Raw genomic sequence first — 57,671 nt, 5'->3', positions numbered from 1 at the left:
AGCGGCTCGCCCGCCCCGACCAGCTCGCGCAGCGGCGGCCGCCATTGCGCGAGGTCTTCCTTGATCATCATGCGCCACACGGTCGGCGGCGCGCACAGCGACGTGACGCCGCAGCGCACGATCGTGTCCAGGCAGGCGCGCGCGGAAAAGCGCTCGTAGTTGTAGACGAACACGGTGGCTCCGGCGTTCCACGGCGCGAAAAAGCAGCTCCACGCATGCTTGGCCCAGCCGGGCGAGCTGATGTTCCAGTGCACGTCGCCGGGAGACAAGCCGATCCAGTACATCGTCGACAAATGGCCGACCGGGTAGCTCTGGTGGCTGTGCAGCACGAGCTTCGGCTTCGCTGTCGTGCCGGACGTGAAGTACAGCAGCAGCGGATCGGTGGCCCGGGTGACGCCGTCCGGCGAGAAATCCGCAGACGCCGTGGCGCTGTCGGCATAATCGAGCCAGCCCGCGATAGCGGCAGCGGCACCCGCGCCGACGGCGATGCCCGTGCAATCGCCGGCGACGTCCGCGAACTTGTGCGTCTCCGACGCCTGGGCGATCACGTGGCGCACGCGGCCCCGCTGCAGCCGGTCCGCCAGGTCGTGGCTGGACACGAGCATCGTCGTGGGCACAAGCACGGCCCCCAGCTTGATCCCCGCGAGCATGATCTCCCACAGTTCCACGCGGTTCGGCAGCATCAGCAGCACGCGGTCGCCGCGCCGCACGCCTGCAGCGCGCAGCCAGTTCGCGACCCGGTTCGAGCGCGCCGCCATGTCGGCAAAGGTGATCTTGCGTTCGCTGCCGTCTTCTTCCACGACCCACAACGCGGGCAGCGCATTGCCGCGCGCCTGGACATCGAAATAATCGAGGGCCCAGTTGAATTCGTCGAGCACGGGCGGCTCGTAATCGCGGTACGCCGTCGCGTAGTCGGTGCGGTGTCGTTGCAGGAAGTCGCGTGCGCGGATGAAGCGCTCGTACGGGGTTGCCATCGTCGTCTCCTTTTTGTCATGTGGCACGGGCACCTCGTGAGTGCCCGTGCCGGTGTGCGGTCCGCGCCATTTTGCCACGGCCGCACGGCGCAAGGATGACGCGCCGTCAGCGCCGCCGCAGTTCGCGCGCCCGGTCGATGGTCTGTTCGTCCGTGGGGGTCAGCATGTCGATCACGCGGCAGTCGCCGCACATGCGCATGCGGTCGAGGTGGCCCGCAAACGCCGGATGGCCCGCCAGGCGCGCCAGCATGCTCTCGACCATGCGCACCGTGCCGAACGGCTTGGCGCAGCGGATGCAGTGGAACGGCTGCGTTTCGTTCAGCACGACCGGCTGCTTGCGGGAGTCGCGGAACGACAGCCGGGGGACGAGCCGGATCGCGTCCTCGGGACACGTGTCGGCGCACAGAGCGCACTGCACGCAGTTCTTTTCGATGAAGCGCAGCTGCGGCGCGTTCTGCCCGTCCTGCAGCGCGGACGCCGGACACGCGCCCACGCACGCCATGCACAGGCTGCACTTGCCCGCATCGACATCGAGCGCCCCGAACGGACTGCCCGCCGGCAGCGCGATCTCGTCGACCGGCCGCGGCGCCTCGCGCAGCAGGTGCTCGAGCGCGTAGTCGAGCGTGTTGCGCTTGTCCGCCGCGACGTTGAAGCCGGCCCGCCGCGCGGGCACCTCGCCGCGCGGCGCCTGCTGCAGTGCCGCCGCCAGTTCGTCCGCGTCGGTCGCGCGCAGCCGGCGCACGTGCGGACCCGCGTAGCCCAGGCCCGTCATGACGGTTTGCGCGATGGCCATCTGTTCGTCCAGCGCGGCCGCGTACTGCGGCGCCTCGGCATCCGTCGTCACCACGACGACGCCCGCCGCGCCCCAGGCCAGCGCCGCAAGCCAAAGATCGATGCCCGTCGACGCCGTGTGATGCACGCCCAGCGGCAGTACGCGTCCCGGCACGGCATCCAGTTGCCCGAGCAGCGCCGCGCCTTCCGGACCGTGCACGAGCACGACCGGATCGCGCCCGCCCGCCTGCGCGAAGGCGTTCAGCAGCGTCTTGATGCGCGTGCCCGTGTGCGCCGCAGCGGGATAGGCGTAGCCCAGCGCGCCCGTGGGACAGACGGTCGTGCACGCGCCGCAGCCGGCGCACAGGTAGGGGTTCACGGCGATCAGGTCGCCCGCGTCCGCGATGGCGCCCGCCGAGCAGATCTCGACGCACGCGTTGCAGCCATGCTTGCGGTTGCGGCCGTGCGCGCACAGGCGCTCCTTGTACGCGAAGTACTTGGGTTTCTCGAATTCCCCGACCATGTCGACGAGCGCGTCGACGGCGGCCACGCGCGCCGCCGCATCCGGTCCGGGACAAAAATAGCCGTGCGGGCGCTGGTGCGTGGCGATCTGCGGACTGGCGCCCAGGTCGAGCACGAGGTCGAAGCGCGCATGCTCCGGCGCCGTTCCTGGCGCCTGCCACGTCGCGTCGAACGCCCCGAGCCAGCCCGTCAGGACGAGCGCGCGCACCGCGAACACGGGGAACAGGCGCGGCGTCGTGTCGTCGCCGGCGTCGTCCAGCAGCACGGCCGTCACGGGCAGCGCGGCCGACAGGCGCTCGGCCCACGGCAGCGCGTCCGCGCGGGTGCCGACGACGAGCGTGCGGCCGGCCGAGCGGTAGCCGACGGTGTCGAGCGGTTCGGGCGACGGCAGGTCGGCCAGCGCGGCGAGCGCCGCGCGGCGGGCGGCGCGGTCGCGTTCGTCCTGGACGGGGTCGGCGGGGATGCCCTGCCCTTCGATCAAGCGGATATTCATCGTGTCTCGGTTTCAGGTGGTGTTATCGGTGTTATCGGTGTCGTCGGCATCGTCCGCGCGCGCGGCGTCGGGATTGTCGTCGGCATCCATCGCTTCGACGGCGCGCCGCAATGCCCGCTTCGCGTGCGCCAGCGACGCGAGCATCGCGTCGGACACGGGACTCGGCTTCGTGTAATCGTCGATGTAGACGTCCAGCCGGTCCATCGTATTGAAGTGCGGATCGGCGAACAGTTTTTTCAGCGCCGTGCGGCGCACGGCCGCGTCGACGCCGCGCGCGACGAAGGCGGAGAAATCGGAATCGCCGGTGAGGCGCGCGACATCGTCCATCGTCGGCGGCGGCACGGGCGCCGGCGGCGCGGCGGGCGGCGCGGCGGCCGCATCGGCACACGCATGCGCGGGCGTCTCCGCGACGGGCGCTGGTTCGATGCCCGCCGCCGCCTCGGCCTTGCGGCGCGCCCAGCGGCGCAGGAAGCCTTCGTCCGGCATGGCGCGCTCCGTCATCCGTGCCGGCGGCCGCGCGGCCTGGGCTCGTAGTGCGCGCGCAGATAGCCGGCGAGCCAGGCGTAGATCTCGGCCGGCATCGTCACGCCGTCCGCGTGTTCGCCCGAGTCGAACATGCGCGTGCCCTCGACGTAGCTGACCGACGCCCGCACGGGCATCGCGCGGCCGTCCTGCATGCGCCACAGCACGAACACCTTCGACTCGGGCGCCACGCAATTCTCGTAATAGCCTTCGTTCTCGTCCGGATAGAGTTCCAGTTCGAGTCCGGAGACGAGGTAGTAGTCGCGCTCCGGCGACTGGCTCAGCACCTGCAGCGGCGGCAGGTCGCCGCGGTCGGGCACGACGCCGACGGCTTCCCAGGCTTCAATGGCCCAGCGGTGCTTGACGGCCCGCCGCTGCATCAGCACGGCGATCGGCATGGATCCCATCTTCATGGATTGTGCACCTTCGGCGTGTCTTTCCGGACCGTGGGCGGCGTGCCGGCCGGTTCGGCCTTCGTCGGGCCGGCCTTCACGTCCTGGCTGGGCGGCGCGGTGCCCAGCTTTTCGCTCTTGATGGGCGCGGCGGCCGCGACCGCGACGGGCGCATGCGGCTTCCAGCCTTGCCGCGCCGCGCGGGCGCGCCAGCGGGCCGCGACGGCGTCCATCGACGCCGCCAGTTCCTCCTTGGCCTTCGCGGCCTGGGCGTCGGCCTGCGCCTTCTTGGCCGCGGCGGCCTCCTGCTGCGCGGGCGTCGGCGCCGGCAGCGCGGCCCGGGCCGCCGCCGCGGCCAGGCCCAGCGCCGATGCCAACACCAGGGCCGCCATGCTGTACATGCGATTCATCCCGCTCTCCTTCAACGTCCCGGCGCCGCCGAGTGGCTGGCGTCGCGGTTGACGGCGCCCGGCCGCGGCCCCACCTCGGCGGGCGTGGGCGCGGCCGGCTTGCCGTAGTCGGCGGGCGCCGCCTGCGTCGCGCCCGGCATGCCCGCGCCGCCGGGCGGGGTCACGCCCTGGCTGGGCCCCGTGCCCGTCTCGTGCACGGCACCGCCCGTCTCCGCGCCGCCCGTGTTGCCGCCCTTCCCGCCCGCGATGCCCGGCGTGCCGCCCGCATAGGTGGCGTCGGTCTTGGCGCCGCCGTGCGCGGCCATCACCTGGCCACTCGTGCCGCCGCCGGCCGTCACCATGCCGGGGAATTTCGTCTGGCGCTGGGCGCTGTCGCCGTGCTGCTTGCAGCCGGCGGCGGCCAGCAGCACCAGCACGGCCATCCACGTCGTCGTCGCTTTCATCGCCCGCTCCTCAATGCGCGGGCCGCGGCGGCGGACTGCCGGCCGGCGGGTTGGCGGGCGGCGGCCGGTCCGGCGGCACGCGGTCGTCGAACGTGCCCGGCGCCACGCCGGCCTCGACTTCGTCGTACCACACGGCGTGGTGCGCCTTCGCCCACGCTGCGTCGACGGTCCCGTGGCGCATCGCCTCGTACGCGCCCGGCGTGCCCCACGTGCCGATGTAGATATGGCCCATCGCCGCCGCGATGTAGAACGTGGCGCCCGCGATATGCAGGTAGTTCGCGACCTGCATGACGTAGCGCGTCTGTCCGAAGGTGACGAAGTCCAGGACGAGGCCGGTGGCCGACATCACGAGGCCCAGCAGGGTCACGCCCAGCCAGAACCACGCCTTCTCGCCCGCGTTGAAGAACCCGGCCGGGACGTGCGTGTGCGAGACGATCCCCCCGCCCCGCCGGAACCACTGCCAGTCGATGCGGCGCCAGACGTTCCGGTGCAGGAAGGTGAAGAAGATCAGCACGGAGCACACGATGAACAGCGGCCCCACGAAGTTGTGCAGGTACTTGAAGACGTAGGCGATGCCCGCGAACACGTCGTGGCCGACGAACGGCAGCAGGATCTTCTTGCCGAACATGATGACGAGGCCCGTCACGGCGAGGACGATGAAGCTGATGGCCGTCGCCCAGTGCACCCAGCGCTCCCAGTCCGTGAAGCGGACGATGCGCCGGCCCGTCTCCGGTTCGTCCACGCGCGCCGGGCCGACGGCGCGGTAGAACAGGAAGATCGCGACGAGCACGGCGACGAGGATCGTCCCCATCGTCGTCGCCATCCACCCGTTGCGCCACACGCGCCACACGTTGCCGCCGCGCTGGAGGATGACGGTGCCTTCCGTGCCGCCGTACTGCCCCAGATAATGGCGGTCGATGTGGACGCGCCCGGACGAGGCCGAGCCCAGCCCCGGCTCGGGCGTGCGCGCATCGTGCTCGGCCTGCAGGATCGTCTGCTCCTCGGCGTACGCGGGCTCGGCGCGGTTGTTCGGCACGCCCGCGTGCGCCGCGCCGACGAGCCACAGCGACAGGAAGAGTCCCAGCAAGGGTCCCGGCAAGGTCCGCAACGATGGAAGAGTGAATGACATGGTCGCCTCCTGTTACGGGTTGGCCCGGTTGTATTCGTTCTGGTTCATGTTGCGGTTGCTGATCGTGCCCCACCACGCCAGCTTGTCGCCGTGGAAGTAGCGGTGCATGGGGCGGTCGTCCTTCTTCCCGGCGACCATGCCGTGCACCCAGTTCGGATGCTGGTCGACTTCCAGGCAGCCCGCGAGCAGCGCCAGGGGCAGGCACAGGGCGAGGATGCGCTTCATGTCGGCAGTCTCCCCGGGTCGTTCTGCGAGTCCTTGAGGTCCTGGTTCGTGCGCTGGGCATCGCCCTTCGCCTTGATGTCGCCGCCCCGTTTCGACCTGCCGTAGGCGATTTTCCAGCCCCACAGCTCGGGGCCGTAGCCGCGCGTCTCGACGCGCTGGCGGTAGATGTCCGCGATGATGCCCGCGTCGCCGCCGAGCAGCGCCTTGGTCCCGCACATCTCCGCGCACGCGGGCAGCTTGCCCTCGGCGATGCGGTTGCGGCCATACTTCTTGAACTCGGCCTCGGACGTGTCGGGCTCCGGACCGCCGGCGCAGAACGTGCACTTGTCCATCTTGCCGCGGTGGTTGAACAGGCCGGTCGACGGGAACTGCGGCGCGCCGAACGGGCACGCGTAATAGCAGTAGCCGCAGCCGATGCACTGGTCCTTGTCGTGCAGGACGATGCCGTCTTCGGTGTGGTAGATGCAGTTGACGGGACAGACGGCCAGGCACGGCGCGTCGCTGCAATGCATGCACGCGACGGAGATCGAGCGCTCGCCCGGCACGCCGTCGTTGATGGTGACGACGCGGCGGCGGTTCACGCCCCACGGGGTCTCGTTCTCGTTCTTGCAGGCGGTCACGCAGCCGTTGCAGTCGATGCAGCGCTCTGTGTCGCATATGAATTTCATCCGAGCCATCTCGTTCTCCTTCCCGTAGGGTGGGCACTCCGTGCCCACCATGCGTTATCGCGATGCGTACGTTTGGTGGGCGGAGGCCGCCCACCCTACGCCCGTACCAGGCGGCACAGCGACACCTTCGTTTCCTGCATCATCGTCACGGCGTCGTAGCCGTACGTCCAGCCGACGTTGACGGCCTCGCCGCGCACGGTGGGCGCGCCGCCCTCCGGATAATGCTTTTCCAGATCCTCGCCCATCCACCAGCCGCCGAAGTGGAACGGCATCCACACGAGGCCCACGGGCACGCGCGGCGTGACCATCGCCATCAGCTTCAGCCGGGCGCCGGTGGGCGTTTCCACCCACATGAATTCGCCCAGCTTCACGCCGATCTGCGCGGCGTCTTGCGGGTTCACCTCGCAGAACATGTGCTGCTGCAGTTCGGCCAGCCACGGGTTCGAGCGGGTCTCGTCGCCGCCGCCCTCGAATTCGACGAGGCGGCCCGACGTCATGATCAGCGGGTAGTCCTTCGAAAAGTCGACTTCCTGCACCGACTTGTACAAGGTCGGCAGGCGCCAGAACGCGGCCTTGTCGTCGTACGTCGGATACTTCGCCACGAGGTCGCGTCGCGGGGTGACGATCGGCTCGCGGTGCACCGGCACCGGATCGGGGAAGTTCCACACGTTGCAGCGGGCGCGCGCGTTGCCGAACGGCGCGCAGCCGTGGGAGATCACCACGCGGATGATCCCGCCCGACAGGTCCGTCTTCCAGTTCTTGCCCTCGGCCTGCGCCTGCTCTTCCGGCGTCAGCTCGGCCCACCAGCCCAGCTTTTTGAGGAACACGTGGTCGAATTCCGGATAGCCGGTGTCGATCTCGCTGTCCTTGGTGAACGACCCGTCGGCGGCCAGCAAGGGTTCGCCGTTGTGCTCCACGCCCCAGTTGGCGCGGAACGGAAGGCCGCCCTCGGCCACGCTCTTGTGCAGGTCGTACAGGATCGGCGTGCCCGGGTGCTTCATCTCCGGCGTGCCCCAGCACGGCCACGGCAGGCCGTAGTAATCGCCCTTGCAGGGGCCGGTCTCGGCGCGCATCGTCGTCGGGTTGAAGTCGCGCTTGTGTTCCATGTGCAGCTTCAGGCGCTCCGGTGAGCATCCGGTGTAGCCGATGGTCCAGCACGAGCGGTTGATCTCGCGGAGGATGTCCTCGACGACCGGTTCGTTGTTGACGAGCTTGATGTTCTTGACGAGCTGCTCGCCGAAGCCCAGCTTGCGCGCGAACAGATACATGATCTCGTGGTCGGTCTTGCACTCGAACAGCGGCTGGATCACCCGCTCGCGCCATTGGATGGAGCGGTTGGACGCCGTCACCGAGCCCTGCGTCTCGAACTGCGACGCGGCCGGCAGCAGGTAGACGCCGTCCGTGCGGCCGTGCATCGCCGCCGTCATGCTCGGGTACGGGTCGATGACGACCATGAAATCGAGCTTCTGCATCGCCGCCTTCATGTCCGGCAGGCGCGTCTGGCTGTTCGGCGCATGGCCCCAATAGAACACGGCGCGCAGGTTGGCCGGCTGGTCGACGTAGCGGTTATCCTCGAGCACCGCGTCGAACCAGCGCGACACCGTGATGCCCGGCTTTTCCATCAGCTCCTTGGAGCCGAAACGCGATTTCAGCCAGTCGTAGTCGACGCCCCACACGGCGGCGAAATGCTTCCACGCGCCTTCCGCGATGCCGTAGTAGCCGGGCAGCGAATCGCCGTTCGGGCCGACGTCCGTCGCGCCCTGCACGTTGTCGTGGCCGCGGTAGATGTTGGCCCCGCCGCCCGCCACGCCGATATTCCCCAGCGCGAGCTGCAGGATGGACAGCGCGCGCACGTTCGCCGTCCCGACGTGGTGCTGGGTGATGCCCATGCACCAGACGACGGACGACGGCCGGTTGGTCGCCAGCATCTCGGCCGCCATGCGCACGGACGCTTCCGGCACGCCCGTCACGTCGCTGACCTTGTCCGGGGTCCACTTGGCCACTTCCTTGCGCACGTCGTCCATGCCGAACGTGCGCGCGGCGATGAAATCCTTGTCTTCCCAGCCGTTGTTGAAGATGTGCCACAGCATGCCCCACACGAACGCGATGTCCGTGCCGGGACGGATGCGCACGTAGTGATGGGCGAATCGCGCCGTGCGCGTGAAGCGCGGGTCGACGACGATCATCTTCGCGCCCAGTTCCTTCGCGTGCAGAAAGTGCAGCATCGAGATCGGGTGCGCCTCGGCCGGGTTGGAACCGATGAACAGCACGGCGCGGCTGTAGTGCAGGTCGTTGAACGAGTTCGTCATCGCGCCATAGCCGTAGGTCTGGGCGACGCCGGCCACCGTCGTCGAGTGGCAGATGCGGGCCTGGTGGTCGCAGTTGTTACTGCCCCACATCGACACCCATTTGCGCAGCAAATACGATTGCTCGTTGTTGTGCTTCGAGCTGCCGATGACCATCAGCGCGTCCGGCCCGGACTGCGCGCGCAGCTTCAGCATCCGGTCGCCGATCTCATTGATGGCCTGGTCCCACGAGATGCGCTCGTACTTGCCGTTCACGAGCTTCATCGGATAGCGCAGGCGGTGCTCGCCGAAGCCGTGCTCGCGCACGGAGGCGCCCTTCGCGCAGTGCGCCCCCATGTTGATCGGCGAATCGAACGCCGGTTCCTGGCGGACCCACACGCCGTTGCTGACGACCGCCTCCACCGAGCAGCCCACCGAACAGTGGCTGCACACGGTGTGCTTGATCTGCGCGTCCGGCAGCGACGGCTCGGGGCCCACCGCGGCCGCGGGCCGGATCACGTTCAGCGGCAGATGCCGCGCGAGGGCGCCCGCGCCCGCCGTCACGCCCGCGCCGACGAGGAAGCGGCGGCGCTTCAGGCCGGGGTCGCGCGTCGTTTTCACCAGGGTCATGCCGTTCTCCTCTACCTTCTACCTCTACCAATAGGCCGCAGTGCGGTAGTAATGCCGGATATGCTCGGTTTCGTGATACCCCTGCGACGTGGCTGCCGGCGCGGCCGCGGCCGCCGCGGGCGCGTCGGGCTGGCGCGCGCGCGCGGCGGCGGCGACGGCCAGCGCGCCCAGCGGCGCGGCCTTCAACAGGCTGCGGCGGACGGAATCGGGTTGCTTGTCCTTGTCCATGATGTCCTCATGCGGCAATCGGGTCGGTGGCGTCGAGCACGGCGAAGGCCTGCGCCTCGATCGAGAGGAAGGCGTCGACGACGCCCGCCACGACCCGGTAGAAATTCGCATCCGGGCTCGCGGCGACGTCGGCCACGCAGGCCGCGTACCACGGCCGGATGTGCGTTTCGAAGAATGACTTCTGCACGGCGAGCCCTCGCGCCGGCATGCCGGGGCCGCCCTGGATCAGCACGCGCATCGTTTCGCACAGCGCGCCGAGGTGGTCCTCGGACTCGCCCACGCCCCGCGCGCGCGCGAGGCCCAGGCGCGCGAGGTCGTGGCGCAGGTCGGCCAGGGGCGCGTCGAACAGGTGGCCCGCCAGGTAGAAGGAGCCGTAGGGATTCAGGGGCGGCGTGCCGGTGCTGACGAACATGGCCGCGAATTCGCCGGCCGCGGCGGCGGCGTCGACGGCCGTGGCGGCCTGCGTGAGCTTGAGCCACGCGTCTTCCAGGGCGAATTCGCCGGCGGCCGCGATCGGTTCGGCGGCGGCCAGCGCCGCGAGCAGCGCGGCGTCGGGCGGGGCCAGCAGCAGGCGCGCGAACAGGCCGTAGAAGTCGGCGCGGGCCTGGTCTTCGTCGGACAGCTCGGCGGCATCTTTGTCATGCAAAGTGGATGAAGCGGAATGCTGCTCGGCCGACATAACCCTCCCGTTAGCAAATCTTCATCGGAAGTGTAGTCCTTGACAACGCGGGGGCGCGCACGCTTGACGCCGACGCGACAGTTCACTTGTACGGACGTCAAGCAAGACGCGATTTCCCTACGGGCGGCGGGGGGATCGCATCTATAATCTGCGCATCACTCCGAGGTCCTTGCCATGAATACCGCTGATACCACGTTAGACAAGCCGATCAATGTCACCGCATTGAAGCTCAGTTGCTCGGCCTGCAGCATGCACCAGCTGTGCCTGCCGATGGGCCTGGAAAACGCGGACATCGACCGCCTGGACCAGATCATCGGCAAGCGCCGCCGCCTGGAGCGCGACGAGCCGCTGTACAAGATGGACGACCCGTTCCGCAACCTGTACGCCGTGCGCTTCGGCCACTTCAAGACGTACCAGATCAACGCGTCGGGCGAAGCCCAGATCACCGGCTTCCAGATGGCCGGCGAACTGCTCGGCATGGACGCGATCAGCGCCGACCGCCACCACTGCGACGCCGTCGCGCTGGAAGACAGCGAGGTGTGCGAGATCCCGTTCGCCCACCTCGAAGACCTGTTCGGCCACGTGCCGGCGCTGCTGCGCCACTTCCACCGCATCATGAGCCGCGAAATCACGCGCGAGCAGAACGTCATGCTCCTGCTGGGGAATATGCGGGCCGAGCAGCGCTTCGCCGTCTTCCTCGTGAATCTCTCCGCCCGCTACGCCGCCCGCGGCTATTCGCCCACGCGCTTCCAGCTGCGCATGTCGCGCGAAGACATCGGCAACTACCTGGGGCTGACCATCGAGAGCATCAGCCGCCTGCTGTCGCGCTTCAAGAAACTGGGCCTCGTGCGCGTCGACAAGCGCGAGGTCGAGCTGCTGGAACCGGCGCGCCTGAAGGCGATGGCGGCCGGGACGGAGGAGTGCAGCCCGATGGCGTGAGGGCTCGGCCGGCTCACGCGTTCGCGCGCGCGGCGGCGGCGGGAACGCGGGCCGGATCGGCATATTTCCGCGTGAGCCAGGCGCGCACAGGCTTGTCGAACCAGCGCAGCAGCGCATACGCCAGGGTCACGATGCCGGCCTGCAGGCCCACCGCCACCAGGGCCAGCCTGGCGGGCGCCGGGTGCGTGCTCCAGTTCCAGTGCGCGAACAGGTAGACGAACGCGTAGTGGATGATGTAGACGGGGTACGACAACTCGCCCATGAACCGGCACAACGCGCCGGTCGCGCCTACGGTCCGGGTCACGCTTGCGCCCGCCGCCAGGACCAGCGGGAACACGACGATGACGCAGCCGGCCTCGAACAGGCCGTTGACCTTGCCCATGCGCGGCATGACGAAGGCGGCCGCCAGCACCAGCGACAGGACGACGAAGGGCTGCGGCACCGCCAGCCGGAACCCCGTCCGGTAGACCAGGAGCCCCATCAGGAACGGACAGGCGAGGCGCACCGGGGCGGCCCAGAAGTCGGCCCAGCCCCAGCCGTGGCCGAGATCGTTGAAATGGTGCGCCGTCCACACGAGCGCGGCGGCGCTGACGATGCACAGGAAAACGTGCACGCGGCGGGTCAGCCGGTGCCCGAACAGGCCATACAAGACGTTGGCGATGTATTCCTGGAACAATGTCCAGCTCGGACCGTTCAGCGAATGGGTTTCGCCGAAGCTGTTCGGCACGTTCGGCGTCGGCAGCAACAGCAGGCTGAGGGCGACCGTTCCCGCGAATGCCGCGAGCGAGATCTTGACGCCGATGCGCTGGGTGTCGCCGACGAACGGGTCGAGCAAATAGACCGTCACGCTGATCGCCAGCGCCGCCAATGTCATCGGATGCAGCCGGATCAGGCGGCGCTTGAAGAACCCGGCCAGGGTCAGCGCCTCGCGGCCGCGCGCATGCGGCGCCAGGCGCGCGTCGTAGGCGTGGCCGAGGACGAACCCCGACAGCGCGAAAAAGAAATCGACGGCCAGGAAGGCATGGCCCATCGGATTGTGGTCGATGTCGGGCACGACCATTTCCCAGAAGTGAAACATGAGGACGCAGAGCGCGGCCGTGCCGCGCAGGCCGTCGAGGGCCTCGTAATGGGATTTTGCAGGGTGCATCGAGCGGGTCTCCATGGTGGTCTTGTCGTGCCGGACGAGTACGGTAGAATGCCCGACAGCAATCAATATTGACAATGGCTTTGTCACAGTCCGGACTCCACTGTTACAGGACGGATGCCGCGCCCATCGAACGGGCGCAAGCCGCTCACCGATGAACGATAGCCCCGTGAAACCGCGCAACCCACGCACCCTCGTCGCGATCCTGGCCTGGACGGCCGCGGGCGGCGTGTTCGCGCTGCCGTACATCCTGCGCGGCGGCGGCGTCGACGCCCTGCTGTCCGTCACCATCAATTGCTGGCTGTGGGGCCTGCTGACGCCTTTGATCAGGATCCTGCACGGGCGCCTGGCCGCCGCGTTCAGGCGTCCCCTGCCCCTGCTGGCGGCCCATGCCGTGTGCGGACTGGCGTTGACGGCGCTGTACGTCGCGACGGCGGCCGCCGTGGAATCGCGGCTCGGGCTGCTGGCGTGGAATCCCTGGGCCGAGCCGCTGGGCCTGCTCGACTGGTTTTATTGGGCCATGCTCGTCTACTGCGTCATCATCGGCGCGCTGACCGGCCTGACCTATTACCGGCGCGCGCTCGTCGACGAATTGCAGATCGAGCGGCTGAAACGCGGTTTCGTCGAAGCCCAGCTGAACACGCTGCGCACCCAGCTCGATCCCCATTTCCTGTTCAACGCGCTGAACGGCATCTCCGCCTGCGTCGAGCACGAGCCCAGGGTCGCACGCAGGATGATCGAGCACCTGGGCGACCTGCTGCGCTTCACGCTCGACACGCGGAACCGGCGCGAAGTGAGCCTCGCCGACGAACTCGAGTTCCTCGACCATTATGTCGAGCTGCACCGGATGCGCTTCGCGGAACGCCTGGCGGTCACGGTGTCCGTCATGCCGGACGTGGCGCACGCGCGCGTCCCGTCGCTGCTGTTGCAGCCGCTCGTGGAAAACGCCATCCGGCACGGCATTTCGGTGCGCGCGTCCGGCGGCAGCGTGACCGTGTCGGCGCGGCGCGTGGGCGACCAGGTCGAAATCCGCGTGGTCGACGACGGCGTCGGCCTGCCGCCGGGCTGGAAGATGGATGCCGCGCAAGGCCTCGGGGTCAAAGTGACGCGCGAGCGCCTGGCGGCCATGTATCCGTCCGGCGCCAGCACGTTCGCCGTGGCGCCCCACGCCGGCGGCGGCACCGAGGCGAAGATCGTCCTTCCCCTGACTTGATGACAAGGAGATGCCCATGCCGACCGCCACGCCGTTGAAAGTCCTCGTCGTCGACGACGAAGCGATGGCGCGGCGCCGCCTAGTCGACTTGCTGGGCAAGGTGGACGGCGTCGCCGCCGTCCTCGAAGCGGCGGACGGCGCGTCGGCCGTGACGATGATCGCCGAACATCGTCCCGACGCCGTGTTCCTGGACATGCAGATGCCCGGGCCGTCCGGCCTGGACGTCGTGGCCGCCGTCGGCGCCGACCGCATGCCCGTCACCGTCTTCGTCACCGCCCACGACCAGTACGCGATCCGCGCCTTCGAGGCGAACGCCCTCGACTACCTGCTGAAACCATTCGGCGACGAGCGCTTCGAGGCGGCCATGCGGCGCGTCCTCGCGCGGCTGGAAGAACGCCGGGCTGCGGCCGGCCCCGCCCCGGCGCGCTGGGACCGGCTGGTCGTGAAATCCGCGGGCGCCACGCAGTTCGTCAAGACCCTGGATATCGACTGGATCGAAGCCGTCGGCGTGTACGTCAACCTGTACATCGGCGGCAAAGCGCTGCTGTACCGTGCGGCGATCCACGTGCTGGCCGAAAAACTGGATCCCGCCCACTTCGTGCGCATCCACCGCTCGGCCATCGTCAACATCGAGAGCATCGTGCGCCTGGAACCGATCTCGCACGGCGAGTTCGACGTGGTGCTGAAGCACGGCGGCCGCACGAAGGTCAGCCGCACCTACCGCGTCCAGCTGGAAAAGCGCCTCGGCCAGACGCTGTAATGCCGCTCAAGGCTTGTCGGCCGCGATGTCCAGTTCGCGCACGCCGTCCCATCCCTTCGCCAGCCGCCAGTCGCGCAACGCGCCCTCGACGACGACCTGCCAGTGCGTGCGTTCCAGCCCCGGCAGCGCCACGGTGAACGACCCGTCTGCGGCCGGCCGCACGAACACCCGCAGGTCGCGCTGCGGCAGCGTCGGGTGCGCGAGGTAGATCGTGAACGGCTCCGTCTTGCCGACGATGCGCCCGGCCAACGTGCCGGCGCGCGCGTCGTACCGCGCCTGGAGCGACAGTCCCAGCGCGGCGGCCGCGCGCTCGCGGCGCAGGTCCTGGTTGATGGCCTGTCCCTGCTTGTAGTAGTCGTCGACGACGAGCGCGTCCGGGTGGCGCAGCGCAAGCGAGGTGACGAATACGCCGCCCACGATTACGGTGACGGGGCCGAGCATCAGGAACCACGGCCAGCGGTGGGTGTACCAGGGTTCCCCCCCGGGGGTCGATGAAGTCGCGTGCATGGTTTCTCCTTGTGGTGGTTCAGCGCGGCACGATGAAGACGGCCTTCTCGGTCACGTGCAGCGCGGGGTCGTCCTCCGCCGTGACGGTGAACGCGAGCGTGTTGGACCCCGTGTGCGCGGCCCCGTGGTCCACGCGCACGCGCACCGGGACGGCGCGCGCGGAGGCGCCGTCCAGTTCGACGTCGTCGTCGTCTGCGATCTCGGCCGAGCGGATGCCGTCCACGGCGATGCGGAACTTGTGGGCACGCTCGTCCGTGTTCATCAGCTGCAGCCGGTACACGTTCTCGATGCGGCCATCCTCCACTTCGCGGCCCATCGAGCCGCGGTCGCGGATCACGTCCAGCTTCAGGGGCGTGCGCAACGCCAGCGCCGTGCCCAGGCCGGTCGAGATCAGCAGGAACACGATGCCGTAGCCGATCGTGCGCGGGCGCAGCAGGCGGGCGCGGATCTGCTGCGCGTTCCAGCCGCCGGCCAGCGCGTTCTCGGTCGAATAGCGGATCAGGCCGCGCGGCTTGCCCACCTTGTCCATCACGCCCGTGCACGCGTCGACGCAGGCGGCGCAGCCGATGCATTCGTACTGCAGGCCGTTGCGGATGTCGATGCCGGTCGGGCACACCTGCACGCACAGCGAGCAGTCGATGCAGTCGCCATTGGCGGAATTGCGCGCCGCGCCGCGCGGTTCGCCGCGGGCGACGTCGTAACTGACGATCAGCGTGTCGTGGTCGAACATCGCGCTCTGGAAGCGGGCGTACGGGCACATGTACTTGCACACCTGCTCGCGCATCCAGCCCGCGTTGCCGTAGGTGGCGAAGCCGTAGAACAGGATCCAGAACGCTTCCCACGGGCCGAGGCCCAGGTTCGCCACGGCCCCGCCCAGCGCCCGGATCGGGGTGAAATAGCCGACGAACGTGAAGCCCGTCCACAACGCGACCGCGCCCCACGCGAAATGCTTGGCGCCGCGCTTGCCGAGTTTTTCGGCCGTCCACGGCTGGCGGTCGAGGCGGATGCGCGCGCTGCGGTCGCCCTCGATGCGGCGCTCGATCCACAGGAAGATCTCGGTGTAGACCGTCTGCGGGCAGGCGTAGCCGCACCACACGCGCCCCGCCACGGCCGTCACGAGGAACAGGCCGTAGGCGCAGATGATCAGCAGGGCCGCCAGATAGATGAAGTCCTGCGGCCACAGCACGAGGCCGAACAGGTGGAATTTACGCGTGCCGAGGTCGAACAGGACGGCCTGGCGGCCCCGCATGGACAGCCACGGCAGGCCGTAGAACAGCGCCTGCGTGAGCCATACGCATGCCACTCGCAACGTCGCGAACGGGCCTTTCACCTCGCGCGGATGGATGTCCGGGCGCGCGGCGTACATCTTGATGACCGCCTCCTTCGGCGCGCGCGCGTTCATCGCTCGGCCACCTCGTGCTGCGCGCCGGGCGTGTTGGACAGCGACCAGACGTAGGCGGCCAGCACGTGCACCTTGGCTTCGCCGAGGAATTCGCCCCAGGCGGGCATGGTGCTGCTGCGGCCCTTGCGGATGGTCTCCATCACCGTCTCGGGGCTGCCGCCGTACAGCCAGATCTTGTCCGTCAGGTTCGCCGAACCGATCATCTGGTTGCCGTGCGCGTCGGCGCCGTGGCAGGCGGCGCAGGCCGCGAACTTCGGCTTGCCGAAGGCGACCTTGATCGGATCGGCCGGCGCGCCCGACAGGCTCAGCACGTAGTGGGCGACGTTCTCGACGTCCGTGTCCGACCCGAGCGCCGCGCCCATCGGCGGCATCTGGCCGTGGCGGCCCTTCATGATCGTCTCCTTGATGACGGACGGGTCGCCGCCGTACAGCCAGTCGTTGTCCGTGAGGTTCGGATAGCCCTTGTTGCCGCGGGCGTCCGAGCCGTGGCATTGCGCGCAGTACGTGAGGAACAGCCGCTCGCCGATGGCGTGGGCCTGCGGGTCGCGCGCGACGTCCTTGATGTCGCGCTTCAGGTATTGCGCGAACAGCGGACCGTAGTCGGCGTCGGCCTTCGCCAGTTCGCGCTTGTACTGGGTCGTCGAGGCCCAGCCGAGCCGGCCCGCGTAGCTGCCCAGGCCCGGATACAGCACGAGATAACCCACGCCGAACACGATGGTCAGGTAGAACATCACCATCCACCAGCGCGGCATCGGCGTGTTCAATTCGGTCAGGTCCTCGTCCCACACGTGGCCCGTCGTCTTCTCCTGCTGGCCGTCCTCGTCGAGGCGCACCTTGTGGCGCGACTGCGTCCACAGCAGGATCGCGCAGCCCGCGATGCCCAGCACCGTGATCAGGCAGATGTACCAGTTCCAGAAGCCGTTCGTGAAGTCAGACATAATCGTCCTCCACGTCGTCGTCCGCGAACGGGATGGCCGCCGTCGCGGCAAAGTCCTGCTCCTTGCGCAGCACATAGGTCCACGCGAAGATGCCCAGGAAGGTGGCGAAGCTCACGATCGTCATGATGCGGCCCGCATCTTCGAAAAGGTGGTCGATGGCCATGTCTAGTTCCTCGATTTGATTTGCGTGCCCAGTCCCTGCAGGTAGGCGATCAACGCATCCTGCTCGGTCTTCTCAAGCAGTTCGGCGGGGGCGTCCAAGATCTCTTGCTCGGTGTACGGCACGTTCAGGCGCTGCATCGCGCGCATCTTCGGCACGATGGACTGGGGATCCAGCTTGTTCCTGGCGAGCCACGGATAGCCCGGCATGTTCGATTCCGGCACGACGTCGCGCGGGTTGTCCAGGTGGGTGCGGTGCCACTCGTCCGAGTAGCGGCCGCCCACGCGCGCCAGGTCCGGGCCGGTGCGCTTGGAGCCCCACTGGAACGGGTGGTCGTAGACGAATTCACCGGCGACGGAATAGTGGCCGTAGCGCTCGGTCTCCGCGCGGAACGGGCGGATCATCTGCGAGTGGCAGTTGTAGCAGCCTTCGCGGATGTAGATGTCGCGGCCGGCCAGGCGCAGCGGCGAATACGGCTTGAGGCCGGCGACGGGCTCCGTGGTCGAATGCTGGAAGAACAGCGGCACGATCTCGACGAGGCCGCCGAACGACACGACGACGAGGATGAGGCCGATCAACAGCCAGGGATTCTTCTCGATCCACTCATGGGTGAATTTCATTGTGCTCTCCTGCTCAAGCATGGTCCGGGACGGCGGCCGTTTGCGGCCGGGTGTGATGCGACGGCAGCGCCGGGATGCGCGCGTCCACCGACTTGGTCCCGCGCATCGTCAGCCACGTGTTGTACGCCATCAGGCACATGCCGGACAGGTACATCAGGCCGCCGGTGAAGCGGATCACGTAGTACGGATAGGTCGCCTTGACGCCTTCGACGAAGGTGTACGTCAGGGTGCCGTCCGGGTTCACGGCGCGCCACATCAGGCCCTGCATCACGCCGGCGATCCACATCGAGGCGATGTACAGCACGATGCCGATGGTGCCGAGCCAGAAGTGCGTCTCGACGAGCGCCATGCTGGCCATCTGCTTCTTGCCCGCGAGGCGCGGGATCAGGTAGTACAGGGAGCCCATCGTGATGAAGCCGACCCAGCCCAGGGCGCCGCCGTGCACGTGGGCGATGCCCCAGTCCGTGTAGTGCGACAGCGAGTTGATGGTCTTGATGGACATCATCGGGCCCTCGAACGTGGCCATGCCGTAGAACGACAGCGACACGATCATGAATTTCAGCAGCGGGTCCGAGCGCAGCTTGTGCCAGGCGCCGGACAGGGTCATGATGCCGTTGATCATGCCGCCCCACGACGGCGCCAGCAGGATCAGCGAGAACACCATGCCGATCGACTGCGTCCAGTCGGGCAGCGCCGTGTAGTGCAGGTGGTGCGGGCCGGCCCACATGTACGTGAAGATCAGCGCCCAGAAGTGCACGATCGACAGCCGGTACGAATACACGGGGCGTTCGGCCTGCTTGGGGATGAAGTAGTACACCATGCCGAGATAGCCCGCGGTCAGGATGAAGCCGACGGCGTTGTGGCCGTACCACCACTGGATCATCGCGTCCTGCACCCCGGCGTACATCGAGTACGACTTGAACAGCGAGACCGGCATCGACATGCCGTTGACGATGTGCAGGATGGCCACGGCGAGGATGTACCCGCCGAAGAACCAGTTCGCGACATAGATGTGCTGGACGCGGCGCTTGACGATGGTGCCGAAGAACACCACGGCGTACGTGACCCACACGATGGCGATCAGGATCGAGATGGGCCACTCCAGCTCGGCGTATTCCTTGCCGCGCGTGAGACCCATCGGCAAGGTGATGACCGCGCTGACGAGCACGGCCTGCCAGCCCCAGAACGTGAACGCCGCCAGCTTGTCGGAAAACAGCCGGACCTGGCACGTGCGCTGCACGACATAGTACGACGTGGCGAACAGGCCGCAGATGCCGAACGCGAAGATGACGGCGTTCGTGTGCAGCGGCCGCAGGCGGCCGTAGGTCAGCCACGGGATGTCGAAGTTCAATGCCGGCCAGGCGAGCTGAGCGGCAATCCACACGCCCACCAGCATGCCGACGACACCCCAGAACACGGTGGCGATGGCAAACTGGCGCACGATCTTGTAGTTATAGTTTAGACTGCTGTCCAAGGTGCACTCCCTGAATGATGAGAAAGATGACACCGTCAGAGTAGGTTTTCTGGGGGTTCAAAATCCTTGATGTGAATCAAAAAGTCCAGATTGGGTCAAAGAAGAAGCGTGCCGCTTCCTCCGTGTTGCTGAAAGCAGACTGGCGATTGAAAGAGCGATATGACCTGCGTCAAACATGACGCGCGATTGGCCCGCCACACTGACCGACGACGAGACAAGGAAAAGGACCACGACCATGCCGCCAATCTCACCCCAACTCCACGAGGAACTCGGCAAGCGCCTGAGCAAGAGCCGCGCGGAAGTGCTGGCCGCCGTGCGCGCGCGCACCGACGGCGACACCGACGACCGCCCGGCCATCGCGCCCAACGCGCACATGGGCCAGAACGACGACGCGCCGGCCGGCGAGATGCTCAGCCATAACGAGGAACACCTGGCCGAGCACGAAACGAACCTGCTGCACGAGATCGACGCCGCCCTCGGCCGCCTGGGGTCCGGCGCGATCGGCGTCTGCGAATCGTGCGGGCGCGAGATTCCGGAAGCGCGCCTGCTGGCCACGCCGACCGTACGCACGTGCATCGCCTGCCAGGAGCGCATCGAGCACGAACGGCGCACCGGCCGCGGCCCGAGCATGTGATCAATCGTCGTCGTCGCTGAGGATGCGCAGCGCGGGCCCTTCGAGATCGTCGAACTGCCCGCTGTCCGCCGCCCCGAAGAAGATCCACACCGCGAACGCGACGAGCATCACGGAGATCGGCACCAGCAGGTACAAGGCTTCCATCTTCACACCCTCCTCAGGCGCAGCGCGTTGAGCACCACGAGCGCCGAACTCGCCGCCATCCCCGCCCCCGACAGCCACGGATTCAGCAACCCGCATGCGGCCGCGGGAATCGCCGCCGCGTTGTAGACCAGCGCCCAGCCCAGGTTCTGGCGGATCACGCGCAACGTGGCCCCCGCCGTGTCCAGCGCGGCGGCCAGCGGGCGCAAGCCCTCGCCCAGCAGCACGCAATCGGCGTGCAGCTGCGCCAGCTGGGCGCCCTGTCCCATCGCGAACGACACGTCGGCGCCGGACAGCACGGCCGCGTCGTTGACACCGTCGCCGACCATCGCCACGACCGCGCCTTCGGCCTGCAGGCCGCGCACGACGTTCAGCTTGTCCTCCGGGAGCTGCTGGCCCAGCGCATGCGCGATGCCGAGCCGCCGGGCGGCGTCCTGCGTGGCGCCGTCGTCGTCGCCGGACAGCAGTACCACGGTCTTGCCGGCCGCGCGCAGGCCGGCCACGACGTCGCGCGCCTCCGGCCGCAGCTCGTCGACGAGGTCGAAGCGCGCCATCCAGCCGGAGGTACTGCCCAGCCACACGGCCGTGCCGCCCTCCGGGGGACCGCACGGCGCGTCGCAGCCCACGATGCCGGCCACGAACGCGGCGTTGCCGAGGCGGTAGCGGCGTCCGCCGATCTCGCCGTCGACGCCCTGCCCCACGACCTGGTGCGCCATACCGGCGGCCAGCGCGACCGGCCCGGCCGCGTCGCGGATGGCCTGGGCGAGCGGGTGCGCGCTGCCCGCTTCCAGCGCGGCCGCCAGCTGCAGCGCCAGGCGGCGGCCGGTGCCGTTCACCGTCGTCGTCTGCGCCAGCACGGGGTGGCCGTAGGTCAGCGTGCCCGTCTTGTCGAACACGACGTGCGTCGCGCGCGCCAGCGTTTCCAGCACGTGCGGCTTGACGGCCAGCGCGCCGCGGCGCAGCAGGCGGTCGGTGGCGGCGGCCAGCGCGGTCGGCGTCGCCAGCGACAGCGCGCACGGACACGACACGACCAGCACCGCGATCGCCGCCGGCCACGCGCGCGCCGGATCGATGAACTGCCACGCGGAGAACACGACGACCGTCAGCGCCAGCAGCGCGAGCACGAACCAGGCGCCGACGCGATCGGCCCACAGCGCCAGCGCCGGCTTGTTCTGGCCCGCGCGCTCGACGAGGCGCACCAGCAGCGCCAGCGTGCTGTCGCGCGCGCTGCTCGTCACGCGCACGACGATCGCCTGCGCGACGTTGACGGCGCCGCCGGGCAGTTGCGCGCCCGGCCCCATGCCGCGCGCGCGGCTTTCGCCGGTCAGCAGCGCGAGGTCGACGGCCGTCTCGCCCTCGACGATGATGCCGTCGGCCGGCACGGCCTGGCCGGGCGCCACGAGCACGAGGTCGCCCGGCGCCAGGCGTCCGGCGGCGACGGTCTCGGTCGCGCGCGCGTCCGGCCAGCCGGGCATGCGTTGCGCCGTGGCCGGGGCTGCGCGCTGCAGGCCCTCGAGCGCGCGCGCGGCGCGCCGGCGCGCGTCCAGTTCCAGGTAGCGGCTGCCCAGCAGCAGGAACACGAACATCGTGATCGAATCGAAATACACCTCGCCGCGCCCGCGCAGTACGGCGGCGACGCTGGCGCCGAACGCCGCGAGGATGCCCAGCGCCACCGGCACGTCCATGCCCGCGACGCCGCGGCGCAGGTCGAGCCAGGCGCCGCGCAGGAACGGCCAACCGGAATAGCCGACGGCCGGCGCGGTCAGCAGCAGCGCGGCCCAGTGCATCAGCGCGCGCATGTCGGCATCCATCGTGCCGTCCGTCGCGAGGTAGACGGGGAACGCGTACATCATCACCTGCATCATGGCCAGGCCCGCCACGAACAGGCGGCGGAACAGCGTCTTGCGCTCGCGGTCGAGGTGCGCGGCCTGGCGCTGCGCATCGAGCGGATACGCGGTGTAGCCGATGGCGCGCAGCGCGCCGAGGATGTCGCTCGTGCGGCAGGCGTCCGGGTCCCAGCGGACGTGCAGCCGTTCCGTCGCCACGTTCAGCAGCGCTTCCGCCACGCCCGGCAGCGCCGCCATGCGCCGCTCGATCAGCCACACGCACGCGGCGCAGCGGATGCCTTCGATCGTGAAGACGGCGTCGCCGCCGCACTCCGCCTCGTCGTAGGCGCGCAGGTCGGCCGCGTCGGCGCCGGCGTCGGCGCGGGGCGCGAACGCGGTGCGGCTGCCGTAGTAGTCGGCGAGGCCGGCGTCGGCGATGGCCTGGGCCGCGGCCGCGCAGCCGGGACAGCACATGGCGCGCGTGGCGCCGTCGACGTCGGCCGTCCACGGGCTGGCGGCCGGCACGCTCTGGCCGCAGTGGTAACAGGCGTCGGCGTCGATGCAGGCGGTGCTCATCGCGCCCCCGGCGTCAGGCACAGGTCCTGCACCCAGCCGTGCGGCAGGCCGCCGGCGGCACGGGCGAGGCCCAGCACGCCGAAGCCCAGCACGACGAGGCCGCACGCGAACCGCACCCGCGGGCTCGCGAGCCAGCCGCGCAGGCGCGCGCCCAGCAGGCCCAGGCCGAGCAGCATCGGCAGCGTGCCGAGCCCGAAGGCCAGCATCACGAGCGCGCCGCCGCCGGCCGAACCGCTCAGCATCGCGGTGACGAGCACGCTGTAGACCATCCCGCACGGCAGCCAGCCCCACACGCCGCCCGCCACGAACATGCGGCTGGGGCGGTCCAGCGGCCCGACCTTGCGCAGCAGCGGACGCACACCCTGCCACACGACCCGGCCGCCCTGCTCGAGGTAGGCGAGGCCGCGCCAGGCATCCATCAGGTACAGGCCCAGCGCGGCCAGCATCAGGTTCGCGAGCCAGTACGCGCCGGCCTGCAGCGCCGGCAGTCGCGCGAGCGCATGCGCGCCCTGCGCGAGGCCGCCGGCCAGCGCGCCGGCCACCATGTAGCTGCCGATCCGCCCCGCATTGTAGGCGAGGACGCTCCCGACTTGCGGCCGCGCGGCGACCACCGGGATGGGCACGGGACGTCCGACCGTCGGGGCCACCGACAACGCGCCGACGATCCCCCCGCACATGCCCGCGCAATGGACGCTGCCCAGCAGGCCGACGACGAACACGGGAAACAGGGCGGCGATCATGCCGTCACACCGTCCTCGAATGGCTCGCCGGCCCGCGCTCGGCCAGGTAGCGGTCGAACACCATGCACACGTTGCGGATCAACAGGCGCCCCTTCGTCGTGACGGTGATCCAGTCCGGTCCGAGCTCCACGAGGCCGTCGCGTTCCAGCGCCTCGAGTTGCTCCATCTCGCGGGCGAAATACGCGTGGAAGACGATCGGGAACGCCTGCTCGATGGCATCGACGGACAGCTCGAACTGGCACATCAGCTTCTGGATCACGCTGCGGCGGAGCACGTCGTCCATCGACAGCCGCGCGCCGCGCGCCACCGGCAGCTCGTTGCGGTCGAGCGCATCGTAATAGGCGTCCAGCGTCTTGACGTTCTGGCTGTACGTGGCGCCGACGGCGCTGATGGCGGACACGCCGCAGGCCACGAGGTCCGTGTCCGCATGCGTCGAATAGCCCTGGAAGTTGCGGTGCAGGCGGCCCTGGCCCTGCGCGACGGCGAGGTCGTCGTCCGGCCGCGCGAAATGGTCCATGCCGATGTAGACATAGCCCGCGGCCGTCAGGCGCTCGATGCACAGCTGGAGCATGCGCAGCTTCGTGTCGCTGTCCGGCATGTCGGCCTCGTCGATGCGGCGCTGCGGCTTGAACAGGCGCGGCATGTGGGCGTAGTGGTACACGGCGATGCGGTCGGGCGCGGCCGCGATCACCTTGTCGAGCGTCGCGCGCATCGTGTCCGGCGTCTGCTTCGGCAGCCCGTAGATCAGGTCGATGCTGACCGAGCGGAACCCGGCGGCGCGCGCGGCGGCGATGACGGCGCGGGTCTGGGCCTCGGGCTGGACGCGGTTGACGGCGCACTGCACGTCCGGATCGAAGTCCTGCACGCCGAGGCTGATGCGGTTGAATCCCTGGCGCCGCAGGCTGTGCACGCGCTCGGCCGACACGGTGCGGGGATCGATCTCGATCGAATACTCGCCGACGGCGTCCGGCGCGAACCGGAAGCAGCGGCGCAGGTGCGCCATCAGGTCCTCCATCTGCGCATCCGACAGATAAGTGGGCGTGCCGCCGCCGAGATGCAGTTGCTCGACTTCGTTCATGCCGGCGAACAGCCGGCCCTGCATCTCCGCCTCGCGCTTCAGGTAGCCGAGGTAGGTGACGGCCTTGTCGCGGTTCTTCGTGACGATCTTGTTGCAGGCGCAGTAGTAGCAGACGGTGTCGCAGAACGGGATGTGCAGGTACAGCGACAGCGGCTTCGCGCCGCCGCGCGTGCGCAGGTCGGCCACGGCGTGCAGGAAGTCGCGGTAGCCGAACGATTCGCTGAAGCGGTCCGCCGTCGGATAGGATGTGTAACGGGGCCCGTTGCGGCTCAGCCGCGCGATCAGGTCGGCGTCGAATTCGACGGCGCCCTGGACCGCGAGGTCGGCCGGCGCGGCGGGGGTGGCGGGGACTGCGTCGAACATCTTGGGGAACTCCTTGCCTACGGCGGGAAACATAGGTCGAGTTTATTGAGGCGGTCTCGCCAAATCCTTGACTTGCATCAAAAATCTCCGAGCCAGGGTTTGGTAGCCCGGGCCCGCCTCAGCGCTTGAGCTTGAAGACGGACAGTGCCAGTCCCAGCTGCTCCGCCTGCTCCGCCACGCTCGTCGACGCGGCCGCCGACTCCTCGACGAGGCTCGCGTTCTCGCGCGTGATCCCGTCGAGTTGCGCCAACGTCGCGTTCACTTCCGCGATGCCTTCGTTCTGCGTCCGCGACGCCTGCGTGATGCCGCTCATGATGGTGGCGGCGTCGTGCACGGAGGCCACGACTTCGCGCATCGTCTGGCCGGCCGCGTCGACCAGCGCATTGCCCTGCCCGACCTTGTGCACGGAATCCTCGATGAGCGCCTTGATCTCCTTCGCCGCCCCGGCCGAACGCTGGGCCAGGCTGCGCACCTCGCCCGCCACGACGGCAAAGCCGCGGCCCTGCTCGCCCGCGCGCGCCGCCTCCACCGCGGCATTGAGCGCGAGGATATTGGTCTGGAACGCGATGCCGTCGATCAGGCCGATGATGTCGACGATGCGCGTGGCCGACCCGCTGATCTGGCCCATCGTGCTGCCGACCTGCTGCACGGCGTCGCCGCCGCGTCCGGCGACCTTCGACGCCATGCCCACGAGGCTGTCGGCGCGCACCGCGCCGTCCGTGTTCTGGCCGGCGGCCTGGGCGATGTGGGCGAGGCTCGCGGCCGTCTGCTCCAGGCTGGCCGCTTGCGCTTCCGTGCGGCGCGCCAGGTCGTGGTTGCCTTCGGCGATGTCGCGCGTGGCGGCCTCGATCGACACGACGCTGGCGCGCACGTCGCCCACGATCGCCGTCAGGTTGACGTTCAACTGGCGCAGCGCCAGCATCAGGCGCCCCATCTCGTCGTCGCGCCCCCGTTCCGGCATGCGCGACAGGTCGCCGCCGGCCAGCGCGTAGACGGCGTCCAGCGCCTTTTGCATGGGCGCGACGATGGCGCGCTGCAATTCGGCCCAGGCGAGGAGCGTCAGCGCCGCGCCGGCCAGCGCCAGGATGCGCCAGCCCCAGGCGTGCGTGACGGCGGCCAGCGCCAGCATCAGGATGGCCTGCGCGCTCATCATGAGTCCCAGGCGCCGGCCCAGCGGCAAGGTGCGCAGGTCCAGCAGGCGCGCCCACCACGCCGTGCGGACGACGGCGCCGCGGCGGATGGCCAGGCCGTGGGCCCGGCCCGCGCGCATGCGCTGGTAGATGGCCTCGGCCTGCTCGACCTGCTCGCGCGTCGGGCGGGTGCGGACGGACATGTAGCCGACCGTCTTGCCGGCTTCCTTGATGGGGACGACGTTCGCGACCACCCAGTAGAAATCGCCGTTCTTGCGGCGGTTTTTCACGATGCCCGTCCACGGCTCGCCCGTCTTGAGCGTTTCCCACAGGTCGGAGAACGCCTCCGGCGGCATGTCCGGATGGCGGACGATGTTGTGGGCCTTGCCGATCAGTTCTTCCTCGGCAAAGCCGCTGACCTCGATGAAGGTCGGGTTGATGTAGACGATGCGGCCTTTCGTATCCGTCTTCGAGACGATGGATTGGCCGTCCTGCAACGGGTATTCGATGCCCGTGACGGGCAGGTTGGTGCGCACGCGTGGCTCCTAGATTTCCGGAGGAATAGTTGATTTAAGGCAATTTTATGAAATTGCGGCGGATGCGCTCTTTGATGCACATCAAAAACGCCCGAAACCAGGACACACCGATGAAAAAAACCGACACCCCGCCCGGCCGTTACAATGAGAGGCCTACGCGCATGTGGCCGTCAATATTGCCATTTTTGCCTTGAAAAATCACACGACCAACCCCAACTGTCGCCGTTGATGAACGATATCTCTTCTCTGACACGGCATTCCGATGTCCTCTATGGTCCGCACCAACCGGAATTGTTGCGCGACGAAATCCTGGCCGACCTGCTGGAGGCCAGCGCGCGCCGCGCGCCGGACCAGCTTGCCCTCATGGCGGGCGACCGCCGCCTCACCTACCGCGAACTCGACGAACAGGCCAGCCTGGCCGCGTCGCGCCTGATCGACGCCGGCATCCAGCCGGGCAACATCGTCGGGTTGTGGATGCCGCGCGGCATCGACCTGCTCGTCATGCAGGCCGCCATCGCCAAGGCCGGCGCCGCCTGGTTGCCCATCGACGAGGACACGCCCGTCGACCGCCTGCTCGTGTGCATGGAAGACGCCGGTTCGCCCGCCCTCGTCAGCAGCGAACGCATGCGCGACCGCCTCGGCCCCGTCGGCCAACCCATCCACACGGCCGAGGCCCTGCTCGCGCCCGCGCCCGACGGTTATCAAGTGCGCCGCCGCGGCGCCGTCTCCGGCGACGCGCCGGCCTACGTCATCTACACGTCGGGCTCGACGGGCAAGCCGAAAGGCATCCTCATCGACCAGCGCAGCATCTGCCATTTCCTGCGCAGCGAGAACGAAGTGCTGGGCGTGACGGCGTCCGACCGCGTCTACCAGGGGTTTTCGGTCGCGTTCGACATGTCGTTCGAGGAAATCTGGATTTCCTACCTCGTCGGCGCCACCCTGTGGATCGGCCCCAAGGAGACGGCCGGCGATCCGGAAGCCCTGCCCCGGCTGCTGGCGGAACACGGCGTCACCGTGCTGCACGCCGTGCCGACCTTGCTGGCCCTGTTCGCCGACGACGTCCCCAGCCTGCGCATCATCAACCTCGGCGGGGAAATGTGCCCGGAGACCGTGGTCGAGCGGTTCTCCAAGCCGGGCCGCCAGATGTTCAACACCTATGGCCCCACGGAAGCGACCGTGTCGGCCAGCCTCGCGCGCCTGGAGCCGGGCCGCCTGATCACGATCGGCACCCCGTTGCCGAACTACGGCTTGCTCGTCATCTCGACCGACACGGCGCAAGGATTGCAGATCCTGCCCCGCGGCGACACGGGCGAGCTGTGCATCATCGGGCCGGGGCTGTCGGCCGGCTACCTCGGCCGTCCCGACCTCACGGCAGAGAAATTTCTCGCGAATCCCTGGCGTTCCGGCCCTGACGATCCGCGCCTGTACCGCACGGGCGACCTCGCGCGCATCGAGCCGGATGGCCAGGTCGTGTGCCTGGGCCGCACGGACGACCAGGTCAAGATCCGCGGCTTTCGCGTGGAACTGGGCGAGATCGAAGCCCAGCTCGCCCAGCAGGAAGGCGTCGGCACGACGGCCGTGCTGTTGCGCAAGGATGACGGCATCGACCGCCTCGTCGCCTACGTCGTGCCGGCCGCGGGCGCGACGGACGAACAGTTGGCGCCGGCCACGTTGCGCCGCGCCCTGTCCGGCACGCTGCCGCCGTACATGGTGCCGAGCCGCTTCGAGCGCTTGTCCGTGATGCCGCGCCTGACGTCCGGCAAGATCGACCGCAAGGCGTTGAAGGCGATGGCCTTGTCGGCCCCGCTGCCCAGCGATCCGGCCGACTCCGACGTGGCCGAGACGCCGGGCGAGGAAGCGCTGTTCGCGGCGCTGGCCACGCTGTTCCCGGGCCAGCCGATCCGGCGCGAGCTGGATTTCTTCAGCGACCTCGGCGGCCACTCGTTCTTCGCCGCCCGCCTCGCCACCGCGCTGCGCACCGATCCCCGTTTCGCCCACGTGACCGTGCGCGACATTTATTCGCAGCGGCAGATCGGCGCGATCGCGTCCAGCCTCGACCAGGCCGCCGGCACGGCCGCCGTCGAACCCGACTGGACGCCGCCCGACAGCACCCGCCGCTGGCTGTGCGGCGTGGCCCAGCTGGCCACCGTCCCCGTCCTGATCACGCTGCGCATGGCGCAGTGGCTGGCGCCGTTCTTCACCTACCACTTCTTCACGGGCGACCCGGGCGACTCGGTGCCGCGCGCCATCGCGCTGTCGATCGTCGTGTTCCTGCTCGCGACCTTGCTGGAATTCGTGTTCGCGATCGGCGGCAAGTGGCTCGTCGCGGGGCGCCTCGAGCCGGGCGTGTACCCGTTGTGGGGCCGCACGTATTTCCGCTGGTGGCTGGCCGACCGCCTCGTCGAGTCCGCCCCGACCTATCTGCTGGCCGGCTCGTCGCTGTACGGCTGGTACCTGCGCCTGCTGGGCGCGAAGGTGGGACGGGACGTCGTGATCGGCTCGCTGACGATCCGCGCGCCCGACCTGCTCGACATCGGCGACAACGTCAGCATCGGCAATGCCGCCAATTTCGAAAATGCGCGCGTCGAACGGGGCCGCCTGATCCTCGGCCGGATCGCACTCGACGACGACGCCTGCGTGTCGTCGTATGCGATCCTGGAAGGCAATACCCGCGTGGGCCGGCGCGGCCACCTGGAAGGCCAGTCCGCGCTGCAGGACGGGGCAAGCGTGCCCGACGGCCGCATCTGGAGCGGCTCGCCTGCGCGCGACGCCGGCGCGTTCGATCCGTCCACGCTGCCGCCGCGGCCGGCCGTCAGCCGCGTCCGCCTCATGGGCGAGGGCCTGTTCTTCATGTTCGGCATGCTGCTCGTCGCCACGCTGTTCTTCATGCCCGTCTTCCCCAGCTTCGTGCTGATCGACTGGTTCGACGAACGGGGCACCCTGCCCGTGCTGGCACAGAATTCGATCCAGGGCCAGCTGCTGCGCTATTTCGTGCTGGCCCTGCCGGCGTCCGCCGTGCTGATCGCGCTGACGATGTTGATCTCGGCCGCCATCCGCTGGGGCTTCCTGCCCCGCATGATGCCGGGCCGTTCGGCCGTGCACAGCAACACGTACTGCAAGAAATGGCTGGTAAGCCACATCCAGGAATCGAGCCTGAACGTCCTGCATGGCATCTACGCGACCGTGTTCGCGCCGTTCTGGTATCGCCTGCTGGGCGCGAAGGTCGGGCGCGACGCCGAGATCTCGACGGCGCTGGGCGTCGTCCCCGACATGCTCACCCTCGGCGACGAGACGTTCATCGCCGACGCCGTCATGCTGGGCGACGAGCAGATCGACGGCGGCTGGATGACGATGGAACCGACGGTGGTGTCCAACCGCAGCTTCGTCGGCAACGGCAGCTATATCCCGGACGGCACGATCCTGCCCGAAGGCGTGCTCGTGGGCGTGCACACGCATGCGCCGGCCAACGAGCGCATGACGGGCGGCGACACCTGGCTGGGCTCGCCGCCCCTCCACCTGCCGGCCCGCGAACAGACCAGCGGGTATCCGGAACACCTGACCTACCGCCCGTCGCCGCAGCGCCGCCTGGGCCGCGCCCTCGTCGAAGCGTTTCGTATCGTCGCACCGCACGCCGTCGTCATCGCCGTCGGCTACACGGTCGTGCTGGACCTGATGCCGATCGCCGGCGCCGGCCGCTGGAGCGAGGTGATCTGGGACATGGCCCTCGTCGGCCTCGCCTACGGCATCGGCAACTACCTGTTCGTGCTCGCGTTCAAGTGGCTGCTGCTGGGCCGCTACCAGAAGCGGGCGGAGCCGATGTGGACGCCGTTCGTCTGGCTGTCCGAAGGCGTGACGAATATGTACGAAGGCATCGCCGTGCCCAACTTCATGCGCTACCTGCGCGGCACGCCGTGGCTCCCGATCGCGTTCAACCTGCTCGGCTGCCGCATCGGCCGCGGCGTCTATATGGACACGACGGACATCACGGAATTCGACTGCGTGACGATCGGCGACCACAGCGAACTCAATGCGCTGTCCTGCCCGCAGACGCACCTGTTCGAGGACCGGGTGATGAAGATCGATCATGTCGAGATCGGCAGCAAGGTGTACATGGGGCCCCGCAGCGCCGTGCTGTACAGCGCGAAGGTCGGGGACAATGCCCGCATCGGCCCGCTGACCCTCGTCATGAAGGGCGAGCACATCCCGGCCGCGACCGGCTGGAACGGCTTGCCGGCGGCGCCGCAGCGGGTGTGATGGACCAGTTGCCCGTCCGCTGGTGGGCGGATGGCCGGTTCGTCGCGCCGGCAGGCGAGCGGGCCGCGCCGTCGTCCGTATGCATCGTCGGCGTGCGCGGCCAGCCCGACCGGGCGACGGCCCGCCGCACGATCCGCGCCGCGCTGCTGGACGCGCTGGCGGAAGCGGCCGGCGTCCCTTCGACATCGATCCGGCTGGGCGGCGCCCCGGGCGAAGCGCCGTATGCCCTGCTCGACGACCATCGCATCCCCCTGTCGATCAGCCACGACGGTGACCTGTCCGTGGCCGCGCTGCGCCTTGACGGCGGCGCCGTCGGCATCGACGTGATGCGCGTGGCCGACATCCCGGATTGGCACGCCGTCGCCTACGACTACCTCGGCCCCGCATGCGCGGCCGCGCTGGCCCACCTGCCCGACGCCGCGCGCGCCGCCGCGTTCGCGCGCGCGTGGAGCGGGCGCGAAGCGAGGTTCAAGTGCTGCGGGCTCGCGCTGGCGGAGTGGCGAGCCGACGAGGTTGCGCGCCTGGCCGCGTTCGCCAGCTGGCCGCTGGCGCTGCCGGCGGGCTATGTCGGCACCGTGGCGCTGCCTGGCTGATGTGTGCCCCGCCAGCGCTTGCGATTTGGGTAAGATTGCAGGATGGATAATCTCACCCACTCCGTCGTCGGCCTCGGCATCGGCGCGCTGATCGATCGCAGCGTGCCGCCCGAGGTGGCACCCGAAGCGGAAGCCGGCGCGCAGCGCAAGCGCACGCGCCTGCTGCTGACCATCGCCTGCGTCGCCAGCAATGTTCCCGACCTGGACCTCGTGCTCACGCGCTTGCTGGAGAAACCGCTGGGCTATCTGCTGCACCACCGCGGCCACACGCATACCTTGCTGGGCGGGCTCGGTGAAATCGTCCTGCTGCTGGGGCTCGTCTGGCTGCTGTGGCCGTCCGCGCGCCACCTGCTGCGCGCCAGCCGCCGGGCGCGCCTGGCCGCCGCCGGCGCCGCGTGCGTCGGCGTGCTGCTGCATATCGCGATGGACGGCTTGAACGTCTACGGCGTGCATCCGTTCTGGCCGTTCGATACGCGCTGGTATTACGGCGACCTCGTCTTCATCGTCGAACCCGTGTTCTGGATCGCGTTCGGCATTCCGCTCGCCGCGATGGTGCGGGGACGCGTGCGCCGCGTCTTGCTGCTGGCCCTGCTGGTGGCCGTGCCCGCCGCCGTGACGGTCGCCGGCGTCCTGCAGTGGGGTTCGCTGGCCGGGCTGCTGGCGCTGGCAGGCCTGCTCGACTGGATCGCACGACGGCAGGCGCGCCGGCCCGACGGCGCACGGGGACGGGCCGCCCTCGCCGCCGGACTGGCCGCGGCGCTCGCCTTCGTCGCCGTCCAGGCCGTCGCCATGCACGCGGCCCGCGTATCCGTGGCGACAGCCATCGCTCGCCTCGATCCAGGCGAGCGCCTGCTCGACACCGCCTTGTCCGCCTATCCCGCCAATCCGCTGTGCTGGTCGTTCGTGACGGTGGCGACGAATGCTGTCGATGGCACCTACCACCTGCGCCGCGGCCTGCTCAGCGTCGCGCCGGGAGTGAATCGCGTCGCCGCCTGCCCCGCCCCGATTGCCGGCCCGGCCGGAGACGGCGGCGCCGCCGGACTGGCCTGGCAAAGCGAGGAACGCGACAGCCTCGCCCACCTGCGCGACCTGCAAAAGAACAATTGCCACTTCAATGCATGGATGCGTTTTGCGCGCGCGCCCTCCATCGGCGCCTCGACGGCGACGGACGCCCGCTGGAGCCCGCCCGGCCATGCCAATTTCTCGACCATCGACTATGCCGCGCTCGGACCCGCGCCTTGTCCGCATCCCGTGCCGGATTGGCGCTATCCCCGCAGCGACCTGCTGGGACGGCCCTGAGCGGCGGACGGCGCGCGCGGCCATCGTCGGCTACCCCGCCACGCGCGGTCCGCTGCCCGCGCCGGCAATGACGTGGCGGAAGAACGCCACGAGGTCAAGCACGTGGGTGTCGAAACAGAATCGCTCGCGCTCTTGCCACATGCGTTCGCGCACGCCGCGCATGCGCTGGCCGTCGCGCAACTGGGCGGCCAGGTCGTCGACGTCGTCGTAGAACAGTCCGATGCCGAGCCGGCGCGCCAGCGACTGCGCCGCAACGACGGCATCGCCGTTGTCGCGCTGGATCAGCGGCAGACCCGCCGCCGCCAGGGTGGCGATGCGGGCCGGCAGGTTCAGGTCGTCCCAGTCGGCGCGGCGCACGTCGCCCTCGTTGCGGCTCGTGAAGCAGTGCAGCCAGCCGGCGTCGTAGCGCGAGAATTCCTCGACCCAGCGGTCCTGCGCCACATTGCCGTGCAAATGCAGGTGGCGCGGGGCCAGCGCCTGCGTCGTCGCGATCCACTCGCGCCACTGGCCCTGCGTGAAGTCGCCGTAGAAATGCAGGTGGATGCCGGCCGCGGCGAGCGCCGCGACGACGGGCGGATGCAGCCCGATGGGGCGGCCCGGCACGACGGTGTGCACGGCGCCGTCGGCGGCGGACAACGGCGGCGCGGGCGTGCCGGCGAACCAGTCGCGCTTGGGCAGGTCGCCGTCGAGCACGTGGCACGGGCGCGTGCGCGCGAGGCCGGGCGACGCCGCGTCGAACCAGTCGCGCGCTTCCGGACTGCTGAAGATGCGGCCGTCGGCCATGCGGTACAGGTCGAGCAGCTGCGGCCAGATGCCCTTGTTCAGGCAGATGAACGGCCCCTCCTTGAAATGCCAGACGAACGGAATGCCCGCGCTGGCCAGCAGCACCTCGTGCGCGAACGGCACGGCCTGCCAGTTCAGTTGCGCATAGATCAGGTCCGGACGGAGCCGCCGCAGCGCCGCGCACCAGTCGTCGCGGGGCAGGTCCGTGACGTGGCCGAACGGCAGCGGGCCGACCGTGTTGAACCAGTGCGGCGTGTCCGTCCACAGGCCGTACAGGGCATGCCCCTGCTCTTCCAGCGCCAGCACTCGCTCCGCGTTGTAGGCCAGTTCGCCCACGAGCAGGATCGTGAGGCCGTCCGCCGCGCGCGGCGTGGGCGGCCGTTCGCGCAGGCGGCGGTACAGCGCGGCCTCGTCGATGGGGTTGCCCGTGCGCGTGTGGAAGCGCAGCGGCGCGCGCACGCGGTAGTGGCTGCGGAACGGATTGATGCCGCCCTCCGGTTCCCGCATCAGCTTGTGGCGCTGGCGCGGATGGTCGACCCATTCGCACGTGACGGTGCCCGTGCCCACGCCGGCGCCCAGCGCCAGCAGGCGCGACCAGTACATGCGGTCGAGGTCGTCGGACTCCAGTTCCGCGCGCTCCGTCCAGCGCAGGCCGGTGCGCCGGTGCATCGCCTGCACGAGCTGCAGGCACTCGCCGGGGATGCGGCCCGCGGCCTCGCGGTTGTAGTGCCAGCGCACGCCCGCGTGGGCCAGCACGGCGTGCGGCGCGGCCACGAGCGCCGCCGCCTGGCTTTCCAGGTGGCGCGGGTACATCACGTCGTCGCTGGGCAGGTACGCGACGAGCGGCGCCGTCGTCGCGTCCAGCGCCACGTTGAGCGCCCGTCCGAGTCCCCCGTTCGCGTCCAGCGCGAGGTAGCGGATGCGCACATCTTCCAGGAACGGCGCGACGGCGGCCGCCGTGCCGTCGCGCGAGCCGTCGTCCACGACCACGGCCTCCCACGCGTCCAGCGTCTGGGCCTGCAGGCTCGCCAGCGCGCGGACGATGAAGTGCTCCTGTTCGAAGGTCGGCACCAGCACGCTCACGCGGGGTCGGACGGACGTCATGGCCAGAGAACCGGGCATCGCCGCGCCGGCGGGTCGTTGGAATGCATCCAGCATAAGGAGGGACGATCCCGCCCATTTGCGCAAAGTCAGTCGTGCGCGCCTCATGGCGGAAAGTACAACATTTCAAAATCGATAAGCGCACGTGGCCCGAAAGATACGTTATGTGAACATTCCTGCATCATTTTGTGGTAACTCAACACTATTTCCCGTTCGCACTACCTGTTAGACTCTTCCGTTTCACCCGCCTGCAATAAACTCTCACGCAAACTCACGCAGGCGCGTGCGTGCCCACGGCACGGCGAACCAAGCAACGACTATAAGAAAACTGGGGTAGTTCATGAAGAAACAGCAGGGTCGGTCGACCCCCAACCTGCTCGCCATGGCGATCGCGACGATCGCGTGGGGCACGCAACACGCGCCGGCATACGCGCAGACCGCCGGGGCGCAAGCCGACGGCATCCAGGAAGTCATCGTCACGGCGCAGCGCACGGCCGCGCCGGAGTCCAGGACGCCGGTGGCGATGAGCGTGCTCACGGCAGCGGATCTCGACAGGACCGGCGCCGACCAGCCGGGCGACCTCGCCGCGCGCCTGCCCGACACGTATCTGGAAAACTCGTACGACGGCCTGCGCATCACGATCCGCGGCGTGTCGAACGCGGACGTCACCGAAAAGGGCGACCCGTCCGCCGCCTTCATGGTCGACGGCGTCTACGTCGCGCGCCCGCAGAGCCAGAACGCGACGCTGTACGACGTCGACCGCGTCGAAGTGCTGCGCGGCCCGCAAGGCACGCTGTACGGCCGCAACACGACGGCGGGCGTCGTCAACGTGATCACCAGGGCGCCCGTCAACCGGTTCGAAGGCAACGTCCACACCGCGTTCGGCAATTGGGGCGAACGCCAGGCCGGCGCCATGATCAACGTGCCCGTCAACGACGCGCTGGCGCTGCGCGCCGCGGCCACGTGGAACGAGCACGACTCGTATCTCACGAACGGCAGCAACACGCCGCGCGGGCTGGGCCTGGACCGCGCCGACCGCGCCGCCCGCCTGTCGGCGAAGCTGGCGCTGAGCGACAAGGCGGCCCTGCTCGTGCGCTACGAAGCGAGCCGCGACAACAGCAACAACGACAGCACGGTCCCCGATTCGAACTTCTACGACGGCATCGCGACCGGCAACCCCACGTGGAACGGCGATTCGACGGACCGCCGGCTGACCTACCGCTTCAATCCGCCGAACACCCGGTTCGAACAGGGCTATTCGCGCAAGAAGGCATCGAGCCTGACGGCGGAACTGAACTGGGACCTCGGTCCGGCGACGTTGTCCTGGCTGGGCGCGCACCGCAGCTTCGACCACGACTACCTGTACAACTTCTATTACCGCGTCGCGCCCACGTTCGCGCTGGGCGTGCGCCAGCCGTTCACCGGCAGCTACACCCAGGACTCGCACGAGCTGCGCCTCGCCACCAACGGCGCGGGCCCGCTGAGCGCCCAGGGCGGCGTGTACTGGTTCCGCGAACGCGCGCGCGACACCTATTATTTCCGGGATCTGCAAGCCGTCCACCTGCCGCCCTACTACGTGTTCGGCAACGATCCGGTCGAAGCGCGCAGCAAGGCCGTGTTCGGGCAGGCCACGTATCGCCTGGCCGACGGCCTGCGCGCCACGGCCGGCGCCCGCTACACGGAAGACGACAAGTCGCGCACCGGCACTATCGGCTACCAGCGCGCCGCGACCTACGACGCGGCCACCGACCTGCGCGAGCTGAACGCCGGCAGCATCTCCACCGACAAGACGACGTGGCGCCTGGGCCTCGACTACGACCTGGCGCCGGCCACGCTCGTCTACGGCTCGATCGCGACCGGCTACAAGGCGGGCGGCTTCAACGACGGCTGCGCGGCGGGCGACAACAAGGGCGGCATCGGCTGCCCGGCCGCCACCGCATTGCCGGCGTCCAGCCTCACCTACCGGCCGGAGACGGTGCGCGCCTACGAGGCCGGCGTCAAGACACGCTTCTGGGACCGCCGCGCGAGCCTGAACGTGGCCGTGTTCCACTACGACTACCGCAACCTGCAGCTTTCCAACGAAGTCGTCGTGGGCGGCCGGCCGCGCTACGAGACGACGAACGCGGGCGCGGCCTCGATCCGCGGCCTGGAAGCGGACGGCCAGGTGCTCGCGACGAGCGCCGACCGCTTCACGTACGCGCTCACCTTGCTGGACGCGCACTACGTCGACTACATGCCGGACGGCGTGCACTCGTGGGCCGGCGTCAAGCTCGATCGCACGCCGGCGCGCACCCTGGCGCTCGGCTGGGAACACAGCGTCCGCGTCGCCGGCGGCCTGCTCGCGGGCGGCGTCGGCACCCGCGCCAGCGCCAGCTATCTCCTCGGCGTGCCGCAGGCGGGGCTCAAGTACCGCGTGCCGGGCCATACGGAATCCGACCTGCACCTGGGCTGGGAGCCGGATGGTGCGCGCTGGCGCGTGCTGGCGCGCGTGCGCAACCTCGAGAACGAGGTGCGGCCGATGACGATCAGTTCCTCCGGCCTCGCCGTGCCGACCGCGCCGCGCACGGCCGACGTCCGCTTCGACTACCGTTTCTGATGCCGACCGCGGCCGCCGTATCCGGGCGGCCGCTTTATCGTAACGCCGTGCCCCTGGAGCCCGCCATGACCCCGCTTGCGTTCCCGCCTCTGCACCGTCGTCTGCCCGTCGTTTCCGCTACGCTGCTCGTGATCTTCCTGCTCGTCCTCGCCAGGCGCATCGGCGGCGAGACCACCCACCTCCTCGTCGCCAGCTCGCTGCTGATGTTCGGCTGCTGCTGGGCGAGCGCCGCGCACCTGCTCGGCGGCGGCGCCGCGCTGCGGCTCGTCGCCATCGGCACGGGCTTCGGCTGGCTGGCCGAACAACTGGGGTCGTCGTACGGCTGGTTCTTCGGGAGCTACACGTACACGTCCGTGCTCGGACCGCGTCTGGGCGACGTGCCCGTCGTGATCCCGATGATGTGGTTCGCCCTGGGCTATGTGGGGTACGTGATCTCCAACCTGATCGTGTGGCAGGACCCGGTCGACGGCCCCGCGTCGCTGGGCCGCGACGCCATCCTGGCGCTGCTGGGCGCGACGGTCGTCACGTGCTACGACCTGGGCGTCGACCCGTACATGGTGTACGTGCTCAAGGCCTGGATCATGACGAAGACGGACGGCGCGTGGTTCGGCGAGACCGTGCAGGGCTTCGCCGGCTGGATGACGGTGTCGTTCGCGATCCTGTTCGCGTTCCGCCGGCTCGCGCGCGTGCGCCCGGCCGCAGAACGCGGCGACGCCGTCGTCCCCACCATGCGCCACGTGCTCGTGCCGCTGTCCGTGTATGCGGGCCTGATGGTGTTCCAGGTGCTGCTCGGCTATCCCGTCGAAGCGCGCACGATCGCCCTGTTCGCGATGGGCTTCCCGCTGCTCGCGGCATTCGCCGGTCTGCTGCGCTGGCAAGGCATCCTGGCCCGCCCCGCCGCCGCCACGCACGCGTCCGGCGCCGCGCTGCCGGCCGCAACGCTCAAGGAGGCCGCATGAAACGCGACGCCCTCGAACCCGGCCTGACCGACGACCCGGTCCTGCGCGCGGACCCGCTGGCCGACGCCACCATCGCCCGCATCCTCGGTCCCGGCCAGCCCGGCGGTCCGGACATGGCGGCCATCGAACTCGTGAACAAAGAGATCGCGCGCTGGCAGTTGAACGGCGACCTGGATGGCTGGCGCGCCAGCCCCGGCCTGCCCGCGCCGATGGCCGCCGCGCTGGAGGACTACGTCGCCACGGCGCGCGTGCTGCCCGACTGGGCCGACGCGGCGAAGATCGCGCGGGCCGAAGTGCTGTTCATGGAAATGAGCATGGCCTCGTGCACGCTGCTGTTCTGCGCCAGCCTGCCGCAATGCTATGTGATGCCCGACCTCGCGGCCGTGCTGCACGCGGCCGGCGAACTGGAAAAGCACACGGACTACCGCGTGCGCGCCACCGCCGCGATGATCTTCCCCGTCATGATGCACGGCGGGTTGACGGACCCCGCCGGCGGCGGCGTCGCCCAGGCCATCAAGGTGCGCCTGATCCACGCGATGATCCGCCATCTCGTGCTGCGCGGCGACGTGGCCGACGCGCTCGTCGCGCCGCGCCGCGTCCCCCGGCTCCTGAAGCACGGCGGCACGATGCCGCAGGTGCTGTACGCGCACGGCTGGGACATCGACCGCCTCGGCCTGCCCTGCAACCAGGAAGAACTGGCGTACACCCTGCTGACCTTCAACTACGTGTTCCTGCAAGGCCTGCGCCGCCTGGGCCTCGGCCTGCGCAAGCACGACGAGGAAGCGTACATGCACACCTGGAACGTGCTGGGCTACGTGCTCGGCATCGAACCCGGCCTGATGACGGACACGATGCCTGACGCGGCCCGCATGTTCGCGGACATGCAGGCACGCGCCCGCGCCCAGGCGCGCAAGCCGGATCCGCGCCCGGCGCTGGCCGGCGCCCTCGTCGCGACGATGCAGCGCTACATCCCGCCGCGCGTATTGAAACCGTTCCCCGTGCTGCTGACGCGCCACCTGGTCGGCAAGGACTCGACGCGCGACCTGGGCCTGGACGGCCGCGTGTCGCTGCTGTCGCGCGCGCTGTTCGTGCTGGGCTTCGGCTTGGTGCGCGGCATCGACGCCGTCGGGCGGCTCGTCATCCCCGGCTTCTCGATCTCGCGCCTCGTCACGCGCATCCTCGGTTACCGGCTCACCGCGAAGCTGCTGATGGACGAAACCCGTCCGCTGAAACTGCCGGCCACCTTGCTGAACGAGGTCGGCGACGCCGTGCGCGGCTGACACAACGACCCCAAGGCGCCGCGCTGGATGAATGCCCTCGAGCGCTACTTCACCGGGCGCCGGGCGCCGCCGCCCGCCAAGGATCAATGATGTTCGCACTACCCTTCTCCATATCTGCCCTCGGCGCGCGCCGGTTCGTGCTGGCGCTGCTGCTGGCCGTCTTCTCGCTGCTGGGAACCGCGCATGCCGCGCCGGCGCCGCTCGCGCTGGACGATGCCCTGGAGCGCGTCGAAGCCTGGCCGGCCGTGACCCTGCTGCGCGATCCGGACGGCCGCCTCGACGCCGCCGACCTCGCCGCCGCGCCCGAACGCTTCGCGGCGCCGCACGGGGCCTATGCCACGCTGGGCATGGAGAAAGGCCCCGTGTGGGTGCGCATCCCCGTGCGGGCGACGCCGGGCGGCGACGGCGCGTGGGCGCTCAAGGTCGACTTCGGCCTGCTCAACCGCGTCGACATGTACCTCGTGCGCGCCGGCCGCATCGAGCGCCACGCGCGCGGCGGCTCGGAGCGAACGGGCGAACGCGGCCCGTTCGCGCGGGGCGGCCCGGTGCCGGCTTTCCTGCTGCAGCTGGAGCCGGACCAGCCCTACGACGTGCTGCTGCGCGTGGACACCAACGGCCCCAAGATCCTGCCGATCACGTTCGCCAAGCCGGGACCGTTCTACGAGGACGCGCTGCACGACCGGCTCGTGCAGGGTATCCTCACGGGCCTGTTCCTGTGCCTGCTGCTGTACAGCCTCGCGCAATGGTTCAACCTGCGCGAGATCCTGTTCGCCAAGTACGCGCTGCTGATCGGCGGCCTGGCCCTCTACAACCTCGCCTGGTGGGGTCTCGGCGCCGAATACCTGTGGGGCGCCAGCACCTGGGCCACCGTGCACGCCACCGGCATCATCTCGCTGATGACGTCCTGCGGCGGCTACCTGTTCGTCGGCGAGGCGCTGACGCGGCCCGGCGTCGACCGCGTGTTCCCGCGCCTGATGCGCACGGGCGCCGTGCTGTGCGTGGTCGCCGCCGTCGCCTTCGGCCTCGACCTGATCCACGACAACGCGCTGGTCGCCGTCGTCGGCTCGCTGGGCATCATGCCGATGCTGCTCGGCCTGCCCGGCGCGTTCAACCGCGCGCGCCGCGGCGACACCGTGGGCATCTATTTCCTCGTCGGCTGGGCCGCGAGCTTCGTCAGCTCGGCCATCCAGGCGCAGGTCATCAAGGGCGGCCTGGACGCCACCTACTGGACGCTGAACTCCACGCAGTTCGGCGGCACGTTCGACATGCTCGTGTTCATGCGCATCCTCGGCCTGCGCACCAAGAGCATCCAGGACGCCATGCTGCGCGCCGAGGCGGCGACCCGCATGAAATCGGAATTCCTGGCCAATATGAGCCACGAGATCCGCACGCCGATGAACGCGATCATCGGCATGAGCCGCCTCGCGCTGATGGCCGATCCGAACACCCGGCAGCGCAACTACCTGTCCAAGATCCTCGGCGCGGGCGAGCACCTGCTGGGGATCATCAACGACATCCTCGACTTTTCCAAGATCGAGGCGGGCCGCCTGACGCTCGACGCGGTGCCGTTCGACCTCGACGAGATGCTCGAGCACCTGTCCAGCATCGCCGCCATCAAGACGGACGCGCGCCGCGTGGAACTCGTGTTCTGCGTGCCGCGCGGCGTGCCGAGCCGGCTCGTGGGCGATCCGCTGCGCCTGGGCCAGGTGCTGATCAACCTGACCAACAACGCCGTCAAGTTCACGGAAGAAGGCGAGATCGTCGTCGCCGTCGAACTGGTCGAGCGCGAGGCCGGGCGCGTCGTGCTGCGCTTCTCGGTCAGCGACACGGGCATCGGCATGGACGCCGACCAGCTGGCGCGCCTGTTCCAGTCGTTCACCCAGGCGGACAGCTCGATCACGCGCAAGTATGGCGGCACGGGGCTGGGCCTGTCGATCTCCAGGCAGCTCGTCGAACTGATGGGCGGCACGATCGCCGTCACGAGCACGCCGAGCGTCGGCAGCCGCTTCAGTTTCACCGTCCCGCTGGGCATCGCGGACGCGGGCAGCACGGCCGCGCCGGCGGCCGGCAGCCAGCTGCAGCGCATGCGCGTGATGGTCGTCGACGACAGCCCGGGCGCGCGCGACGCCCTCGTCGAGATGCTGGACGGCTTCGGCATCCACGCCGACGCCGTCGCGTCCGGCGAGGAATCGCTGGCGCGGCTGGCGCAGGCCGTCCAGGAGGACGCGCCGTACCAGGTGGTGCTGATGGACTACATGATGCCCGGCTGGGACGGCGTCGAGACGATCCGCCGCATCCGCGCCGACTCGCGCTTCGCGGCGCCGCCCGCGATCCTGATGGTCAGCGCCTGCACCCGCGAAGGCGTGCTGCAGCAGGAAGGCGAACTTCCGCTGTCCGGCTTCCTCACGAAACCCGTCGGCCCCGCGCTGCTGTACGACAGCCTGCTGCAGGTGCTGCGGCCCGACCTGGCCGCGTCAAGCGCGCCGGCGCACGGCGCACGGAACGGGGCCGGCATGCCGGCCGACGCGGACCGGCTGGCCGGCGCGCGCGTCCTGCTCGTCGACGACAATGCCAACAACCGCGAGGTGGCGCTCGACTTCCTGGCCGTCGCGCGCATGCGCGTGGACGCCGCCACGAACGGCCAGGACGCCATCCGCATGGCGCAGGACGGCGACTACGACCTGGTGCTGATGGACATCCAGATGCACGGGATGGACGGCTACACCGCCGCGCGCGCCATCCGCGCCCTGCCCGGCTGCGCGCGCCTGCCCATCGTGGCCATGACGGCGCACGCGATGGCCGGCGACCGCGAAAAGAGTCTCGCCGCCGGCATGAACGACCACGTCGTCAAGCCGATCGATCCGGACCTGCTGCTGCGCACCCTCGTCAAGTGGATCGACCCGGAACGTCTCGCGGGCCGCGTCGCGCCGCAGCGGGCGCCCGCCGGCGCCGCGCCGTCGGTGCCGGCGGCCGCGGCGCCGGCGCTGCCGGCCGTGCGCGGCGTCGACTGGCACCGCGCGCTGGCCAATGCCGGCGGCCAGCAGCAGCGCCTGCGCCGCCGCGTCGCCGGTTTCCTGCAGGAGTACGCGCAGGCGCCGCAGGTGATGCGCGACGCGCTGGAGAACGGCGACTACGCCCCGCTGCAGGCGCTGGCGCACAACCTGAAATCGGGCGCGGCCTACATCGGGGCGGCGCCGCTGGCCACCCTGGCGGGCACGCTGGAGCAGGACCTGCGCTCCGGCCGCGCCGAGCGCGTGTCCGTGCTGGCGCCGGACCTGATCGTGGCGCTGGACAGCGTGCTGGCGGGCCTGGCCCGCGTCGACGCCGCCCAGGCGCCGGCCGTCCGCGGCCTCGATGCCGGCGCCCTGCTGGCGCGCCTGCGCGGCTTCCTGGAAACGGACGACGCGCGCGCCGAGGACGCCCTGGCCGAACTGCAGGGCGTGCTGACGGACGCGCGCCACGCGGCGCCGCTCGCCGCCATCCGCGCGGCCGTCGACGAGATCGAATACGAGCGCGCACTGGTCCACCTCGACGGGCTCGAACGCGCCGTCGACCTCCAGGCGGAGGCCGCATCGTGAACGTCGAACCGCAAAAAGTCCTGATCGCCGACGACGACCCGATCAACCGCCAGGTGCTGGCCGAACTGCTCAAGCCGGAATACACGGTGCTGCTGGCGAAGAACGGCGAGCAGGCGCTGGAACGGGCCGCGCGCCACGCGCCGGACCTGATCCTGCTCGACGTGATGATGCCCGACCTGGACGGCTACGAAGTGCTGCGCCGCCTGCGCGCCGAACCGCACCTCGAACAGATCGCCGTGATCTTCATCTCCGGCCTGGACCGCCCGGAAGACGAGGCGAACGGCCTCAAGATGGGCGCCGCGGACTACATCGCCAAGCCGTTCAACGTCACCGTCGTGATGGCGCGCGTGGCGCTGCACCTGCAGCTCGTGCGCCAGCGCCGCATGCTGGAACGCCTGGCGCACGTGGACGGCCTGACGGAGCTGGCCAACCGGCGCCGCTTCGACGAGCTGTACGCGCAGGAATGGCAGCGCGCCCAGCGCAACGGCTGGCCGTTGTCGCTGGCCCTGCTCGACATCGACGCGTTCAAGCAGTACAACGACTACTACGGCCACCCGGCCGGCGACCGCGCCCTGCGCGCCGTCGCGCGCACGGCGGCCGCGGGCCTGCGCCGCCCGGCCGACCTGGCCGCGCGCTACGGCGGCGAGGAATTCGTGCTGCTGCTGCCGGACACGGACGCCGTCCAGGCGCGCCACGTGGTGGACGACGTCTGCGCGGCGATCGCCGCGCTGGAGATGCCGCACGCGGCGTCGCAGGTCTCGTCGGTGCTCACGGCCAGCGTGGGCGGCGCGACGCTGGGCGGACACGGGCCGGAAAGCGCGGCCGAATTGTTCGAGGCGGCGGACGAGCACCTGTACCGCGCCAAGCAGGAAGGCCGCAACCGGGTGGTGTGGCGCAACCCGATCGGGGAGTGACGCGCGGCGGTTCAGCGGCGGCGCGGTTCCAGCGTCGACACCACCAGCAACCCGCCCACGATGCACACGTGCTCCATGAACGGAATCAGCTCCGCATGCCGCGCCGCCCCGGCCGCATGCCAGAAGCCGTGATACAGCACGGTGGCAAGCACCGTGAACCCGGCCAGCACCCAGCAGCTGGGCCGCAACAGGCGTCCCGCGACGATCGCGGCGCCGCCGGCCACCTGCAGCAGGATGGTCAACGCGAGCATCACGACCGGCGCCGGCAGCCCGCCGGCCTCCACTTCCCGCAGCGCGCCCTGCCAGCCCAGCACCTTGTCGATGCCGGCCCACAAGAACAGCACCCCGACGAGCACCCGCCCCGCCGTGCGCACCGCGTGGTCGAAGCCGGGCGCGGATGCGGCGCGCGCGGCGGGGGCGTTGCTGAAATCGAGATCGGGGGTCGTCATGAAGAGCTCCTGTGCGGTTGAATCGGACCGCCCGAATCTACACCGGCAACCGCGAATACGGCTCAGTCTTTGGATGGATGCGCTGGCGCGCGGGGGATGTTAGTCCGCTGCCCCCGGCGCCGCGCCGTGCCGCCCGCAATCGTCCATTTTTCACGCAGCTGAATGCCGTTTCATATTGCGGAATTTCGCATTCCCAACGGCCCGCCCGATATTCCAATCCGCAAAATCACTTGCCGCAATGCGAAACGGATGAGTCAACCCATTGAATTTACAAGACTATTTTTAGTTTTATGTCTTATATAAGACATAAGAGAAAGCGGCACCGGATCTCTTATGATGAACCCATGCGATTCACCCTTTTCGATTCACTTTTCATGGAGTCCGACATGTCCGAGTACCAAAACGATATCCAGGCCATCGCCACCCTCAAACAGCGCTACGGCAGCGGCTGGGATGCCATCAACCCGGAATCCGCGGCGCGCATGCGTGCCCAGAACCGCTTCAAGACCGGCCTCGACATCGCCCGCTACACGGCAGCCATCATGCGCCGCGACATGGCGAACTACGACGCGGATTCGTCCCAGTACACGCAGTCGCTGGGCTGCTGGCACGGCTTCATCGGCCAGCAGAAGCTCATCTCGATCAAGAAGCACTTCAACAACACCGACCGCCGCTACCTGTACCTGTCGGGCTGGATGATCGCCGCCCTGCGCTCGGAATTCGGCCCGCTGCCGGACCAGTCGATGCACGAAAAGACCGCCGTCCCCGCGCTGATCAAGGAGCTGTACACCTTCCTGCGCCAGGCCGACGCCCGTGAACTGGGCGGCCTGTTCCGCCAGCTGGACAAGGCCGAAGGCGCCGCCAAGGCAGCGGTGCAGGACAAGATCGACAACTTCGTCACGCACGTCGTGCCCATCATCGCCGACATCGACGCCGGCTTCGGCAACGCGGAAGCGACCTACCTGCTGGCCAAGCAGATGATCGAAGCGGGCGCCTGCTGCATCCAGCTCGAGAACCAGGTGTCGGACGAAAAGCAGTGCGGCCACCAGGACGGCAAGGTCACGGTCCCGCACGAGGACTTCCTGGCCAAGATCCGCGCGGTGCGCTACGCCTTCCTCGAACTGGGCGTGGACGACGGCGTCATCGTCGCCCGCACCGACTCGCTGGGCGCCGGCCTGACCAAGCAGATCGCCGTCACGCAAGAACCGGGCGACCTGGGCGACCAGTACAACAGCTTCCTGGACGTGGAAGAAATCGCGCCGGCCGCGCTCAAGAACGGCGACGTCGTCATCCAGCGCGACGGCAAGCTGCTGCGTCCGAAGCGCCTGGCCAGCAACCTGTTCCAGTTCCGCGAAGGCACCGGCGAAGCGCGCTGCGTCCTCGACTGCATCACGTCGCTGCAGAACGGCGCCGACCTGCTGTGGATCGAGACCGAGAAACCGCACATCGGCCAGATCGGCGGCATGGTCAAGGAAATCCGCAAGGTCATCCCGAACGCGAAGCTCGTGTACAACAACAGCCCGTCGTTCAACTGGACCCTGAACTTCCGCCAGCAGGTGTACGACGGCATGAAGGACCGCGGCGAAGACGTCTCCGCGTACGACCGCGCGCACCTGATGAGCGCCGAGTACGACGACTCGATCCTGGCCAAGGTCGCCGACGAGCGCATCCGCACGTTCCAGGCCGACGCCGCGCGCGAAGCGGGCATCTTCCACCACCTGATCACGCTGCCGACCTACCACACGGCCGCCCTGTCGACGGACAACCTGGCGAAGGAATACTTCGGCAGCCAGGGCATGCTGGGCTACGTGGCCGGCGTGCAGCGCCAGGAGATCCGCCAGGGCATCGCCTGCGTCAAGCACCAGAACATGTCCGGTTCGGACATCGGCGACGACCACAAGGACTACTTCAGCGGCGAGGCTGCGCTGAAGGCCGGCGGCAAGCACAATACGATGAACCAGTTCTGATCGACGATCCGGACCGCAGCCCGGGCGGCGCCGCAAGGCCCGCCCGGGCTTTTTTTTCGGCGTCAGGCCGGCGCCGCGGCCAGTCCGGCCGCGGGCTCGGCGGCCGGCGCGATCCGGAACCAGATCGCATACATCGCCGGCAGGAACACGAGCGTCATGATCGTGCCCGCGAACGTGCCGCCGATCAGCGTGTACGCCAGCGTGCCCCAGAACACCGAGTGGGTGAGCGGAATGAAAGCCAGCATCGCCGCCAGCGCGGTGAGGATGACCGGCCGCGCGCGCTGCACGGTCGCTTCGACGACGGCGTCGAACGGCCCGAGCCCCTCCGCCCGGTTGTGGTCGATCTGCCCGATCAGGATCAGCGTATTGCGCATCAGGATCCCGGACAGCGCCACGAGACCCACCAGCGCATTGATGCCGAACGGCTGGCGGAACAGGATCAAGGTCGGCACGACGCCGATCAGGCCCAGCGGGCTGGTCGCGAACACCATCACCATCGAGGCGATCGAGCGCACCTGGAAGATGATGATCAGGAGGGTGAACGCCACCATGATCGGGAACAGCGGCAGCAACGCGGCGTTCGCCTTGCCGGCCTCCTCGATCGACCCCGCCATCGTCAGCCGGTAGCCGGACGGCAGCGCCGCGACGATCGGCTGCAGCGCCTTCCGCATGGCCACAGACACATCGGGCGGCTGCAGGCCGTCGGCGATGTCGCCGCGGATCGTGATCGTCGGGACGCGGTCGCGCCGGCGCAGCACCGGCTCTTCCGGACGGACGTCGACGGCGCCGACCTGCGCCAGCGGAATGCGCTGGCCGGCCGCCCCCACGAGCGTGAACGCATTGATGCGCGCCGGATCGAGGCGGACATCCCCGGCCGCGCGCGCGACCACCTGCACCGAGCGGATGTCCTCGCGCACCGTCGTGACGGGCACGCCGCTCAGCAAAAATTGCAGTTGCTGCGCGACGCTGGCCGACGTCAGGCCCACCGCCTGCAGGCGGTCCTGGTCCAGCGTGAAATGCAGCGTCGGCACGCGCGTGCCCCAGTCCGTGTTCACGGTACGCATCTGCGGACTGGCGCGCAGGACGGCTTCGACCCGGCCCGCGATGGCGCGCAGCGTCGCCGGGTCCGGACCGGCCAGGCGGAACGCCACCGGATACGGCGAGTACGGGCCGAACACGAGCTGCGTCACGCGCACCTGCGCGCCAGGGGCCAGGCCGTCGGCGACGGCCGCGCGCAGGCGCAGCTTGAGCGCTTCGCGTTCGTCTTCGCCGCCCGTGCGGATCACGATCTTGGCGAACGACGGATCGGGCAGTTCGGGCGCCATCGCAAGATAAAAGCGCGGGGCGCCCTGCCCGACATAGGACGTGACGGTGCGCGCCTCCTTCTGTCTTGCCAGCCATGCCTCGACCCGCGCCGCCGCCGCCGACGTCTGCCCGATCGACGTCCCGTAGGGCATCTGGACTTCGACCAGCACTTCCGGGCGGTCGGACGTCGGAAAGAACTGCTTCTTGACGATGGCCATGCCGGCGCCGGCCAGCACGAACGTGCCGACCACGATCAGCGCGACCAGCCATTTGCGCCGGATCACGGTCCCCAGCAGGCGTCGGAACCGGTTGTAGTTGGGCGTGTCATAGATGGCATGATGACCACCTTCGACCTTGGGAATCGCCGGCAGCAGCTTGACGCCCAGGTAGGGCGTGAACACGACGGCGACGATCCACGACACGACCAGCGCGATGCCGACGATCCAGAACATATTGCTCGTGTACTCGCCGGCCGTGGACTTCGCGAAGCCGTTCGGCATGAAGCCGATGGCGGTGACGAGCGTCCCGGCCAGCATCGGAGCGGCCGTGTGGCTCCACGCATACGCGGAGGCCTGCACGCGGTCGTAGCCTTCTTCCATCTTCACGACCATCATTTCGATGGCGATGATGGCGTCGTCCACGAGCAGGCCCAGCGCCAGGATCAGGGAACCGAGCGTGATGCGGTCGAAGTTCTTGCCCGTGGCGGCCATGACGACGAACACGGCGGCCAGCGTCAGCGGCACGGCCGTGGCGACGACGAGTCCCACCCGCCAGCCCATGCTGATAAAACAGACGACCATCACGACGAGGAGCGCGACGAAGAACTTGACCATGAATTCATCGACGGCGCCGCTGATGTTCACGGCCTGGTCGGTCACCTTCGTGAGGCTCATGCCCAGCGGGATGTCGCGGTTGATGGAGGCGACCTCGGCATCCAGTGCCTTGCCCAGGTCGAGGCCGTTCCAGCCGTCGCGCATCACGACGCCCAGCAGCAGCGCCGGTTCGCCGTTGTTCCGGATGAGGAAAGTCGCCGGGTCCTCGTAGCCGCGCTCGACCGTCGCGATGTCCGACAGCTTCAACGTGCGGCCCCGGCTGACGATGGGCGTGTCGCGGATCTTGCCCAGCTCGTCGAGGGCGCCGTCCACGCGCACGAAGACCTGCGCGCCCTTCGTCTCGATCGCGCCGGCCGGCGTCAACACATTGCGCGCGTTCAGTGCCGCGAAGATGTCCTGCGGCGCGATGCCCAGCGTGGCGAGGCGGTCGTGCGAGAACGACACGAAGATGCGCTCCGCCTGCTCGCCGATGATGTTCACCTTCTTGACGCCGGCCACGTGCAGCAGGCGCTGGCGCAAGGTCTCCGCATCGCGCACCAGTTCGCGCGCCGGCTTGCCGCGCGCCTTCAGGGCGTACAGGGCGAACGTGACGTCCGCGAATTCATCGTTCACCATCGGGCCGATGACGCCGTTCGGCAACGTCCCCCGCGCGTCCTGCAGCTTCTTGCGGGCCTGGTAGAACTGGTCGGGCACCGCGGACGGCGGCGTGCTGTCCTGCAGCGTGACCGTCGTGAACGCGAGCCCCGGCCGGGTATAGGTTTCCGTGCGGTCGTAGTAGCGCAATTCCTGCATGCGTTTTTCGATCGGCTCCGCCACCTGATCCTGCATTTCGCGGGCCGTGGCGCCGGGCCACGCGGTAATCACCGTCAGCTGCTTCACGGTAAAAGGCGGGTCTTCCGCGCGGCCCAGTTTCAGGAAGGCCAGCACGCCCGCCACCGACACGAGCAGGATGAGGAACAAGGTGACGGAGCGTTCGCGCACGGCAAACGCGGACAGGTTGAAGCGGCTCATCGCATGCCTCCCGGCGCCGCCGCGGCGGCGGCCACTTGCCGCGGCGCGGCGTCGACGCGCACCTGGTCGCCTTCGTGCAGCAGGTGGGCGCCCAGCGCCACCACGCGGTCGCCGGGCTTGAGGTCGCCCCGCACGCGCGCCGCGTCGTCGCCGATCCCGAGCACGTCGACGCGGCGCCACGCCACCCTGGCCGGAGTGCCGGCCACGGCCCACACGCCGCTGCCCTGGCCCGCATCCAGCACCGCCGCGGCCGGAACCTGCAGCGCCTTTGCGTCACCTTCTCCGGCGCCAATCAGGCGCAGGGACACGGTCGCGCCCAGCGGCGCGTCCGCCAGCGCGCCGTCGAGGACGTACTTCGCCTCGTACGTGCGCGTGAGGCGGTCGGCGGCGTCCGCCAACTGCCTGAGCCTGGCCAGGCCGCCACCGTGCCTGCCGTACAGCGTGGCCTCGGCCCGTGAGCCGATGCGCGGGCGCACGGTCTCGGGCAAGTGAATAATAGCCTCGCGCGGGCCGGCATGGGCCAGCCGCACGACCGTCTGGCCGGCGCCGACGACCTGCCCCGGTTCCGCCAACGTGTCGACGACGACGCCGTCGGCGTCCGCCACGAGCAGCGCATAGCCGGCCGCGTTGCGGGCGACGTCGTACTGCGCCTCGGCCGCGCTCAGGGCCGCCCGGGCCGAATCGGCCGCGGCCTTGAGCTGCTCGTACGCGGACGCCGACACGGCACCTTGCGCCACCAGGTCGCGGTAGCGCGCTTCGTCGTCGCCCGCCTGGCGCGCGCGGGCGCGGGCGGCGGCCACCGCCTCGGCCTGCGCGCGCGCCTGCAGGCCCAGGTCGGCCGGGTCGATGCGCATCAGCGGCTGGCCCCGATGGACCGCCTGGCCGACGTCGACGAGCCGCTGCACGACCTTGCCCGCCACGCGAAATCCCAGATCGCTCTGGACACGCGCGCCGACGATGCCGGAAAAGGACAGCGCGGTGGACGGCGCGGCCTGGACGAGTACGGTCTCGACCAGGGGCGCCCCCGTGCGAGGGTCGGCAGGCGGCTTGTCGCCGCACGCCGCCAGGACGATCGGTAGCGCGACCAGGACGCGCGCGGACCGTGAGCGAATGGACATGGGAGCTCCTTTGGCAAGAAAGCCCCCATTTTTCTACTAGTGACCAAATAAGTCAATAGTCACAACCGAGAATATTTACGGTGCGAGACTTCGCAGGACGAGATTCGACAGGTGGAGCGTCGCGTCCTGCGCGTGGTCCAGGTTGTACTGCAGCATCAGTGGATTGACGTAGGGCTTCATGACGAGACAGATGGCGTTCGCCGTCTCGTCCAGCGGCGTCTTGCGCTCGAATTCGCCCGACTCGCGCCCCTCCCTGACGATCCGCGTGACGAGCTCTTCCACGTAATGTTCATATGCCTGGGCCGACGGCCAGGGCTCGCGGGCGGCCGTCGCCGCGATGTCGAACAGCTTGCGATCTTCGAAGAACAATTGCGTGCCCGCCTCGACGAAGGCGCGGAACATGCGGCGGAAGCGGTCCGAGGCGCTGGTCGCGCCGGCGATCGCGGCGTCGACGGCCCGCCGCATCTCGGCGAGGCGGTTGGCGCAGATGACCTCGCCGATCGCCTGCTTCGAGTCGAAGAATTTATAGATGTATGCCTTGGAAAAGCCGATTTCCTTGGCCAGGTCCGACACGGTCGTCTTTTCGTAGCCGTAGCGGGTGAAATACGCCGTCGCGACTTCCACGATCTGGGTGCGGACGTCGTGGTCGGACGGCCCGCGGGTCTGGGGAGCGGTATGGGAGGATGTGTTCATGGCGATAGCTTAACGTGTCGATCCGGGGTTTGACAAAGTGTGACGAATGCGTATTATGGTCACTAGTCACCATATTTGGAAGGATTCCCATGTTCCCGATGCGCTTGCTCACGGCGTCCGTGCTCGCCGTCCTGGCGGCCGGCTGTGCCGTCGGTCCCGATTACCGGTCCCCGGACGCGCCCGTGCCGGACTACTACATCGGCCAGGCCGGCGCGCAGGGGGCGGCAAACGACAACACGGCGTGGTGGAACGGATTCCGCGATCCGCTACTGGCACGCTACGTCGCGCAGGCGCTGGAGCACAACCTGGACCTGGCCCAGGCCGCCGCCCGGGTCGCACAGGCACGTGCCGGGCTCGGCGCCGCCAACGCGGCACTGCTGCCGGCCGGGGCCGTCGCCGGCTCGGCCGCGCGCGCCTACCAGTCCGCCGAGACCCCGCTCGGCCGGGTCCTCGCCGCCGCGCCAGGCAATGACCGCTGGGGCAACGCCTACGACGCGAACGTTGCCGCAAGCTGGGAAATCGACCTGTTCGGCGGCCTGCGCCGCGGCCGCGAGGCGGCGCAGGCGGACTACCAGGCGTCCAGCGCGGATGCCGTCGCCGCCCGACTCGCCGTCGCCGCGCAGACTGCGGACACCTACATCGCCATCCGCGGCCTGCAGGCCCGTCTCGACATCGCGCAGCGCCAGGTCGCGACGCGACGCGACCTGCTCGCCAAGGTCCAGCTGTTGTATGCGAAAGGGATCGCGGCCGAATACCAGGCGCGGCAGACGGAAGGCGAGCTGGCGCAGGCCGAAGCGGCCGTGCCCGCCCTCCAGGCCGGCCTGGATGCCGCCATGAACGCGCTGGACGTGATGCTCGGCACGCCGCCCGGCACGCACCGCGACGCATTGCGCGTGCCGGCCGCCATCCCCGCCGTGCCCGACATCGGCCCGATGGGTTCGCCCGCCGGCCTGCTGCAGCACCGGCCCGACCTGATCGCCGCCGAACGCCGGGTGGCCGCCGCCAATGCGCGCATCGGCGCGGCGATGGCCGAGTATTACCCGCACGTGTCGCTGGGCGCGTTGCTCGGCAGCGCGACGAGCCTGTCGAGCGGCCATCTGTTCGGCGCCGGCGCCAACCAGGGCGCGGCCACGCTGGGCGTGCGCTGGCGCCTGTTCGATTTCGGCCGCATCGATGCGCAGATCGGCCAGGCCAAGGGCCGCGAGGCGGAATCGCTGGCCGCTTACCGGCTCGCCGTGCTGCACGCGACGGAAGACGTCGAGAACGCGTTCTCGGCGCTGGACAATCGCACGCATCAAGCGGACATCCTCGTCCGCGGCGAGGCTGCCCTCGCGCGTGCGCGCGCCGCGACGTTCGCGGGCTACCAGCGCGGCGCCGGCAGCCTGATCGACGTCCTGCACGCGGACGAGACGCTGCTGCAGACGGCCGATGCCCGCGCCCAGGCGCAAACCGACCGGGCGCGCGCGGCCGTGGCGGCGTTCAAGGCGCTCGGCGGCGGCTGGGATCCGACCGTCCCGGCGCAAGCCGTGGACGACGTCGCCGCCCTGCAGCGCGCGCGCTGACCCGCCCGGCGGTCAATTCCAGCGGCCGCCCGCCCCGCCGATGCTGTAACGCCCCGCCCCCAGCAGGGCCAGCGCCACCGCGCTCCCCAGATACATCCCCTGCAATTCCAGCGCCCATCCGCCCGTGTCCGCCAGCGAGAAGAACTGGCCCGTATGGACCAGCAGCAGCGCCACGATCATGTTCACGACGACGATCAGCGCCGCGACCCGCGTGAACAGGCCGGCCAGGATCAGCAGGGGCGCCACCACCTCGCCGACATAAACCAGGTAGGCCACCGCCGGCGGCAGGCCCGCCTTGGCGAGCATGCCGGCGATCATGCCGACGCCGCCGATCACCTTCGACACGCCGTGGAACAGCAGCAGGATCGCCAGCACCACGCGCAGGACCAGTTTGCCCGCGTCGCCGGTCGCGGGAATGCGGTTCGTCGTTTCCATCATGACTCCTCCCGAGTGAATGTCGGACCGTACCGATGGGTGGATTGTACGCCGCGCCGTGCCCGCACGATGCCAGTCTGGGCCGCCCAACTGCAATCGTTTGCAACAAAATTCCACGAATATGCAACTAGCTTCAGAAAAATCCGGATAATTCTTATTGCAATCGATTGTAATGTATTCGTTTTTAGGAAATAATTGCCACATTGTCGATGCGCCCCCATGCATCGCCCACCCAATCCTTGATGCGAGTTCCATGACCACGATGCCCCATCCGTCTTCCGCCATGCTGGACACCCTGCCCGCCGGCCTGCGCGACACCGTGCAACGCCGCCTCGAGCGCCACGAAGGCATCCTGCGCGACCGTCTGCGGCGCCTGTACGGCCACCTGCCCGGCCACGGCGTGTGGTACGCCGACCTGATGGCCGATGTCGGGCGCCTGGCGTCCGCGCGCCCGGCCGACCTGCTGGCACTGGACCGCACGCGGGAGGCGGACCCCGACTGGTTCTGCGCCCCCGCCATGCTGGGCTACAGCGCGTACGTCGACCGGTTCGGCGGCGACCTGCGCGGCGTCGCGGCGCGCATCCCGCACCTGCGCGAGCTGGGCGTGACCTATCTGCACCTGCTGCCCTTCCTGAAGCCGCGCGCGGGCGAAAGCGATGGCGGCTTCGCCGTCGCCAGCTTCGACGACGTCGACCCGCGCCTCGGCACCATGGGCGACCTCGAAGCGCTCGCGGGGCAGCTGCGCGCGGCGGGCATCTCGCTGTGCTCGGACCTGATCCTCAACCACGTCGCCGACGACCACCCTTGGGCGGCGGGCGCCCGCGCCGGCGACGAAGCCTTGCGCGGCTTCTTCCACGTCCTGCCGGGGCGCGCCGAGGCCGATGCCTACGAACGCACGCTGGGCCAGGTGTTCCCCGAAGCGGCGCCCGGCAACTTCACGTTCGACGCCGCGATGAAAGGCTGGGTGTGGACGACGTTCTACCCGTTCCAATGGGACCTGAACTATGCCAATCCCGCGCTGTTCGCCGCCGTGGCGGCGGCCCTGCTGCGGCTCGCGAACCGCGGCATCGACGTGTTCCGGCTCGACTCCACCGCGTTCCTGTGGAAGCGCCTCGGCACCGACTGCATGAACCAGCCGGAGGCGCACCTGATCCTGCAGGCCCTGCGCGCCATCGTCGGCATCGCCGCCCCCGGCGTGCTGCTGAAGGCGGAGGCGATCGTGCCCACGCGCGAACTTCCCGCCTACCTGGGCGCCGCCGACGCGCCCGAGTGCCACCTCGCCTACCACAGCACCTTGATGACGGCCGGCTGGGCCGCGCTGGCCGAACAGGACGCGGGCCTCGTGCGCGCCGTCGTCGACGCCACGCCGGCGCTGCCGGCCGGCACCAGCTGGCTCACCTACGTGCGCTGCCACGACGACATCGGCTGGAAGCACCTGCTGCCCGAAGCCGGCGGCATCGACCGGCTGGCGGCCATCGCCGATTTCTACAACGGCGGACGCGGTTTCGCCGACTGCGTCGCATTCCAGGGCGGCCTGGCGACGAACGGCACCGCGGCCTCGCTGTGCGGCGTGCAGGGTGCCGACGTCGATGCCGCCATCCGCCGCGTCCTGCTGCTGCACGCGCTCGCATTCTCGTCCGGCGGCCTGCCGATGCTGTACATGGGGGACGAACTGGGCATGGTCAACGACCACGGCTACCTGCTCGACCCCGCCCGCGCGCACGACAGCCGCTGGGTGCAGCGCGCCGCCTTCCCCGCCGCCGGCATCGCGCCCGACAGCCCGGCCGGCCGGATCCACGCGGGTCTGCGGCGCCTGGCCGCGCTGCGCCGCCGCCTGCCCGACCTGGCCGCCGGCACGCCGTGCATGGCGCTGGACACGTCCGACCCCGCCCTGCTCGCCCTCGTCCGCGGCACGCGCTTCCTGGGCCTGTTCAACTTTTCGGACCGCGAGGTGACGGCCGGTCCGGGCGGCTGCGTGCTGCGCCCATGGGATCACGCGTGGCTCGACCGCGAGACCGGGCAACCCTTGCACTAATCGATAAAAGGATGGAGATGGAGACTGCAAAACAAACGATCGCCGTATTCGGCGAAGCGCTCGTCGACGATTTCGGCGACCACCAGGTGCTGGGCGGAGCGCCGTTCAACGTGGCGCGGCACCTGGCGGCGTTCGGCCAGGCCGTGCTGATGCTGACCCGGGTCGGCGACGATGCGAACGGCGGCCGCGTGCGCGCCGAATGCGCCCGTTTCGGGATGGAGACGGCCGGCGTGCAGGTGGACGCGGAACGGCCGACGGGCCGCGTGCTCGTCGAGCGCAGCGCGGACGGCGGCAGCCACCGCTTCACGATCCTGGAAGACCAGGCGTACGACGCCATCGAAGCCGGCCCCGCGCTGGCCGCATGTGCCGAAGCGGGCGCGGACACGCTGTATTTCGGCACGCTGGCGCAGCGCGCGCCGGCATCGCAGCGCACGCTCGCGCGCCTGCTGGAGGCTGGCCCCGCGCACCGCTACCTGGACCTGAACGTGCGTGCCGGCCACGTCACGGAACGCTGCGTGTACGGATCGTTGCACGCGGCCGACGTCGTCAAGGTCAACGAAGAGGAATTGCAGGACCTGTTCGGCTGGTACACGCACCTGCGACCCAGCACCGCCGACATGCGCGATGCCGAAGTGCGGAGCGCCTGCGCCACGCTGCTGCGGATCTTCAACCTGCAAGGCCTGATCGTCACGCTGGGCGCGCGCGGCGCCGTGTATTTCGGCGCGGACGGCGGCTGCGTCGAAGCGCCGCCGACAGCGATGCCCGGCGCGCTCGTCGACACGGTCGGCGCGGGCGACGCCTTTTCCGCCGTGTTCCTCACGGGCCGCGCGCGCGGTTGGCCGCTGGATCAAACACTCGTGTGCGCCAACGAATTCGCCGGCGCCGTCTGCTGCATCGCGGGTGCGGTACCAGCCGGCCTGGACTTCTACCGCCCCTTCATCGAACGCTGGCTCGCCTGCCCACCATGCGTCAACGCCGCGCCGCGCAGTAGCGCGCGATGAACTGGGCGTGCGTCGGCATCGCGTCCGCCGCACGCACCATCGCGTCGCGCTGGCGCGCCAGCATCGCGGCGCCGTCCACGCCGCGCAGGTCCGCGAGCGGGTCGTGGCGCCGCGGCCAGTTCAGCTGACCCACGTGCACCGCGAGCCAGCTCGCGTTCCCGAACAGTTCCGGCCCTTCGCTCACCAGGCGTCCGTAGCGCTTGAAATGCTCGATCTTGCGCTGCAGGCTGTCCGGCACGTCCATCGCCGCGCAGGCCCGCCACAGCGGCGTGTCCGCGCGTGTGGTCAACTTGTAGTGCAGGATGATGAAGTCGCGGATCCGCTCGTACTCGTTGACGCCGATGCGGTTGTACTCGTCGATGACGAGCGGGTCGAAGTCGCGGTCCGGGAACAGCGCGAGCAGGCGCGAGATCCCCGATTGCACGAGGTGCAGGCTGGTCGACTCCAGCGGCTCCATGAACCCGCTGGCCAGGCCCAGCGCGACGACGTTGCGGTTCCAGAAGCGGCGGCGCCGTCCCGTGACGAAGCGCAGCGCGCGCGGCGCCGCCAGCGCCGGGCCGTCCAGGTTGGCGAGCAACGTCGCCGCCGCCTCGTCGTCCGACACGTGCGTGCTGGCATAGACATAGCCGTTGCCGACGCGGTGCTGCAGCGGTATCTTCCACTGCCACCCGGCCGCGCGCGCCGTCGAGCGCGTGTACGGCGCGGGGTCGCCGTCCGGCGCGGTGGGCACGGCCATGGCGCGGTCGCACGGCAGCCAGTGCGTCCAGTCCTCGTAACCCGTGTGCAGCGCGCCCTCGATCAGGAGGCCGCGGAAACCCGAGCAGTCGATGAACAGGTCGCCCGCGATGCATCTGCCGTCCGCGAGCCGCACCGCTTCGATGAAGCCGTCCGCGCCGCGCAGGTCCACGCCGACGATGCGCCCTTCCAGCCGGCGCACGCCGCGCGCGTCGGCGACCTCGCGCAGGTACGCCGCGTACAGGCCGGCGTCGAAGTGGTACGCGTAGTCGAACGTCGAGCCGATGTGGCTCGGATCGCGGGACGGCTTGTCGAACCGTCCGCGGCTGGCGGCGGCCCACGCCATCGAGTATTCGTCGAGCGGCAGCGCGCCCGGCGCCGTGCGGCCGCGCAGCCAGTACTGGTGCAGCGGCACGGCGTCGAACTGCATGCCGTGCGGGCCGAACGGGTGGAAGTAGCGGTGCCCCGTTTTGGCCCAGTCGACGAACTCGATGCCCAGCTTGAACGTGCCCTGCGTGCGGCGCAGGAATTCCGCTTCGTCCAGACCCAGCGTCTGGTTGAAGATCTTGATGGGCGGGATGGTCGCTTCGCCGACGCCCACCGTCCCGATCTCCTCCG

General features: G+C 69.5%; 47 protein-coding genes (2 of these 47 cut by a window edge). 16 read left to right on the top strand and 31 right to left on the bottom strand.

From position 1 onward, the window contains the following. The 12 genes from ISF28_RS26110 to ISF28_RS26055 all read right to left on the bottom strand — a co-directional run. A protein-coding gene (locus ISF28_RS26110) for an AMP-binding protein (RefSeq protein ID WP_198120099.1) crosses the window boundary here: on the bottom strand, window positions 1–974 show its 5' portion. Its footprint begins 703 nt before the window's first position; only the first 974 of its 1,677 coding nucleotides appear in the window; its start codon is at window positions 972–974; its stop codon lies off the left edge, out of view. Window positions 975–1,080: 106 nt separating this feature from the next. After that, complete coding sequence (locus ISF28_RS26105) at window positions 1,081–2,760, bottom strand: 4Fe-4S binding protein (protein ID WP_198120098.1); 1,680 nt, start codon at window positions 2,758–2,760, stop codon at window positions 1,081–1,083. A 12-nt stretch (window positions 2,761–2,772) separates the two neighbouring features. After that, window positions 2,773–3,246, bottom strand: a complete 474-nt coding sequence (locus tag ISF28_RS26100) for a DUF3306 domain-containing protein (protein WP_198120097.1) — start codon at window positions 3,244–3,246, stop codon at window positions 2,773–2,775. A gap of 11 nt (window positions 3,247–3,257) precedes the next feature. After that, entirely contained in the window at window positions 3,258–3,695 is a 438-nt protein-coding gene (locus tag ISF28_RS26095) for a DUF3305 domain-containing protein (protein WP_198120096.1), read from the bottom strand. Continuing rightward, on the bottom strand, window positions 3,692–4,084 hold the full coding sequence (locus tag ISF28_RS26090; protein ID WP_229519398.1) for a hypothetical protein: 393 nt from the start codon (window positions 4,082–4,084) through the stop codon (window positions 3,692–3,694). The genes ISF28_RS26095 and ISF28_RS26090 overlap by 4 nt, the downstream gene beginning before the upstream one ends. Window positions 4,085–4,095: 11 nt before the next feature. Next, a complete protein-coding gene (locus ISF28_RS26085; protein WP_198120095.1) occupies window positions 4,096–4,527 on the bottom strand; it encodes a hypothetical protein in 432 nt (143 codons plus the stop codon). 10 nt (window positions 4,528–4,537) lie between these two features. Further along, complete coding sequence (locus ISF28_RS26080) at window positions 4,538–5,656, bottom strand: formate dehydrogenase subunit gamma (RefSeq protein WP_198120094.1); 1,119 nt, start codon at window positions 5,654–5,656, stop codon at window positions 4,538–4,540. Between the two features lie 12 nt (window positions 5,657–5,668). Further along, a complete protein-coding gene (locus tag ISF28_RS26075) occupies window positions 5,669–5,881 on the bottom strand; it encodes a hypothetical protein (protein ID WP_198120093.1) in 213 nt (70 codons plus the stop codon). After that, on the bottom strand, window positions 5,878–6,558 hold the full coding sequence (fdh3B, locus tag ISF28_RS26070; protein WP_198120092.1) for a formate dehydrogenase FDH3 subunit beta: 681 nt from the start codon (window positions 6,556–6,558) through the stop codon (window positions 5,878–5,880). Before fdh3B ends, ISF28_RS26075 begins: the two co-directional genes overlap by 4 nt. A gap of 86 nt (window positions 6,559–6,644) precedes the next feature. Beyond that, window positions 6,645–9,464, bottom strand: coding sequence for a molybdopterin-dependent oxidoreductase (locus ISF28_RS26065; protein WP_198120091.1), 2,820 nt, complete (start codon window positions 9,462–9,464; stop codon window positions 6,645–6,647). A 24-nt stretch (window positions 9,465–9,488) separates the two neighbouring features. Beyond that, complete coding sequence (locus ISF28_RS26060; RefSeq protein WP_198120090.1) at window positions 9,489–9,692, bottom strand: formate dehydrogenase; 204 nt, start codon at window positions 9,690–9,692, stop codon at window positions 9,489–9,491. 7 nt (window positions 9,693–9,699) lie between these two features. Beyond that, window positions 9,700–10,338, bottom strand: coding sequence for a TorD/DmsD family molecular chaperone (locus ISF28_RS26055; protein ID WP_229519397.1), 639 nt, complete (start codon window positions 10,336–10,338; stop codon window positions 9,700–9,702). Window positions 10,339–10,545: 207 nt separating this feature from the next. Here ISF28_RS26055 and fnr point away from each other — a divergent pair, with 207 nt between their 5' ends. Beyond that, the gene (fnr, locus tag ISF28_RS26050; RefSeq protein WP_198120088.1) at window positions 10,546–11,310 is read left to right on the top strand and encodes a fumarate/nitrate reduction transcriptional regulator Fnr; all 765 of its coding nucleotides are present in this window, start codon (window positions 10,546–10,548) and stop codon (window positions 11,308–11,310) included. Window positions 11,311–11,323: 13 nt separating this feature from the next. Here fnr and ISF28_RS26045 read toward each other — a convergent pair whose 3' ends face one another. After that, window positions 11,324–12,457 (bottom strand): acyltransferase family protein, encoded by a 1,134-nt coding sequence (locus ISF28_RS26045; RefSeq protein ID WP_198120087.1) that lies wholly within the window; start codon window positions 12,455–12,457, stop codon window positions 11,324–11,326. A 166-nt stretch (window positions 12,458–12,623) separates the two neighbouring features. Between ISF28_RS26045 and ISF28_RS31105 the strand changes: the two genes are divergently transcribed. Next, the gene (locus tag ISF28_RS31105) at window positions 12,624–13,667 is read left to right on the top strand and encodes a sensor histidine kinase (protein WP_198120086.1); all 1,044 of its coding nucleotides are present in this window, start codon (window positions 12,624–12,626) and stop codon (window positions 13,665–13,667) included. A 16-nt stretch (window positions 13,668–13,683) separates the two neighbouring features. Then, window positions 13,684–14,427, top strand: a complete 744-nt coding sequence (locus ISF28_RS26035; RefSeq protein ID WP_198120085.1) for a LytR/AlgR family response regulator transcription factor — start codon at window positions 13,684–13,686, stop codon at window positions 14,425–14,427. Window positions 14,428–14,433: 6 nt separating this feature from the next. Here the strand turns inward: ISF28_RS26035 and ISF28_RS26030 are convergent, their stop codons facing one another. From ISF28_RS26030 to ccoN, 6 genes are read right to left on the bottom strand one after another with little or no spacing between them, the layout of a single operon-like run. Further along, on the bottom strand, window positions 14,434–14,934 hold the full coding sequence (locus tag ISF28_RS26030) for a FixH family protein (protein WP_198120084.1): 501 nt from the start codon (window positions 14,932–14,934) through the stop codon (window positions 14,434–14,436). Between the two features lie 19 nt (window positions 14,935–14,953). Beyond that, window positions 14,954–16,336, bottom strand: a complete 1,383-nt coding sequence (gene ccoG / locus ISF28_RS26025) for a cytochrome c oxidase accessory protein CcoG (protein WP_198120083.1) — start codon at window positions 16,334–16,336, stop codon at window positions 14,954–14,956. Continuing rightward, window positions 16,333–17,274 carry a cytochrome-c oxidase, cbb3-type subunit III gene (gene ccoP / locus ISF28_RS26020; protein WP_198120082.1) on the bottom strand — a complete coding sequence of 314 codons (942 nt, stop codon included), beginning with the start codon at window positions 17,272–17,274 and terminating at the stop codon, window positions 16,333–16,335. Before ccoP ends, ccoG begins: the two co-directional genes overlap by 4 nt. Next, on the bottom strand, window positions 17,267–17,437 hold the full coding sequence (locus ISF28_RS26015; protein ID WP_198120081.1) for a cbb3-type cytochrome oxidase subunit 3: 171 nt from the start codon (window positions 17,435–17,437) through the stop codon (window positions 17,267–17,269). The genes ccoP and ISF28_RS26015 overlap by 8 nt, the downstream gene beginning before the upstream one ends. Before the next feature lie 2 nt (window positions 17,438–17,439). Then, window positions 17,440–18,054, bottom strand: a complete 615-nt coding sequence (ccoO, locus tag ISF28_RS26010; protein ID WP_198120080.1) for a cytochrome-c oxidase, cbb3-type subunit II — start codon at window positions 18,052–18,054, stop codon at window positions 17,440–17,442. Between the two features lie 13 nt (window positions 18,055–18,067). Beyond that, window positions 18,068–19,528 carry a cytochrome-c oxidase, cbb3-type subunit I gene (gene ccoN, locus ISF28_RS26005; RefSeq protein ID WP_198120079.1) on the bottom strand — a complete coding sequence of 487 codons (1,461 nt, stop codon included), beginning with the start codon at window positions 19,526–19,528 and terminating at the stop codon, window positions 18,068–18,070. Window positions 19,529–19,763: 235 nt separating this feature from the next. Between ccoN and ISF28_RS26000 the strand changes: the two genes are divergently transcribed. Further along, entirely contained in the window at window positions 19,764–20,162 is a 399-nt protein-coding gene (locus ISF28_RS26000; protein ID WP_198120078.1) for a TraR/DksA family transcriptional regulator, read from the top strand. Here ISF28_RS26000 and ccoS read toward each other — a convergent pair whose 3' ends face one another. From ccoS to ISF28_RS25975, 5 genes are all read right to left on the bottom strand, one after another. After that, entirely contained in the window at window positions 20,163–20,306 is a 144-nt protein-coding gene (gene ccoS, locus ISF28_RS25995) for a cbb3-type cytochrome oxidase assembly protein CcoS (RefSeq protein ID WP_198120077.1), read from the bottom strand. Window positions 20,307–20,308: 2 nt separating this feature from the next. Next, window positions 20,309–22,705 carry a heavy metal translocating P-type ATPase gene (locus ISF28_RS25990; RefSeq protein WP_198120076.1) on the bottom strand — a complete coding sequence of 799 codons (2,397 nt, stop codon included), beginning with the start codon at window positions 22,703–22,705 and terminating at the stop codon, window positions 20,309–20,311. Continuing rightward, entirely contained in the window at window positions 22,702–23,445 is a 744-nt protein-coding gene (locus ISF28_RS25985) for a sulfite exporter TauE/SafE family protein (protein WP_198120075.1), read from the bottom strand. The genes ISF28_RS25990 and ISF28_RS25985 overlap by 4 nt, the downstream gene beginning before the upstream one ends. A 4-nt stretch (window positions 23,446–23,449) precedes the next feature. Continuing rightward, entirely contained in the window at window positions 23,450–24,886 is a 1,437-nt protein-coding gene (gene hemN / locus ISF28_RS25980) for an oxygen-independent coproporphyrinogen III oxidase (RefSeq protein WP_198120074.1), read from the bottom strand. Between the two features lie 118 nt (window positions 24,887–25,004). Then, a complete protein-coding gene (locus ISF28_RS25975) occupies window positions 25,005–26,552 on the bottom strand; it encodes a methyl-accepting chemotaxis protein (protein ID WP_198120073.1) in 1,548 nt (515 codons plus the stop codon). Between the two features lie 228 nt (window positions 26,553–26,780). Between ISF28_RS25975 and ISF28_RS25970 the strand changes: the two genes are divergently transcribed. The 3 genes from ISF28_RS25970 to ISF28_RS25960 are packed head-to-tail and all read left to right on the top strand — an operon-like array spanning window position 26,781 to window position 32,698. Further along, window positions 26,781–30,806, top strand: a complete 4,026-nt coding sequence (locus ISF28_RS25970; RefSeq protein ID WP_198120072.1) for a Pls/PosA family non-ribosomal peptide synthetase — start codon at window positions 26,781–26,783, stop codon at window positions 30,804–30,806. Next, window positions 30,806–31,399: a 4'-phosphopantetheinyl transferase superfamily protein gene (locus ISF28_RS25965; RefSeq protein ID WP_198120071.1), complete on the top strand. Its 594-nt coding sequence runs from the start codon at window positions 30,806–30,808 to the stop codon at window positions 31,397–31,399. Before ISF28_RS25970 ends, ISF28_RS25965 begins: the two co-directional genes overlap by 1 nt. 42 nt (window positions 31,400–31,441) lie before the next feature. Beyond that, window positions 31,442–32,698, top strand: a complete 1,257-nt coding sequence (locus ISF28_RS25960; protein ID WP_198120070.1) for a metal-dependent hydrolase — start codon at window positions 31,442–31,444, stop codon at window positions 32,696–32,698. Between the two features lie 30 nt (window positions 32,699–32,728). Here the strand turns inward: ISF28_RS25960 and ISF28_RS25955 are convergent, their stop codons facing one another. Next, window positions 32,729–34,585, bottom strand: a complete 1,857-nt coding sequence (locus tag ISF28_RS25955; protein ID WP_198120069.1) for a glycosyltransferase — start codon at window positions 34,583–34,585, stop codon at window positions 32,729–32,731. Between the two features lie 337 nt (window positions 34,586–34,922). Between ISF28_RS25955 and ISF28_RS25950 the strand changes: the two genes are divergently transcribed. The 5 genes from ISF28_RS25950 (at window position 34,923) to ISF28_RS25930 (ending at window position 43,909) form a co-directional block, all read left to right on the top strand. Next, a complete protein-coding gene (locus tag ISF28_RS25950) occupies window positions 34,923–37,178 on the top strand; it encodes a TonB-dependent receptor (RefSeq protein WP_198120068.1) in 2,256 nt (751 codons plus the stop codon). A gap of 65 nt (window positions 37,179–37,243) precedes the next feature. Then, the gene (locus ISF28_RS25945; RefSeq protein ID WP_198120067.1) at window positions 37,244–38,137 is read left to right on the top strand and encodes a carotenoid biosynthesis protein; all 894 of its coding nucleotides are present in this window, start codon (window positions 37,244–37,246) and stop codon (window positions 38,135–38,137) included. Next, entirely contained in the window at window positions 38,134–39,417 is a 1,284-nt protein-coding gene (locus tag ISF28_RS25940; RefSeq protein WP_229519396.1) for an oxygenase MpaB family protein, read from the top strand. Before ISF28_RS25945 ends, ISF28_RS25940 begins: the two co-directional genes overlap by 4 nt. Before the next feature lie 89 nt (window positions 39,418–39,506). Next, window positions 39,507–42,995 carry a hybrid sensor histidine kinase/response regulator gene (locus ISF28_RS25935; RefSeq protein ID WP_229519395.1) on the top strand — a complete coding sequence of 1,163 codons (3,489 nt, stop codon included), beginning with the start codon at window positions 39,507–39,509 and terminating at the stop codon, window positions 42,993–42,995. Next, the gene (locus ISF28_RS25930; RefSeq protein ID WP_198120065.1) at window positions 42,992–43,909 is read left to right on the top strand and encodes a diguanylate cyclase; all 918 of its coding nucleotides are present in this window, start codon (window positions 42,992–42,994) and stop codon (window positions 43,907–43,909) included. The genes ISF28_RS25935 and ISF28_RS25930 overlap by 4 nt, the downstream gene beginning before the upstream one ends. An 11-nt stretch (window positions 43,910–43,920) precedes the next feature. Here ISF28_RS25930 and ISF28_RS25925 read toward each other — a convergent pair whose 3' ends face one another. Beyond that, window positions 43,921–44,358: a DoxX family protein gene (locus ISF28_RS25925; RefSeq protein WP_198120064.1), complete on the bottom strand. Its 438-nt coding sequence runs from the start codon at window positions 44,356–44,358 to the stop codon at window positions 43,921–43,923. 386 nt (window positions 44,359–44,744) lie between these two features. Here ISF28_RS25925 and ISF28_RS25920 point away from each other — a divergent pair, with 386 nt between their 5' ends. Next, the gene (locus ISF28_RS25920; RefSeq protein WP_198120063.1) at window positions 44,745–46,325 is read left to right on the top strand and encodes an isocitrate lyase; all 1,581 of its coding nucleotides are present in this window, start codon (window positions 44,745–44,747) and stop codon (window positions 46,323–46,325) included. A gap of 62 nt (window positions 46,326–46,387) precedes the next feature. On the opposite strand, the gene ISF28_RS25915 is transcribed toward ISF28_RS25920, so the two are convergent. From ISF28_RS25915 to ISF28_RS25905, 3 genes are all read right to left on the bottom strand, one after another. Then, on the bottom strand, window positions 46,388–49,474 hold the full coding sequence (locus ISF28_RS25915) for an efflux RND transporter permease subunit (protein ID WP_198120062.1): 3,087 nt from the start codon (window positions 49,472–49,474) through the stop codon (window positions 46,388–46,390). Then, window positions 49,471–50,592 carry an efflux RND transporter periplasmic adaptor subunit gene (locus ISF28_RS25910; RefSeq protein WP_198120061.1) on the bottom strand — a complete coding sequence of 374 codons (1,122 nt, stop codon included), beginning with the start codon at window positions 50,590–50,592 and terminating at the stop codon, window positions 49,471–49,473. The genes ISF28_RS25915 and ISF28_RS25910 overlap by 4 nt, the downstream gene beginning before the upstream one ends. Before the next feature lie 75 nt (window positions 50,593–50,667). Next, a complete protein-coding gene (locus tag ISF28_RS25905; protein WP_198120060.1) occupies window positions 50,668–51,285 on the bottom strand; it encodes a TetR/AcrR family transcriptional regulator in 618 nt (205 codons plus the stop codon). Window positions 51,286–51,374: 89 nt separating this feature from the next. On the opposite strand from ISF28_RS25905, the gene ISF28_RS25900 reads away from it, so the two are divergent. Then, window positions 51,375–52,847, top strand: a complete 1,473-nt coding sequence (locus ISF28_RS25900; protein WP_198120059.1) for an efflux transporter outer membrane subunit — start codon at window positions 51,375–51,377, stop codon at window positions 52,845–52,847. Between the two features lie 12 nt (window positions 52,848–52,859). Here ISF28_RS25900 and ISF28_RS25895 read toward each other — a convergent pair whose 3' ends face one another. After that, window positions 52,860–53,282: a DoxX family protein gene (locus tag ISF28_RS25895; RefSeq protein WP_229519399.1), complete on the bottom strand. Its 423-nt coding sequence runs from the start codon at window positions 53,280–53,282 to the stop codon at window positions 52,860–52,862. A gap of 253 nt (window positions 53,283–53,535) precedes the next feature. On the opposite strand from ISF28_RS25895, the gene ISF28_RS25890 reads away from it, so the two are divergent. Then, window positions 53,536–55,317 carry an alpha-amylase family glycosyl hydrolase gene (locus tag ISF28_RS25890; RefSeq protein ID WP_229519394.1) on the top strand — a complete coding sequence of 594 codons (1,782 nt, stop codon included), beginning with the start codon at window positions 53,536–53,538 and terminating at the stop codon, window positions 55,315–55,317. Between the two features lie 17 nt (window positions 55,318–55,334). Next, window positions 55,335–56,318, top strand: coding sequence for a PfkB family carbohydrate kinase (locus tag ISF28_RS25885; RefSeq protein ID WP_198120058.1), 984 nt, complete (start codon window positions 55,335–55,337; stop codon window positions 56,316–56,318). On the opposite strand, the gene ISF28_RS25880 is transcribed toward ISF28_RS25885, so the two are convergent. Next, window positions 56,287–57,671 carry the 3' portion of a tryptophan halogenase family protein gene (locus ISF28_RS25880; protein WP_198120057.1) on the bottom strand. The gene runs 124 nt beyond the window's last position, so 1,385 of the gene's 1,509 nt are visible here — the last part of the coding sequence; its start codon lies off the right edge, out of view — the gene reads right to left on this strand; its stop codon occupies window positions 56,287–56,289. The two genes, ISF28_RS25885 and ISF28_RS25880, sit on opposite strands and share 32 nt — an antisense overlap.

The organism is Massilia rhizosphaerae (assembly GCF_016093545.1).
GTDB lineage: Bacteria > Pseudomonadota > Gammaproteobacteria > Burkholderiales > Burkholderiaceae_D > Telluria > Telluria rhizosphaerae.
The sequence above is the reverse complement of the archived record's forward strand: the minus strand, read 5'-3'. Positions and strand labels throughout refer to the sequence as shown.

What these genes read in the sequence shown, in the direction of transcription:
- ISF28_RS26105 (WP_198120098.1), bottom strand. Translation starts at nt 2,760, where the DNA reads ATGAATATCCGCTTGATCGAAGGGCAGGGCATCCCCGCCGACCCCGTC.
- ISF28_RS26100 (WP_198120097.1), bottom strand. Translation starts at nt 3,246, where the DNA reads ATGCCGGACGAAGGCTTCCTGCGCCGCTGGGCGCGCCGCAAGGCCGAG.
- ISF28_RS26095 (WP_198120096.1), bottom strand. Translation starts at nt 3,695, where the DNA reads ATGAAGATGGGATCCATGCCGATCGCCGTGCTGATGCAGCGGCGGGCC.
- ISF28_RS26090 (WP_229519398.1), bottom strand. Translation starts at nt 4,084, where the DNA reads ATGAATCGCATGTACAGCATGGCGGCCCTGGTGTTGGCATCGGCGCTG.
- ISF28_RS26085 (WP_198120095.1), bottom strand. Translation starts at nt 4,527, where the DNA reads ATGAAAGCGACGACGACGTGGATGGCCGTGCTGGTGCTGCTGGCCGCC.
- ISF28_RS26080 (WP_198120094.1), bottom strand. Translation starts at nt 5,656, where the DNA reads ATGTCATTCACTCTTCCATCGTTGCGGACCTTGCCGGGACCCTTGCTG.
- ISF28_RS26075 (WP_198120093.1), bottom strand. Translation starts at nt 5,881, where the DNA reads ATGAAGCGCATCCTCGCCCTGTGCCTGCCCCTGGCGCTGCTCGCGGGC.
- fdh3B (WP_198120092.1), bottom strand. Translation starts at nt 6,558, where the DNA reads ATGGCTCGGATGAAATTCATATGCGACACAGAGCGCTGCATCGACTGC.
- ISF28_RS26065 (WP_198120091.1), bottom strand. Translation starts at nt 9,464, where the DNA reads ATGACCCTGGTGAAAACGACGCGCGACCCCGGCCTGAAGCGCCGCCGC.
- ISF28_RS26060 (WP_198120090.1), bottom strand. Translation starts at nt 9,692, where the DNA reads ATGGACAAGGACAAGCAACCCGATTCCGTCCGCCGCAGCCTGTTGAAG.
- fnr (WP_198120088.1), top strand. Translation starts at nt 10,546, where the DNA reads ATGAATACCGCTGATACCACGTTAGACAAGCCGATCAATGTCACCGCA.
- ISF28_RS26045 (WP_198120087.1), bottom strand. Translation starts at nt 12,457, where the DNA reads ATGCACCCTGCAAAATCCCATTACGAGGCCCTCGACGGCCTGCGCGGC.
- ISF28_RS26035 (WP_198120085.1), top strand. Translation starts at nt 13,684, where the DNA reads ATGCCGACCGCCACGCCGTTGAAAGTCCTCGTCGTCGACGACGAAGCG.
- ISF28_RS26030 (WP_198120084.1), bottom strand. Translation starts at nt 14,934, where the DNA reads ATGCACGCGACTTCATCGACCCCCGGGGGGGAACCCTGGTACACCCAC.
- ccoG (WP_198120083.1), bottom strand. Translation starts at nt 16,336, where the DNA reads ATGAACGCGCGCGCGCCGAAGGAGGCGGTCATCAAGATGTACGCCGCG.
- ccoP (WP_198120082.1), bottom strand. Translation starts at nt 17,274, where the DNA reads ATGTCTGACTTCACGAACGGCTTCTGGAACTGGTACATCTGCCTGATC.
- ISF28_RS26015 (WP_198120081.1), bottom strand. Translation starts at nt 17,437, where the DNA reads ATGGCCATCGACCACCTTTTCGAAGATGCGGGCCGCATCATGACGATC.
- ccoO (WP_198120080.1), bottom strand. Translation starts at nt 18,054, where the DNA reads ATGAAATTCACCCATGAGTGGATCGAGAAGAATCCCTGGCTGTTGATC.
- ISF28_RS26000 (WP_198120078.1), top strand. Translation starts at nt 19,764, where the DNA reads ATGCCGCCAATCTCACCCCAACTCCACGAGGAACTCGGCAAGCGCCTG.
- ccoS (WP_198120077.1), bottom strand. Translation starts at nt 20,306, where the DNA reads ATGGAAGCCTTGTACCTGCTGGTGCCGATCTCCGTGATGCTCGTCGCG.
- ISF28_RS25990 (WP_198120076.1), bottom strand. Translation starts at nt 22,705, where the DNA reads ATGAGCACCGCCTGCATCGACGCCGACGCCTGTTACCACTGCGGCCAG.
- ISF28_RS25985 (WP_198120075.1), bottom strand. Translation starts at nt 23,445, where the DNA reads ATGATCGCCGCCCTGTTTCCCGTGTTCGTCGTCGGCCTGCTGGGCAGC.
- hemN (WP_198120074.1), bottom strand. Translation starts at nt 24,886, where the DNA reads ATGTTCGACGCAGTCCCCGCCACCCCCGCCGCGCCGGCCGACCTCGCG.
- ISF28_RS25970 (WP_198120072.1), top strand. Translation starts at nt 26,781, where the DNA reads ATGAACGATATCTCTTCTCTGACACGGCATTCCGATGTCCTCTATGGT.
- ISF28_RS25965 (WP_198120071.1), top strand. Translation starts at nt 30,806, where the DNA reads ATGGACCAGTTGCCCGTCCGCTGGTGGGCGGATGGCCGGTTCGTCGCG.
- ISF28_RS25960 (WP_198120070.1), top strand. Translation starts at nt 31,442, where the DNA reads ATGGATAATCTCACCCACTCCGTCGTCGGCCTCGGCATCGGCGCGCTG.
- ISF28_RS25955 (WP_198120069.1), bottom strand. Translation starts at nt 34,585, where the DNA reads ATGACGTCCGTCCGACCCCGCGTGAGCGTGCTGGTGCCGACCTTCGAA.
- ISF28_RS25950 (WP_198120068.1), top strand. Translation starts at nt 34,923, where the DNA reads ATGAAGAAACAGCAGGGTCGGTCGACCCCCAACCTGCTCGCCATGGCG.
- ISF28_RS25945 (WP_198120067.1), top strand. Translation starts at nt 37,244, where the DNA reads ATGACCCCGCTTGCGTTCCCGCCTCTGCACCGTCGTCTGCCCGTCGTT.
- ISF28_RS25940 (WP_229519396.1), top strand. Translation starts at nt 38,134, where the DNA reads ATGAAACGCGACGCCCTCGAACCCGGCCTGACCGACGACCCGGTCCTG.
- ISF28_RS25935 (WP_229519395.1), top strand. Translation starts at nt 39,507, where the DNA reads ATGTTCGCACTACCCTTCTCCATATCTGCCCTCGGCGCGCGCCGGTTC.
- ISF28_RS25925 (WP_198120064.1), bottom strand. Translation starts at nt 44,358, where the DNA reads ATGACGACCCCCGATCTCGATTTCAGCAACGCCCCCGCCGCGCGCGCC.
- ISF28_RS25920 (WP_198120063.1), top strand. Translation starts at nt 44,745, where the DNA reads ATGTCCGAGTACCAAAACGATATCCAGGCCATCGCCACCCTCAAACAG.
- ISF28_RS25915 (WP_198120062.1), bottom strand. Translation starts at nt 49,474, where the DNA reads ATGAGCCGCTTCAACCTGTCCGCGTTTGCCGTGCGCGAACGCTCCGTC.
- ISF28_RS25910 (WP_198120061.1), bottom strand. Translation starts at nt 50,592, where the DNA reads ATGTCCATTCGCTCACGGTCCGCGCGCGTCCTGGTCGCGCTACCGATC.
- ISF28_RS25905 (WP_198120060.1), bottom strand. Translation starts at nt 51,285, where the DNA reads ATGAACACATCCTCCCATACCGCTCCCCAGACCCGCGGGCCGTCCGAC.
- ISF28_RS25900 (WP_198120059.1), top strand. Translation starts at nt 51,375, where the DNA reads ATGTTCCCGATGCGCTTGCTCACGGCGTCCGTGCTCGCCGTCCTGGCG.
- ISF28_RS25895 (WP_229519399.1), bottom strand. Translation starts at nt 53,282, where the DNA reads ATGGAAACGACGAACCGCATTCCCGCGACCGGCGACGCGGGCAAACTG.
- ISF28_RS25890 (WP_229519394.1), top strand. Translation starts at nt 53,536, where the DNA reads ATGACCACGATGCCCCATCCGTCTTCCGCCATGCTGGACACCCTGCCC.
- ISF28_RS25885 (WP_198120058.1), top strand. Translation starts at nt 55,335, where the DNA reads ATGGAGACTGCAAAACAAACGATCGCCGTATTCGGCGAAGCGCTCGTC.